This window comes from Chryseobacterium sp. ON_d1, assembly GCF_006829085.1.
Lineage (GTDB): Bacteria > Bacteroidota > Bacteroidia > Flavobacteriales > Weeksellaceae > Chryseobacterium.
In genome coordinates, this window is record NZ_BJTC01000001.1 from 1 (window position 1) to 57,671 (window position 57,671).

The 57,671-nt window shown below is 36.3% G+C and carries 49 protein-coding genes and 1 pseudogene (1 of these 50 running past the window's edge); 22 read left to right on the forward strand and 28 right to left on the reverse strand.

Annotated elements, in window-relative coordinates; all coding sequences use genetic code 11:
- Nucleotides 1-190, reverse strand: a 190-nt coding sequence (locus tag CRS_RS24775; RefSeq protein ID WP_142722049.1) for a helix-turn-helix domain-containing protein, incomplete at its 3' end; no start/stop codon positions are given.
- 900 nt (nt 191-1,090) lie between these two features.
- On the opposite strand from CRS_RS24775, the gene CRS_RS00010 reads away from it, so the two are divergent.
- Nucleotides 1,091-2,593: a carbon-nitrogen hydrolase family protein gene (locus CRS_RS00010; protein ID WP_142722050.1), complete on the forward strand. Its 1,503-nt coding sequence runs from the start codon at nt 1,091-1,093 to the stop codon at nt 2,591-2,593.
- 56 nt (nt 2,594-2,649) lie between these two features.
- Here the strand turns inward: CRS_RS00010 and CRS_RS24310 are convergent, their stop codons facing one another.
- Together CRS_RS24310 and CRS_RS00015 are read right to left on the reverse strand one after the other, a co-directional pair.
- The gene (locus tag CRS_RS24310; RefSeq protein WP_172616962.1) at nt 2,650-2,823 is read right to left on the reverse strand and encodes a hypothetical protein; all 174 of its coding nucleotides are present in this window, start codon (nt 2,821-2,823) and stop codon (nt 2,650-2,652) included.
- A 123-nt stretch (nt 2,824-2,946) separates the two neighbouring features.
- Nucleotides 2,947-3,759: a tetratricopeptide repeat protein gene (locus tag CRS_RS00015; RefSeq protein ID WP_142722051.1), complete on the reverse strand. Its 813-nt coding sequence runs from the start codon at nt 3,757-3,759 to the stop codon at nt 2,947-2,949.
- Between the two features lie 86 nt (nt 3,760-3,845).
- On the opposite strand from CRS_RS00015, the gene CRS_RS00020 reads away from it, so the two are divergent.
- The 3 genes from CRS_RS00020 (at nt 3,846) to CRS_RS00030 (ending at nt 7,607) form a co-directional block, all read left to right on the forward strand.
- Complete coding sequence (locus CRS_RS00020; RefSeq protein WP_142722052.1) at nt 3,846-5,495, forward strand: AarF/ABC1/UbiB kinase family protein; 1,650 nt, start codon at nt 3,846-3,848, stop codon at nt 5,493-5,495.
- Between the two features lie 88 nt (nt 5,496-5,583).
- Nucleotides 5,584-6,093, forward strand: coding sequence for a hypothetical protein (locus tag CRS_RS00025; RefSeq protein WP_142722053.1), 510 nt, complete (start codon nt 5,584-5,586; stop codon nt 6,091-6,093).
- A 161-nt stretch (nt 6,094-6,254) separates the two neighbouring features.
- Complete coding sequence (locus CRS_RS00030; protein WP_142722054.1) at nt 6,255-7,607, forward strand: DEAD/DEAH box helicase; 1,353 nt, start codon at nt 6,255-6,257, stop codon at nt 7,605-7,607.
- 93 nt (nt 7,608-7,700) lie between these two features.
- On the opposite strand, the gene CRS_RS00035 is transcribed toward CRS_RS00030, so the two are convergent.
- The 5 genes from CRS_RS00035 to CRS_RS00055 form a co-directional block, all read right to left on the reverse strand.
- Nucleotides 7,701-8,666, reverse strand: a complete 966-nt coding sequence (locus CRS_RS00035; protein ID WP_142722055.1) for a tetratricopeptide repeat protein — start codon at nt 8,664-8,666, stop codon at nt 7,701-7,703.
- A 10-nt stretch (nt 8,667-8,676) separates the two neighbouring features.
- Complete coding sequence (locus CRS_RS00040; RefSeq protein ID WP_142722056.1) at nt 8,677-9,333, reverse strand: GDSL-type esterase/lipase family protein; 657 nt, start codon at nt 9,331-9,333, stop codon at nt 8,677-8,679.
- A 66-nt stretch (nt 9,334-9,399) separates the two neighbouring features.
- Nucleotides 9,400-9,861, reverse strand: coding sequence for a lipocalin family protein (locus CRS_RS00045; protein WP_142722057.1), 462 nt, complete (start codon nt 9,859-9,861; stop codon nt 9,400-9,402).
- Nucleotides 9,862-10,100: 239 nt separating this feature from the next.
- Nucleotides 10,101-11,264 carry an iron-containing alcohol dehydrogenase gene (locus tag CRS_RS00050; protein ID WP_142722058.1) on the reverse strand — a complete coding sequence of 388 codons (1,164 nt, stop codon included), beginning with the start codon at nt 11,262-11,264 and terminating at the stop codon, nt 10,101-10,103.
- Between the two features lie 113 nt (nt 11,265-11,377).
- The gene (locus tag CRS_RS00055) at nt 11,378-11,785 is read right to left on the reverse strand and encodes a helix-turn-helix domain-containing protein (protein WP_142722059.1); all 408 of its coding nucleotides are present in this window, start codon (nt 11,783-11,785) and stop codon (nt 11,378-11,380) included.
- Between the two features lie 99 nt (nt 11,786-11,884).
- Here CRS_RS00055 and lpdA point away from each other — a divergent pair, with 99 nt between their 5' ends.
- Nucleotides 11,885-13,285, forward strand: a complete 1,401-nt coding sequence (gene lpdA / locus CRS_RS00060) for a dihydrolipoyl dehydrogenase (RefSeq protein WP_142722060.1) — start codon at nt 11,885-11,887, stop codon at nt 13,283-13,285.
- Nucleotides 13,286-13,495: 210 nt separating this feature from the next.
- Here the strand turns inward: lpdA and CRS_RS00065 are convergent, their stop codons facing one another.
- Nucleotides 13,496-14,101 carry a hypothetical protein gene (locus CRS_RS00065; RefSeq protein ID WP_142722061.1) on the reverse strand — a complete coding sequence of 202 codons (606 nt, stop codon included), beginning with the start codon at nt 14,099-14,101 and terminating at the stop codon, nt 13,496-13,498.
- Nucleotides 14,102-14,137: 36 nt separating this feature from the next.
- A complete protein-coding gene (locus CRS_RS00070; protein WP_142722062.1) occupies nt 14,138-14,542 on the reverse strand; it encodes a hypothetical protein in 405 nt (134 codons plus the stop codon).
- A gap of 292 nt (nt 14,543-14,834) precedes the next feature.
- On the opposite strand from CRS_RS00070, the gene CRS_RS00075 reads away from it, so the two are divergent.
- Entirely contained in the window at nt 14,835-17,369 is a 2,535-nt protein-coding gene (locus CRS_RS00075) for a phosphoenolpyruvate carboxylase (protein ID WP_142722063.1), read from the forward strand.
- A gap of 179 nt (nt 17,370-17,548) precedes the next feature.
- Here CRS_RS00075 and CRS_RS00080 read toward each other — a convergent pair whose 3' ends face one another.
- The gene (locus CRS_RS00080) at nt 17,549-19,150 is read right to left on the reverse strand and encodes a S8/S53 family peptidase (RefSeq protein WP_142722064.1); all 1,602 of its coding nucleotides are present in this window, start codon (nt 19,148-19,150) and stop codon (nt 17,549-17,551) included.
- A gap of 89 nt (nt 19,151-19,239) precedes the next feature.
- Between CRS_RS00080 and CRS_RS00085 the strand changes: the two genes are divergently transcribed.
- The 3 genes from CRS_RS00085 to CRS_RS00100 all read left to right on the forward strand — a co-directional run bounded on the left by CRS_RS00085 (nt 19,240) and on the right by CRS_RS00100 (nt 22,402).
- A complete protein-coding gene (locus tag CRS_RS00085; protein ID WP_142722065.1) occupies nt 19,240-20,364 on the forward strand; it encodes a DegT/DnrJ/EryC1/StrS aminotransferase family protein in 1,125 nt (374 codons plus the stop codon).
- A 419-nt stretch (nt 20,365-20,783) separates the two neighbouring features.
- Nucleotides 20,784-21,806 carry a UDP-glucose 4-epimerase GalE gene (galE, locus tag CRS_RS00095; protein ID WP_142722067.1) on the forward strand — a complete coding sequence of 341 codons (1,023 nt, stop codon included), beginning with the start codon at nt 20,784-20,786 and terminating at the stop codon, nt 21,804-21,806.
- 143 nt (nt 21,807-21,949) lie between these two features.
- A complete protein-coding gene (locus CRS_RS00100) occupies nt 21,950-22,402 on the forward strand; it encodes an adenylyltransferase/cytidyltransferase family protein (RefSeq protein ID WP_142722068.1) in 453 nt (150 codons plus the stop codon).
- Between the two features lie 118 nt (nt 22,403-22,520).
- Here CRS_RS00100 and CRS_RS00105 read toward each other — a convergent pair whose 3' ends face one another.
- From CRS_RS00105 to pnuC, 6 genes are all read right to left on the reverse strand, one after another.
- Nucleotides 22,521-23,516: a prolyl oligopeptidase family serine peptidase gene (locus tag CRS_RS00105; RefSeq protein ID WP_142722069.1), complete on the reverse strand. Its 996-nt coding sequence runs from the start codon at nt 23,514-23,516 to the stop codon at nt 22,521-22,523.
- A 177-nt stretch (nt 23,517-23,693) separates the two neighbouring features.
- Nucleotides 23,694-26,231, reverse strand: coding sequence for a TonB-dependent receptor domain-containing protein (locus CRS_RS00110; protein WP_142722070.1), 2,538 nt, complete (start codon nt 26,229-26,231; stop codon nt 23,694-23,696).
- Between the two features lie 134 nt (nt 26,232-26,365).
- Entirely contained in the window at nt 26,366-27,391 is a 1,026-nt protein-coding gene (gene mltG, locus CRS_RS00115; protein ID WP_142722071.1) for an endolytic transglycosylase MltG, read from the reverse strand.
- Between the two features lie 31 nt (nt 27,392-27,422).
- Nucleotides 27,423-28,190, reverse strand: coding sequence for a diaminopimelate epimerase (dapF, locus tag CRS_RS00120; protein ID WP_142722072.1), 768 nt, complete (start codon nt 28,188-28,190; stop codon nt 27,423-27,425).
- 91 nt (nt 28,191-28,281) lie between these two features.
- Nucleotides 28,282-28,983 (reverse strand): hypothetical protein, encoded by a 702-nt coding sequence (locus CRS_RS00125; protein ID WP_142722073.1) that lies wholly within the window; start codon nt 28,981-28,983, stop codon nt 28,282-28,284.
- Nucleotides 28,980-29,657 carry a nicotinamide riboside transporter PnuC gene (gene pnuC / locus CRS_RS00130; RefSeq protein ID WP_142722074.1) on the reverse strand — a complete coding sequence of 226 codons (678 nt, stop codon included), beginning with the start codon at nt 29,655-29,657 and terminating at the stop codon, nt 28,980-28,982. Before pnuC ends, CRS_RS00125 begins: the two co-directional genes overlap by 4 nt.
- A 165-nt stretch (nt 29,658-29,822) precedes the next feature.
- Here pnuC and CRS_RS00135 point away from each other — a divergent pair, with 165 nt between their 5' ends.
- The 3 genes from CRS_RS00135 (at nt 29,823) to hemN (ending at nt 33,935) form a co-directional block, all read left to right on the forward strand.
- Entirely contained in the window at nt 29,823-31,340 is a 1,518-nt protein-coding gene (locus tag CRS_RS00135; protein ID WP_142722075.1) for an amino acid permease, read from the forward strand.
- Between the two features lie 45 nt (nt 31,341-31,385).
- Nucleotides 31,386-32,399, forward strand: coding sequence for a glycosyl hydrolase (locus CRS_RS00140; RefSeq protein WP_142722076.1), 1,014 nt, complete (start codon nt 31,386-31,388; stop codon nt 32,397-32,399).
- Between the two features lie 177 nt (nt 32,400-32,576).
- A complete protein-coding gene (gene hemN, locus CRS_RS00145; protein WP_142722077.1) occupies nt 32,577-33,935 on the forward strand; it encodes an oxygen-independent coproporphyrinogen III oxidase in 1,359 nt (452 codons plus the stop codon).
- A gap of 214 nt (nt 33,936-34,149) precedes the next feature.
- On the opposite strand, the gene CRS_RS00150 is transcribed toward hemN, so the two are convergent.
- On the reverse strand, nt 34,150-35,520 hold the full coding sequence (locus tag CRS_RS00150) for a PQQ-dependent sugar dehydrogenase (protein WP_142722078.1): 1,371 nt from the start codon (nt 35,518-35,520) through the stop codon (nt 34,150-34,152).
- 217 nt (nt 35,521-35,737) lie between these two features.
- On the opposite strand from CRS_RS00150, the gene secD reads away from it, so the two are divergent.
- The 3 genes from secD to CRS_RS00165 all read left to right on the forward strand — a co-directional run bounded on the left by secD (nt 35,738) and on the right by CRS_RS00165 (nt 40,930).
- On the forward strand, nt 35,738-38,647 hold the full coding sequence (gene secD, locus CRS_RS00155) for a protein translocase subunit SecD (RefSeq protein WP_142722079.1): 2,910 nt from the start codon (nt 35,738-35,740) through the stop codon (nt 38,645-38,647).
- Between the two features lie 121 nt (nt 38,648-38,768).
- On the forward strand, nt 38,769-40,028 hold the full coding sequence (locus CRS_RS00160; protein WP_142722080.1) for a TCR/Tet family MFS transporter: 1,260 nt from the start codon (nt 38,769-38,771) through the stop codon (nt 40,026-40,028).
- A gap of 101 nt (nt 40,029-40,129) precedes the next feature.
- Nucleotides 40,130-40,930 (forward strand): arylamine N-acetyltransferase, encoded by an 801-nt coding sequence (locus CRS_RS00165; RefSeq protein WP_142722081.1) that lies wholly within the window; start codon nt 40,130-40,132, stop codon nt 40,928-40,930.
- An 81-nt stretch (nt 40,931-41,011) separates the two neighbouring features.
- Here CRS_RS00165 and CRS_RS00170 read toward each other — a convergent pair whose 3' ends face one another.
- Complete coding sequence (locus CRS_RS00170) at nt 41,012-41,962, reverse strand: hypothetical protein (protein ID WP_142722082.1); 951 nt, start codon at nt 41,960-41,962, stop codon at nt 41,012-41,014.
- A 277-nt stretch (nt 41,963-42,239) separates the two neighbouring features.
- On the opposite strand from CRS_RS00170, the gene CRS_RS00175 reads away from it, so the two are divergent.
- From CRS_RS00175 to CRS_RS00190, 4 genes are all read left to right on the forward strand, one after another.
- Complete coding sequence (locus CRS_RS00175; RefSeq protein WP_142722083.1) at nt 42,240-42,581, forward strand: twin-arginine translocase TatA/TatE family subunit; 342 nt, start codon at nt 42,240-42,242, stop codon at nt 42,579-42,581.
- A 2-nt stretch (nt 42,582-42,583) separates the two neighbouring features.
- The gene (locus tag CRS_RS00180) at nt 42,584-43,150 is read left to right on the forward strand and encodes a phosphatase PAP2 family protein (RefSeq protein WP_142722084.1); all 567 of its coding nucleotides are present in this window, start codon (nt 42,584-42,586) and stop codon (nt 43,148-43,150) included.
- Entirely contained in the window at nt 43,147-43,959 is an 813-nt protein-coding gene (locus CRS_RS00185) for a lipopolysaccharide assembly protein LapB (RefSeq protein WP_142722085.1), read from the forward strand. Before CRS_RS00180 ends, CRS_RS00185 begins: the two co-directional genes overlap by 4 nt.
- A gap of 86 nt (nt 43,960-44,045) precedes the next feature.
- Nucleotides 44,046-44,498, forward strand: coding sequence for a tRNA (cytidine(34)-2'-O)-methyltransferase (locus CRS_RS00190; RefSeq protein WP_142722086.1), 453 nt, complete (start codon nt 44,046-44,048; stop codon nt 44,496-44,498).
- A 62-nt stretch (nt 44,499-44,560) separates the two neighbouring features.
- Here CRS_RS00190 and CRS_RS00195 read toward each other — a convergent pair whose 3' ends face one another.
- Nucleotides 44,561-45,034 carry a 23S rRNA (pseudouridine(1915)-N(3))-methyltransferase RlmH gene (locus tag CRS_RS00195; protein ID WP_142722087.1) on the reverse strand — a complete coding sequence of 158 codons (474 nt, stop codon included), beginning with the start codon at nt 45,032-45,034 and terminating at the stop codon, nt 44,561-44,563.
- A gap of 183 nt (nt 45,035-45,217) precedes the next feature.
- On the opposite strand from CRS_RS00195, the gene CRS_RS00200 reads away from it, so the two are divergent.
- Entirely contained in the window at nt 45,218-46,231 is a 1,014-nt protein-coding gene (locus CRS_RS00200) for a YihY/virulence factor BrkB family protein (protein ID WP_142722088.1), read from the forward strand.
- Here the strand turns inward: CRS_RS00200 and nhaA are convergent.
- From nhaA to CRS_RS00215, 3 genes are all read right to left on the reverse strand, one after another.
- Entirely contained in the window at nt 46,228-47,406 is a 1,179-nt protein-coding gene (nhaA, locus tag CRS_RS00205) for a Na+/H+ antiporter NhaA (protein WP_142722089.1), read from the reverse strand. The two genes, CRS_RS00200 and nhaA, sit on opposite strands and share 4 nt — an antisense overlap.
- 1 nt (nt 47,407) lies before the next feature.
- Nucleotides 47,408-49,618: a bifunctional (p)ppGpp synthetase/guanosine-3',5'-bis(diphosphate) 3'-pyrophosphohydrolase gene (locus CRS_RS00210; protein ID WP_142722090.1), complete on the reverse strand. Its 2,211-nt coding sequence runs from the start codon at nt 49,616-49,618 to the stop codon at nt 47,408-47,410.
- A gap of 109 nt (nt 49,619-49,727) precedes the next feature.
- Nucleotides 49,728-50,093, reverse strand: coding sequence for a hypothetical protein (locus CRS_RS00215; RefSeq protein WP_142722091.1), 366 nt, complete (start codon nt 50,091-50,093; stop codon nt 49,728-49,730).
- Between the two features lie 299 nt (nt 50,094-50,392).
- On the opposite strand from CRS_RS00215, the pseudogene CRS_RS00220 reads away from it, so the two are divergent.
- Nucleotides 50,393-50,722 (forward strand): annotated as a pseudogene (locus CRS_RS00220) (transposase); the annotation flags it as partial.
- Nucleotides 50,723-50,891: 169 nt separating this feature from the next.
- Here the strand turns inward: CRS_RS00220 and CRS_RS00225 are convergent.
- Both CRS_RS00225 and CRS_RS00230 read right to left on the reverse strand, forming a co-directional pair.
- Nucleotides 50,892-51,185, reverse strand: coding sequence for a hypothetical protein (locus tag CRS_RS00225; protein WP_142722093.1), 294 nt, complete (start codon nt 51,183-51,185; stop codon nt 50,892-50,894).
- A 31-nt stretch (nt 51,186-51,216) separates the two neighbouring features.
- Nucleotides 51,217-51,729, reverse strand: a complete 513-nt coding sequence (locus tag CRS_RS00230; protein ID WP_142722094.1) for a hypothetical protein — start codon at nt 51,727-51,729, stop codon at nt 51,217-51,219.
- A 467-nt stretch (nt 51,730-52,196) separates the two neighbouring features.
- Here CRS_RS00230 and CRS_RS24780 point away from each other — a divergent pair, with 467 nt between their 5' ends.
- Nucleotides 52,197-52,463, forward strand: a complete 267-nt coding sequence (locus tag CRS_RS24780) for a transposase (RefSeq protein WP_142722670.1) — start codon at nt 52,197-52,199, stop codon at nt 52,461-52,463.
- A gap of 166 nt (nt 52,464-52,629) precedes the next feature.
- Here CRS_RS24780 and CRS_RS00240 read toward each other — a convergent pair whose 3' ends face one another.
- The 3 genes in view from CRS_RS00240 to CRS_RS00250 are tightly spaced (at most 6 nt apart) and all read right to left on the reverse strand, a layout consistent with a single transcriptional unit that may run on beyond the window.
- On the reverse strand, nt 52,630-53,025 hold the full coding sequence (locus tag CRS_RS00240; protein WP_142722095.1) for a hypothetical protein: 396 nt from the start codon (nt 53,023-53,025) through the stop codon (nt 52,630-52,632).
- Entirely contained in the window at nt 53,022-56,588 is a 3,567-nt protein-coding gene (locus CRS_RS00245) for a DUF6443 domain-containing protein (protein ID WP_142722096.1), read from the reverse strand. The genes CRS_RS00240 and CRS_RS00245 overlap by 4 nt, the downstream gene beginning before the upstream one ends.
- Nucleotides 56,589-56,594: 6 nt before the next feature.
- On the reverse strand, nt 56,595-57,671 hold the end of the coding sequence (locus tag CRS_RS00250; protein ID WP_142722097.1) for a hypothetical protein. 2,163 nt of this gene lie beyond the right edge of the window; the window shows 1,077 of its 3,240 coding nt (coding positions 2,164-3,240); its start codon lies beyond the right edge, outside the window — the gene reads right to left on this strand; it ends in the stop codon at nt 56,595-56,597.

The following is a 57,671-nucleotide window of genomic DNA, read 5'->3' on the forward strand; positions in this document are numbered from 1 at the left end:
AATAACTCATGTTTTTTCGAGGGTATAGTCCCGAGATTCCGTACTTGTTATAAAAACCAATCCACTTGCGCAGATTGCTTTCATTAAATCCTTTCTCTGTTGCTATAGATTTAATTGAACAATGAGAATTTTTGTGAAGATTAATACATTCTAGCTTGAAAGCAACGCTAAATTTTTCTTTTCTATACATAAAAAAATGCCCCTAAAAAGTGTCTAACTTTTTGGGGGCAGTCCATTTGGGCGGGATTTTTTATTAAAACTGTTTTAATGAAAAAACAATGAGGATAAGATTGATAATAATCAATAAAGAATATACCATCTTGAATAGTATATGCTTATGGAAAATAAGATAATTTAGTAACGTTGCTCCTACTAAATAAAAGTAAATGAAGCTTTTGGTGTTGTGAATATTTATTTCAGATTCTGAAAACAAGTTTAAATTGTGCGAGATATTGGTCGTAGAATCAGGATAAAAAAATCGTAAAATAAAAATAATTGTGATACTTATAGCTGAGGTTAATGCATATGGCTTCATTGATAAAATAAAGTTGTAATAAAATTATAGATTAGCTAGAAGGCTTTTATATTAGTTCTTTAAAAATTGAGTATAACTCTTAATTTACATTATAAAAATAAAAATCCTCAGCAGAAAAAGTAGTTAAGTTTTCCATATATTCAAAATAAGAATTATAAATATAAGAATTTATTAATAAGTATTGGTTAAATATGGTATCAACAATAATATATTCTACATTATTAAATGTGTAGAGAAAATTTTTTACTTGTAAAACATATTCACTTTCAATAAATATCAAAGGATAATTTAAACAGATATATCCGATTGTTTTATTTTTCAGACTCAGGACAGCAATTTTTTCTGTATCGATTTCTATATCAATGTCGTAATGAGATGAAAGGAGCTCTATTACGGAGGTGAAAGCAGAATGTTTCCAGTTGTTATTTGAATCAATTGCTTTTCGTATGATCGGGGTGATATCCACTGTTAAATTTTATATAAATGGTTGGAAAGTGCTTTCCTGTAAGGATTCAAATCAAATATTTTCCCTAAATTTAAGTAAAATTACATCAAATGCAAATAGAAACAAGAAACCTGACCCTTCAGGATTATGATGAGCTGGCAGAAACGATGAAAAGGGCCTACCCACAGATGTCGGAATCTATATGGTCCAAAAAAAGTATCGATAAACTCACAAAAATATTTCCCAATGGACAAATCTGTATTACTGTAGATGGAAAACTGGCGGCAGTGGCACTTTCCATTATTGTCAATTATGAAGAATTTGGGGATGATCATACCTACAGCGATATTACAGGAAATTATACCTTCAATACCCATTCTTCAACAGGGAATGTTCTGTACGGAATAGAAGTCTTTGTAGATCCTGAGTTCCGGGAGTTGCGCCTTGGAAGAAGGCTTTATGACGCCCGAAAAGAACTCTGCGAATTGTTAAACTTAAAATCAATTATTCTTGGAGGAAGAATTCCGAGCTATCATAAATACAGTCACGAGCTTTCTCCCAGGGAATATATACGGAAAGTGAGAGATAAGGAGATCTATGATCCGGTATTGTCTTTCCAGCTTTCCAATAACTTTTTACCCATCAGGGTTTTGAAAAAATATCTTCCCGAAGATGAAGCTTCCAGAGAAAATGCCGTGCTTTTACAATGGAATAATATCTATTACAGCAAAAGACCGAATACGATGCAGGACAGCATTATACGGCTTGGGCTCGTTCAATGGCAGATGAGGCATTTTAAAGATATAGAGGCTTTTTATGAACAGGTAGAATTTTTTGTCAATGTGATGGGGGATTACAAATCGGATTTTGTGCTGTTTCCGGAACTTTTCAATACCCCTTTACTGGCTCCGTTTAATAATCTTTCGGAGAGGGACAGTATGATAGAGCTGGCGAAACTTACTGAACAGATTAAGAATAAAGTTTCCGAACTGGCTATCAGTTACAATGTCAATATTATCTCCGGAAGTATGCCCGTTTTTGAAAATAATGAACTCTACAACGTCAGTTACCTTCTTCACCGTGATGGCCGTATGGATGAATATAGAAAAATTCATATTACTCCGAATGAAAAAAGGTACTATGGGATGAAAGGAGGAAATGAAATAAAAGTTTTTGATACCGACTGCGGAAAAATAGGTCTTGTGATCTGTTATGATGTTGAATTCCCGGAACTGCCCAGAATTTTAGCTGACCAGGGAATGAAAATTCTGTTTGTTCCTTACCTTACAGATACTCAGAATGCTTACATGAGAGTACGCCACTGTGCTGCCGCAAGAGCTATAGAAAATGAATGTTATGTAGCGATTGCAGGTTGTGTAGGAAATCTTCCTAAGGTAAACAATATGGATATTCAGTTCGGGCAGGCTGCCGTATTTACCCCTTCCGATTTTGCCTTTCCATCCAATGCGGTGAAAGGAGAAGCAACTCCCAATACAGAAATGACCCTGATTGTAGACGTAGACCTGAATCTGTTAAAAGATCTCCATCACAACGGTTCTGTACAGGTGATGAAAGACCGCCGGAAAGATCTGTATGAAACCTATCTTAAATAACAAAACAGAATGCTGATGCATTCTGTTTTTATTTACCTAAAATTTTTTTTAATACATTAAACATACTGAGGGCAAACTACCGCAGGACAGATCAGTCTTGGGCATCTTGGTCTTCCGTCAGTAGGACAGCACTCGTTAGAGCAGTTTGGAATAGTAATGCCACTAAGACCGCTTCCTGCGATCCCTTTTAATTGCTCTCTTGAAAGTTTGTTGTTACGTAAATTTTTCATGTTCTAATACTTTTAGTTTGTTTTATTGTACCTTGTAAATATATTAAATTTTATGAGAAATGATATTTTTTTATTATTATGAATATTTTTAATTCTTTAAAATTTGATTATGTATTGTTATTTTTAATTTTTGACCTCCTGGCATTTGGCTTTAGAAATAACATCATCAATGCTGTCATTCCCCAGCTGTTTGCTCTTTATAAAACTTTTGCAGGCTTTTTCCTGCTGTCCTGAAGATAATAAAACTTCTCCCTGATAATATAGAACAAGAGGATTATTCGGATTATATTCCAGTGCCTTTTCAAAATCCTGCAATGCAGCATCATTCTTTCTTAATAAGGCATACGCCATTCCTCTGTGTTCATAACCTTTTTCTGATTTTTGAACCGCTAATGAAGTGCTGAGATCTTCAACGGCTTCAGCATATTTGTCCATACGCATTTTAACATAACCCCGGTTCAGATACCCTCTGTAATTTTTTGGTTGTTTTTGTACAGAGATATCAGCATCGGCAAGAGCTTCACTATACATCCCGAGTTCAGCTTTAGCAGCTCCTCTTTCACCATATAATCTATAATCATCAGGCATTCTTTCCAATGCAATAGTATAACTTTCAACAGCCTTGGCAAACTGATTGGTTAATGAATAATACTTACCGTAAAAAGTATAAACCATTTTATTTTTAGGATCTAATTCCAGAACTTTATCAAAATCTGCCCTGCACTTTTCAGCATCATATAAATACAGATAAGACATCCCTCTGTATAAATAAGAATCAGAAATATTTTCTCTGGTATCGATCGCTTTGTTAAAGTAATATATGGCTTTTTGAAAATTTTGATTGTCGTACTCTTTGTACCCTTGGCTATAGTTGGATTGTCCCGAAAGAATGCAGAAGGTAAGAATCGAGAACAATAAAGTAAAAGTTTTTTTCATAAGTAATGGTAGTTAGTTTTAAGTTCCCTAATTTAATAAAAATAGGAACAGTTTTTGGAGTAAATTGCACCTACTATTGATACACTATGTTTGACAAGCAGCAAAGAAAACTGAAGAGATCCGCAAAACTGATTTCCGTATTGAGTAAATATGGATTCAAAGATCTTCTGGCGAGAATGAACGGAGGGAATAAGCAGGAGGACGTTTCAGGCAATTCAGATGAAATTATTTCAAAAGGAACCGTTTATGAAAGAATAAGACTGGCTCTTGAAGAGCTGGGACCTACCTTTGTAAAGCTCGGCCAGACATTCAGCAACAGGGAAGACTTGCTGCCACCGGAACTTATTCAGGAACTGCAGAAACTTCAGGACAAAGTGGAAACAGTAGATATGGATGTAGAAGAAGCACTGGAAAGTGAGTTTAATATTTCTGTGAAAGATTACTTCCTTGAAGTTCAGAAAAAGCCTTTAGCAACAGCTTCCATTGCACAGGTGTATAAAGCGGTTTTACTGGATGGCAGTCCGGTGATTCTAAAATTAAGAAAACCTGACGTGCAGTCAGTAATTGAGGATGATTTACTGTTAATCAAAGATATTGAAAAACTGATATCCACTTATTCGGAAATAGGAGAGAAACTTAATCTGAAACAAGCTATTTCTACGTTTGAAAAATCATTGCTTGAAGAAGTTTCTCTGATCAATGAAAGAAATAATATCCAGCAGTTCCGTCTTAATTTTAAGAATAATAAAGAGACCTATGTTCCAAAAGTCTATGAAGAATTTTCCAACAACAATATTCTCTGTATGGAATTCATAGATGGGATAAAAGTTACGGATAAATCAGTTCTTCTGGAGAATGGTATTGATCCTGTAAAGGTTTCTGAAGTAGGATTAAGGCTTTTTGTTTCTCAGATTTTGGATTACGGATTCTTTCATGCTGATCCTCATGCCGGAAATATCTTAGTGAAAAAAGATGGCAAAATCGTTTTCATTGATTTTGGAGCAGTAGGGAAAATTCAGCCCAATGATAAAGAAATTCTGGAAAACCTTATCGTAAGTTTTGTTGCCAAAAATTCCCATAAAATAGTCCGCTATCTTAAGAAAATGGCAGTCAGCTATGAAATTCCTGATGAACGCAGGTTCGAAAATGATGTGGAGGATATCCTGAATTTTGTTCACAGTTCATCATTACAGGATATCAATGTGCAGGTGATCCTCAACAAGATGAAGGATATTCTGAAAGACAACAGGCTTTATATGCCAGATTATTTCTATCTTTTATTTAAAGGAATAAGCCTGATAGAAGGGGTAGGAAGAAATATCAATCCTGATCTGGATATTGTGAAAAGTCTGCATCCTTATACCAAAAAGATTTTCACCAAAAAAATCAACCCAAAGAATCTTTTAAAAACAGGGATGGACCGGATGATGAATTTTACGGATAATGTAGATGAAATTCCAAAAGAACTCCGTTCTGTACTCCAAAAGCTTGATGAAAATAAATTTACGGTTTCCAGTGAGATCAAAAATATAGAGAAGACCAATCAGCTTATTAAATCCAGTGTAATTAATCTGATTCTGGCTATGGTTTTAGGAGCGAATATTATTGCAACGGCTATAGTTTTTACTTCAGAATCCGGCCCGAGAATTGGAGAACTGTCTCTGATAGCAGTTTTAGGCTTTATTTTTTCAGTAATTTTAGTTTTAATACTTTTGTTGCGGGTTACAAGAAAGTAAGCTCAAACTTTAAAGTAAACTCTATAAATATTGCACCCGTAACCCGAAAATCATCCGTCAAATTCCATATCTGAAAACCACGACCACAATGAAAGCACTTATTATAACTGCATTTACATTATTGAGTTCCTTTTGTACGGCTCAGGAAAATAGCGAAGAGAAACTTCAGGGAGACTTTGACGGAAACGGAACAAAAGAATATGCCTATACAAAAGTCAGCGACTGTGGTGAGGAATGTGAAGGAAAATGTGAAACTACTATCTATTTCAGCGATAAAAATATCCCTTCTATAACGGTTACCCCTGCAAACCAGGGGAGCCTGTATAATGTAGGTGATCTTAATGGTGACGGGAAAGAAGAGATTGGATTTTACCCGAATTGGTGTACCAGCTGCTGGCATCCGTTCTATGTATATACTTTCAGTAAAACAGGCTGGAAACCATTATTACCCTCTATTTCAACTCATTGTAACCAGTGGGAAGAAGATAAATTTCCTATTAAAAAAGATCCTAAAAAGAAAGGCTATGTCATTATTACCTCAAGCAAATGGATAGATGATGATATTAAAATTATCAGTGAAAGTGTTAAGGTGAATTGAGTAAAATAGCTGGATGGATGCTGCGAGAGGAAAGAAATAACTTTGAATAATCATCAGTTGTTTAACCAATAAATTCAAAAACGTAAACAGGGCAGCTGATAATCTTCCGGCTTCCGGCCTTCTGCTTCTATACTAAAAAATTAAATACCTATCTTTGCAAAATGGAAAAACTCACTTTTGCAGATTTTGACCTGCCGGTTAAAATTCTTGATGTTTTAGCGGATTTGGAATTATTTGAACCTACCCCGATTCAGGAAAAGAGCTTAAAACCTATTCTTTCAGGAAGAGATGTAATGGGAATTGCACAGACCGGAACCGGAAAAACACTAGCATATCTTTTACCCGTTCTTAAAACATGGAAATACAGCAAGACAGGAAATCCAACTGTTTTGGTGCTGGTTCCTACCAGAGAACTGGTAGTACAGGTAACTGAAATTCTTGAGAAACTGACAGAAAATATTACGGCAAGAGTAATCGGAGTTTATGGTGGAAAAAATATCAATACCCAGAAATTGCTGTTCAATGACGGATGTGATATCCTGGTAGGAACTCCGGGAAGAGTGATGGACCTTTCCATAGATAACGCAATTTCTCTGAAAGAAGTTCAGAAGCTGATCATTGACGAGTTTGACGAAATGCTTAACTTAGGTTTCAGACCACAGCTTAGCCATATTTTTGAAATGATGAAAGAGAAGAGGCAGAACATTCTTTTCTCAGCAACCATGACAGAAGCAGTAGATGAAATGCTGGACGTGTATTTTGCCAGTCCGATAGAAATTTCATTGGCTAAATCAGGAACACCACTTGAAAAAATTGAACAGATTGGTTATAAAGTAGAAAACTTCAATACTAAAATCAACTTGCTTGAACATTTGTTGAAGACAGATACAGATATGTCTAAGGTGCTGATCTTTAACAATAATAAGAAACATGCTGATCTGCTTTTCACTAAGATTGATGAGCTGTTCCCTGAACAGTTTGATGTGATTCACTCTAATAAATCGCAGAACTACAGGCTGAAAGCGATGAAAAGATTTGAAAATGAAGAGATCAGAGGTTTGATTACCACAGATGTAATGGCGAGAGGTCTTGACATTTCAAATATTACCCATGTTATCAATTTTGAGACACCTGATATTCCTGAGCAGTATATCCACAGGATCGGTAGAACGGGTAGAGCGGATAAAGAAGGAAAAGCTTTGGTTTTTGTTACCAAAAAAGAAGAACCTCTGATTCTTGATATTGAACTGTTAATGGATAAGGAATTGAAATTTAATGATTTCCCGGAAGGCGTTAAAATCAATCCTAATAAAATAGCTTCCGAAAAAGACGAAGTGGTGATGAAAAATCCTGTACAGGTAAAACTGAACGAAGGAGGAGGAGCATTCCACGAGAAGAAAGCTAAAAATACAAAAGAAAACTGGGGAGGACCTTCTAAAAGAAAAGCACCCAAAAAGTTCGGAGCAAACAGAGCCCAGCAGAAAGCAAAATCAAAATCAAAAAGAAAGAAATAAAATAAAAACGATTCCCGCAAAAGGAATCGTTTTTATTTTTGAAGTCGTTTAAACTTATTTGAATTTAAATATTCTAATAAATTTAAACAATTTTTAATCAAATTGAATATTGTTATTCTTCAAGATTTCTTTAAACTTGTCAGTTTTACCTTCTTCTTTCATACTTTTGTAAATATAGCCTATCATTTTTTCAGCATCTGATCGGTAAGGCGATTTCTGTTCAGAATAAATCCTGTATGCTTTACAAATATTATCAAGACCTTTCTCATTATTCTTCAGGTGGGTAAAATAAACTTGTCCCATTCCATAATAAACTTCCGGATCGCCGGGATACATTTTGTCAAAATCCCCATATGCATCAATTGCTTTTTGATATTCTTTTTTATAGACATAAGTGATGGCTATATTCTGTAAAGGCATTTTGCCTTTAGGGTCAATAGCTAAAGACTGTTTATAAGCATTAAGAGCTTTATCATATTCTTCAACTCTCCTGTAGCAGATTCCCAGGTTGTCCCATGCATAAATGAATTTCGGATCAATCTTTACAGCCTGTTCATAGTTCTGGATTGCTTCTTTCCAGTTTTCCTGTTTGGATGCGTCAATGGCTTTCTGGTATAAATCAAGTGCTGTATTATTCTTTGAGAACTTGTCATAACTGGTTTCTGAAGTTGTAGTAGCTCTCTTTACGCTCTCACAGTTTTGCATCAGATAGCGCTCAAGTTCATTATAGCTTTCTTTATACTGCTGTGAATTTTTATTGGTATTAAATGTCAGATTGATCTGCTTTTTCCCGTTTACTTCAGGTGCGTTTTCAGATTGTTTTTCTGCTCCTTTCAAAAGTGTTGAAATTTGAAGAGCACCTGTGTATTTATCAATACATCCATGAACATCTTTAATGATATCTTCCTTCTTTCTGTTAGATAAAGCAATGGAATCAGTACACTTACATGCGTTTTCTGAAAGTTCCCGAAGAACTGTTTTTTCATTGGGCTTCTCCTGAGAAAATGAAAAAGAATAGAGTAAAACAGAAAATAAAATGGTTATTGTTTTTTTTATCATAGGTTTTAGTTTATTTCAGGTAAGGAGTAATCACTTTCGTCCAGATCTTGTATCCTTCCGGCTTAAAGTGAAGCATATCTTCCACAAAAATATCTTTTCTTACATTCCCGTTAGCATCTTCCATTGCTTTAGTAACATCAATGAATTCAGCATTAGGTTCTTTTTTCATAAAAGCTTCAATCTTTTTATTGGCGATTTTCATCTGTGGCCAGATCACTTCTCTGCTCGGCGAGTATTTCATTGAGATATAATCTACTTCAATATCAGGAAATCTTTCACGTATTTTTTTGTAGAAAGCTTTGTACCGGCTCACTGCTACTTTTGCTTTTAGCTGATGATTGTCAGCAAAATCATTTTCTCCACAGTAGATAATTATCTGTTTGGGCTGATATGGAGCCAGGAGATCATTGGCAAAATAATTGAGGTCCGTAAGCCTGGAACCTCCAAATCCTCTGTTGATAATTGTTTTATCAGGAAAATAATCTGCAATATCAGTCCATCTTGTAAATGATGAGCTTCCGATGAACAGGATAGCATCTTTGGGTGGTGGATTTTGCTGGTCCTGTTTTTTAAACGCCTGGATGTCCTGCCAATACATGGGTTTCTTTTCCTGTGAAAAGACAATCGTACAATACAGCAATAGAAATGCTGATAGAATCTTCTTCATTATATTCAGTTTTAAATTCAGATATAAAAATAATAAAAAACTCCCGGTTTAACGGGAGTATATGATTTATCTTTTGTAAGTAACATAAGGAATGTCCGGAATCTTATCTCCGTCCATATCAAAAATTCCTGATTGCTGAGCAAGTTTTAAATCCTTGCCTGTCAGAATATCTACTCTGTAATTAACTGAGGCATCATCTCCAAGTTTAATTCCAATAATTTTTGAATCAGCATCGTAAGTATATCTTCCTTCGTTTTTCACTGTAGGAGTACAGTTTGCTCCTTCTCCTGTATATGCTGTATAGCTTACGTAATAATCCGTTCTTAAGAAAAGAGTATTTTTAGCAGCACATCCTGTTAACGTTTCAGTATAAAGCACTGTTTTATTATCTTTCCCAGAGATCACTTCTCTTTTAACCTCTTTCCAATCTCCCTTCATGATATCCATATCGTAAGCTTCAAGATTGTCATCTTTACAAGAGGTAAGCGCAATGGCAGAAAAGGCAAATAAAAGTAGCTGTTTTTTCATTTTCACAAATTTAAGAATATGCTAAAATATAAATAAATTTGAAATATTTATAATGAAATAACGAATTTTTAAACAAATGTTTGTAAATTAAATAATTTTATGAATGCTGTGATACGAGATACGAGTTTTGGGTTATATATTTTCAACTTGAAAATAAATATAAACACATTCATCCGAATCTCAGAATAACGTAGCTCAAACCTCAAACCCCGTACCCAGAAACATGCATCCTGAGTCCATTAATAACTCATCTCTACAATCTTATAAGCATCCTGAGGAGTCAGCTTTTTGTATTCTCCAAGTCCAAGCCAGTTTCTTTCTGTAAAAGCTTTTTCAACTTTTTCTGCAGTGCTTTTAAAATCTTCTGTATATTCAGAAAGTTTGGTTTTAATGTGAAGACTGTGGAAGAATTCCTCCAGTTTTTTGATACCCAATTCTGCTTTTTCCTCTACACTTCCGTCTTTAATTCCCCAGACTCTTTCTGCGTACTGGGCCAGTTTCCCCTTTTTATCTTCAAAATTGTAGCGGTAGTGGGATGGAGCAATAATGGCCAGCGTTCTTGCATGGTCAATACCAAAATAAGCTGTCAGCTCGTGACCCATGGCGTGTACTGCCCAGTCTGTAATCACTCCTTTCTGGATCAGTCCGTTCAGGGCCATTGTACAGCACCACATAAAGTTTCCGGCAGCATCATAGCTGAAATCATCAGCCAATACTTTAGGAGCCGTTTCCTGAAGGCTGATCAGAATGCTTTCTGCAATTCTTTCCTGAAGGTCGGCAGAAGAAGGAGCAGTCATATACTGTTCCAGAACATGGGTGTAAGCATCCGTAATTCCATTCACGATTTGATTTTTTGGAATAGATCTGATTACTTCAGGATCCAGCACAGAAAACTGAGGGAAAAGTCCCGGCCCTCCTGATGAAAGTTTTTCATGTGTTTCTCTTCTTGAGATTACATATCCGGAGTTCATCTCAGAACCGGTTGCAGGAAGTGTTAAAATACTTCCGAATGGCATTCCTTCCCCTTCAAAAGTTCGTACCGATTTTCTGAGGATATCCCAAGGCTCACCATCGTAATAGGCTGCTGCAGAAAGGAATTTCGTTCCGTCAATCACAGAACCACCGCCTACCGCAAGAAGATAAGTGATATTTTTTTCTTTGATAAAGTTTAAGGCATTCAGCAATACTTCATACTCAGGATTGGCAGGTACTCCGCCAAACTCATACAGCACATGATCTTTCAAAGCCTCTTTTACCTGGTCATACACCCCATTGTTTTTGATACTTCCGCCACCATAAATCATTAATATTTTGGCATCTTTAGGGATTTCTTTGGAAATTTTGGTGATTTCACCTTTTCCGAAAAGTATTTTTGTTGGGTTTTTAAACTCGAAATTAAGCATTGTTCTAAATTTATTTTATTCCAAATTTACGGAATGAAAAAGGAAAAATGAGTTAATGAAATTTTAAAATTGCTATTACTCAATTTTATGAAAGCTATGATGCTGTCTGCCTATTAAACAGTTGATAGAAGATAGGCTTTTGCTCTCTTAATAAATCCCTCTTTATCTTTTTTTATCTCTTCAAGGAGCTTTTTCCTGTCATCAGGAATGGTGAGATACTGGTCTCCCCAAAGATTGATTTCAACGATCACAGGAATAAGATCGACTCCCTTTTGTGTCAGAAAATAAAAACTTTTCAGTTTGCTGTCAGGATGGTCTTTTTTATCAATAATCCCGTGATCCAGCAGATTCTGAAGTCTTGACGCCAGAATATTTGTTGCTATTTTTTCATCAGCCTTCAGAAAATCACCATACGTGCATTCCTTTTTCAGCATAAGATCTCTTATGATGAGCAGAGACCATTTATCTCCCCAGATTTCGAGAGAACAGCTGATCGGGCAGCCGGATCTTTTTTTACTCATATTGTTAATTTTAAAATAATACTTGCAAAATGAAAGTGTTTGTTTTAATTTTGCTTTTATTTTGCAAGTAAATTTAATCATAAAAAATTAATACATCAAATGGATCATTATGATATTGCCGTAATCGGCTCAGGACCTGGTGGATATGTGGCCGCTATAAGAAGTGCACAGCTGGGATATAAAACAATAATCATAGAAAAATATGATACATTGGGAGGAACATGTACCAATGTGGGGTGTATTCCGACTAAGGCCTTACTGGATAGTACCCATCATTATGCAGAAGCACAGCAAAAATTTAATGAACATGGCATCAGACTGGACAAAATAGAGCTTGATTTTAAGCAGATGTACAGGAGAAAAGCAGATGTCGTTTCAAAAAATACGGGAGGTCTCGACTTTTTAATGAATAAAAATAAAATTACGAGGCTTAAAGGAACAGCAAGCTTTATCAATAATTCCACGATAAAAATTATCAGCGATTCTGAAGTAAAAGAGATTACTGCACAGCACTCCATCATTGCAACAGGTTCAAAGCCATCAAGCATTCCGGGGGTGAAAATTGATAAGCAGAGAATTATCACTTCTACAGAAGCATTGTCTTTACAGGAGAAGCCTGAATCTATGGTAATTATCGGCGGTGGAGTAATCGGTGTGGAAATGGCGTCTATTTTCAACCGTATCGGAACGAAAGTGACCATTCTGGAATATGCAGATCACCTGATTGCGGCTATGGATCATGAGCTTGGGAAAAGTCTGCAGAAAATTCTTAAAAAAGAAGGAATAGATATCCGTCTTAAGCAGGGCGTTTATAAAACAGAAAATATAGGCTCTGCTGCTAAAGTCTTTTTTAAAGATCAAAATGGAACAGAAGGCGAGCTGGAGGCAGATTATGTATTGGTAGCAGTAGGAAGAAGTCCTTATGTGAGAGGTCTTGGGCTTGAAAATACAGATGTAATGCTTGATGAAAGAGGCTTTATTAAAGTGAATGAAAAAAATCAGACTTCAGCATCCAATATCTATGCTATTGGCGATGTGATCGGCGGCGCAATGCTGGCGCACAAAGCGGAAGAAGAAGGAGTTTTTGTCGTTGAAACCATTAATGGACAAAAGCGCCATATTCATTATAACCGTATTCCTTCAGTAGTATATACCTGGCCGGAAGTGGCCTCAGTAGGATATACCGAAGAATACCTCAAGAAAAATAATATTGCCTATAATGTTGGGAAATTTCCGTTTTCTGCCAGTGCAAGAGCCCGGGCTTCAATGGATATGGATGGCTTTGCCAAAGTTTTGGTAGATCCGAAATATGGAGAAGTATTGGGAGTTCATATTATTGGTGCCAGAGCGGCTGATCTGATTGCACAGGGTGTTATTGCCCAGGAATATGAAGTGACCGCAGAAGATATGTTCCGTATTTCCTATGCCCATCCAACCTATTCGGAAACGCTTAAAGAAGCTTATCTGATAGCGTCGGGACAGGGAGCTGTCAATATATAAAATTTATACATCAGAAAATAAACCATTAAGATCAATAAAGGCAATAAGAATAATTAAGATGCATCTTTGATGAAGAATAAGGTAGCGCTCAACAAATAATTTTAGCTGTTTCTCTTAACTACTCTTATCCTCTTAAAAAATCTTAATGGTTTAAAATGAGATCATCAATTTTATCTCAGATAAAATCTCGGTATTTTTCAAAAGGGTCAGTTACAAAGAAGAACAGTTTTCATCTTTTGCGTAAACTCCATTGCTTTTTGCCTCCAGTTTTCCGGTTTTTCTGTTGATTTTAATCCAGAAAGATTCTTTTACCGCCGGGCAGCCTTTGGACTGCATCAGATACATTAAGATATGATGGTCCTCAATTTTATAGGATCCGGTAAAACGGTTGCCGGTATCTACCGAATAGCCATATGTTTTTGCCAGTAAAATAGCTTCAGGAAGATTGTCTACTGTCCCTATAAAGTCTCTTAACTGCTGTTCACTTGAAAAATAAACCGGTTTTTCATTTTTGCATGCCAGAATGTATGAAAAACAATTGTTACCCATACATTTCTGGAAAAAGCCTCTTTCCGGAACCGGCTCATTGATGGTCATAAAGTCAGGAGCCTGACTCTCATAAATAACTGCTTTTTCATAATCGGAATCATTGCTGAGCACCCGCCAATAAGCGTAAGTTTTATCCGGTACAATGAACGGATAGAGTAGTTCTATATTATCCAGGATTTCCGGGATTTTTTTGAAATCAGCAGGAACAGCTTTCTGACCGAAAATCAAACCGCATGATAAAAATAAAGTCAGAAATACTACTTTCATTCTGTTGTTTTTTTACAAATTTAACAAAGCCAGGATTTATTGCAAAACGATCTTATAATATCCTTTTTCATCAGTGACATCAATATTTATACCTGTAAAAGTTAATTTATTGATTTGATATCCGTCACAACCTCCTTTAAATTCTGATGATTGTATTGAAAAATCAAAGGTTTTGATATCAGAATAAAATGTATATTTTTTTGTTCCATTATAGGCCCCTACATTTTCCAGAATAACCTTATTGTCCGATGTTTTGGTTAGCTGTACATTCATATTGTTTTCATCCTGAACCGAATAATTGGTCAGTGTCCCGTTGGCAATAAGATTTTCATTGTTGGAATTTACAAACTCAAAAAGAATAGGCAGCGGCGGATTGTAACAATCTTTTTCACAGGAGATGAACAGAAGTGTTATAAGTAAGAAAATAAATGTTTTTTTCATGGTTTATGGATGGTATAAAGAGTAAAATTAATTATTAATATTTGGTAATCAAAATTATAGTACACCAGAATTATTAAAACGGTCTCTAAATATTTTCAAAACCTGTGAAAGGTAGTAATCTGTGATATCAAAATCATCAATGTTAATTTCTATCTTTTCATTATTGTGAAAAAAGTATATGTTATCTTTTTCTAAGAATTAAAGTGAAAATTAGTGTTATTTTTTGCACTTTGGTCTCAATTTTTGTCATTTGTCAATCCAACTCATTTGAAAATCGCTTACATTTGTTATTATGATACACGACCAACGCGCAGAAAAATTCAGGCAGATCGTGGAAAATAAATTCCAGATCTATAATTCATTATTTATGAGCCTGCCTTATGATAAAATGACGAATATCGGAATGCTGCTTCCGTTTCTTTATGAAGAAAGCAGAACCGGCTATGAAGCAGGAAAAACTCCTGAAAATATCGTCGAAGAATTTTTTAAGAACCATACGGACCTTCATACTGAAGAGCAGAAACTGGAACTGCTTTTCAAAATTATTCAGTATATAGAAAGACAGGTAGTATTGTTTGACAGTATTGAAGATGCGGCTTTTCCCAACCTTCATTCTGAAAGTGACAACGGTACCGTAACCAACCTTTTTGAGCGTTCTTTGCAGGATCATAAAATTGAAAAAGTGCGGGAAAAACTGAAAGATTTCAGTGTAAAAGTTGTGTTTACAGCACACCCTACCCAGTTTTATCCAAGCTCAGTACAGAGAATTATTCAGGACTTACGAGGAGCAATTACCCATGACTCTGTTACACAGATTGATATGCTTCTTCAGCAGTTGGGAAAAACCCCTTTTGTCAATAAAGAGAAACCCACCCCGATAGATGAAGCTTTAAGTATTATTTCTTATCTGAGATATGTTTACTATGATACCATTGGTGAACTGTTTACGAAGATCAAAAAAACTTTCGGAAACGGACATTTTCACCTTCATGAAGATATTATTCAGCTCGGCTTCTGGCCTGGCGGAGACAGAGACGGAAATCCTTTTGTAACAGCAGAGGTAACAAAAAGAGTAGCGGAAGAACTTCGTTCAGCGATTCTGAAATCCTATTACAGCCATTTGAAATTTATCAGAAGGAGATTAAGTTTCAGAGGTGTTTCGGAAGTCCTAACGCAATTAAGCGAGGAGCTGTACGCTGCTATTTTTGACGGAAAGAACATTACAGCCAATGATATTTTAAAGAAGGCTGATGAGGCGGAAAAAATATTGGTCAATGAACATAATTCTTTGTTTTTAGACCTTTTGGTTAATTTCAGGGATCGTGTGATGATTTTCGGAACTCACTTTGCAACATTGGATGTCCGCCAGGACAGCAGGATTCATCAGAAGGTTATTGATGAGGTTTTTGAAAAGGTATACGGAAGTGAAGATGCTGATTATGATCAGAAATTCAATAAGCTCATTCAGATTTCACAAAAAGTAAATCCTGAAGATTTTGAAGATATTGTGAAAGATACTTTATTAACCGTTTCACAGATTACAGACATTCAGAATCTGAACGGACTGAGAGGAATGAACCGATATATTATCTCCAATTCGGATGCTGTGAAAGATGTCATGAATGTGTATGCATTCTTTAAGATATGCGGTTATAAAGATGAAGATATCAATATGGATATTGTTCCTTTATTTGAAACCATGGAAGGTCTTGCCAATGCTGAGCAGGTGATGAATGAACTCTATCAGAATCCTGTTTATAAAAAACATCTTCAAAAACGGGGAAATCAGCAGACGATTATGCTTGGATTCTCGGATGGAACCAAAGATGGAGGATATTTAAAAGCCAACTGGGAAATTTATAAGGCCAAAGAAGTATTGACAAAACTTTCTGAGCAGAATAATATTAAAGTGGTATTCTTTGACGGCAGAGGCGGACCTCCGGCAAGAGGAGGAGGAAAGACCCATGATTTCTATGCTTCTCAGGGAAAAACAATTGCCAATAATAAGATTGAACTGACCATCCAGGGCCAAACCATTACCAGTATTTTTGGAAACAAAGAACAGGCAAAGTATAACTTTGAACAGCTTCTCACCGCAGGGGTTGAAAATGATGTATTCAAAAATGCCAAAAAAGAACTTACAGAAAAGGAGAGAGCCTTAATTATAGAACTGGCGGATATCAGTTATGGGAAATATTCTGATCTGAAAGCACACCCTATGTTTGTTCCGTACCTTCAGGAGATGAGTACTCTTGAATATTATGGGAAAACGAATATCGGAAGCCGCCCTTCAAAAAGAGGAAATGGAAGTGAACTGAAATTTGAAGATCTGAGGGCTATTCCATTTGTAGGTTCATGGTCACAGCTGAAGCAGAATGTGCCTGGTTTCTTCGGCTTCGGATATGCCATGCAAAAGATGAAAGAGCAAGGTAGATTTGAAGAAGTAAGGGAACTTTACAAAGGATCGGATTTCTTTAAAACGTTAGTTTTGAATTCGATGATGAGTATGAACAAATCTTATTTTCCTTTGACTTATTATATTAAAAATAACCCTAAGTTCGGAGCGTTCTGGAATGTCCTTTTTGATGAATATGAGCTTTCAAGAGATATTATGCTGGAGCTTACAGGATTCAAAATGCTTCAGGAAGAAGATCCGCTGTCCAGAAAATCAGTGAAGATCCGTGAAAAAATCGTGCTTCCATTGCTGAGTATCCAGCAGTACGCTTTAATGAAAATTCAGAAAGGGGAAGGAAATAAAGAAGCTTATGAAAAGCTTGTAACGCGTTCACTATTCGGAAATATTAATGCCAGTAGAAACTCTGCATAAATTATTAAGAAATTTTTGTGCATATCGTACAATATTATATCAATAGGAATGGGCTTTAGCCCATTCTTTTTTTTATCAGTCAATCCTTCGGCTTCAGCCAAAACATAGGATATGCAGTTTGAGAATAATATCTTCCGCACATTCAACAAAACCTGTTGAATCTGCGGAAGACAAAATAGTTATTCCTTCAAGAATTTTTCATAGAAGACCTTATCCTTCACCTGAATTTTCAGATAATACGTTCCTTTTGCAAAATCCTCCACTTTTATGGATTTCTGCCTGTTGCTTGTTCTGATCAGCCTTCCCAGGTTATCATAGATTTCTAAAGACAGAATTTCCTGCTCTGATGCAATATTGAGGATACTTTTAACTGGATTGGGAAATATGGAAAGCTTTTCCTTTTTTACCATTTCGGAAGTATTCAGAACAAGGTTGTATAAGCTTCCGAAATTAAGGATACCGTAACCTGTCTGATCTGAATGTGAGGGGTAAAGTGATGCGGTTTGTCTTAATTTTGTTCTCATCTGTTCTCTATCCATTGTTGGAAATGCCTGAATAAGACATGCTACACCGCCTGCGGCTATGGGGGTGGCAATAGATGTACCATTCACTGTTAAAGTAGCATTGTCGTAAACGGTTGTGGTTCCTGTTCCCTGGGTACTTCCGTCTGGCTTTACTACCCCGAGAGCATTCGGCCCGAAAGAAGAAAATCCGGATGCATTTCCGGCAGCGTCTACAGAGCCTATGGAGAATACTTTTGCATTATCAGAAGGTGTCAAAAGATAATGCCATGGCTGCTGCCCTGAATTGCCTGCGGCAGCAAGAACAAAAATTCCTTTTTCAGCAGCAATACCAGCACCTCTGGCAATAAAAGAAGTATTTCCGTTCATATTGGCATAGGTATAGTTGTAACGGCTGTCGTCAAAAACATTGTATCCCAATGATGAGGTAATAATTTCGACACCTTTTCTGTCTGCTTCTTCAGCGGCTTCAATCCAATATAATTCCTCTTCAGGAATTTCTACAGTGGCATTTTCACTGCGGTAAAGGTAGAAATCTGCATCAGGTGCTGCGCCTACAAAAGTGTCTTGGAGGTACCCTCCGATTGTCCCTAAAACAACAGTGCCATGTGTGCTGAGAGTCGTATTGTAGATATCTCCGGTTTTGGTCACAAAATCGTAGGCTGCTTTGATATGGTTGCCGGTCCATAATCTTGAAAAAGCAGTTCCTGTATTCACTGTAGGAAATCCTGCGTCAATCACTGCAATGGAAATCCCCGTTCCGGTATATCCGGCCAGATGAAGCGGTCGTATATTAACCTGATCAATTTGTGCTGCACCGGAACCATAATTAAAGTTGGTGAGTGTTTTATTGATACTTGCGTCATCTTTCCATTTTCCGGGTGCTGTTTTTAATACCGGTGAATTGTTTCGGGCAAAGCTCTCAACTGATAACACATAAGATTGAGCCTGCAGCAAAATTTTCTGTGCAGGAGTGGCATTTACGGCAGCTCCGTTAAGCCATTTTGAATAATCTGTAACGGTAAATCCTAAATTTTGCAGGTTCTGAATATAAGACTGTTCAATGGGAGCATCCTGATCATTAAGTGGTATTCCCAGCATAGTCCGTCTGTTGAGTGATTTCTGGCTGAGTTCTGAGAGTGGATTTGCATAAAATGCAGCCTTATTCGGCTTATCTGTGAAGTGCACAAAAACAAGCTCTGTCTGTGCAGAAGCAGTAAGATAACCTGTTAGGAAACAAAAGAGTAAAAGTTTTTTCATAAAATTTATTTGTATAAAGATAAAAACAAAATCAATAAAATTTTTGATAGGATTTTAAATTCCTTATTTTTACAGAAATATTTATTTATATGAAAAAAATTCAGATGGTCGACTTGCAGAGTCAGTATTACAAAATAAAGAATGATGTAGACAATGCAGTTTTGAATGTAATGGATTCTGCGGCATTTATCAACGGTCCTGAAGTAAAGTCTTTCCAGAATGAATTGGAGTCTTATTTAGATGTAAAACACGTGATTCCATGTGCCAATGGTACAGATGCACTACAGATTGCCCTGATGGCTTTGGATCTGAAAGAAGGAGACGAAATTATTACAGCTGATTTTACTTTTGCTGCAACAGTGGAAGTTATTCACCTGCTTAAGTTAAAATCTGTACTGGTAGATGTAGATTATGATACATTTACAATTTCTACGGATCAGATTAAAAAAGCAATTACCCCAAGAACAAAAGCAATTATCCCGGTACATATTTTCGGACAGTGTGCCAATATGGAGGAAATTTTAAAAATTGCTGAGGAGCACAATTTATATGTCATTGAAGACAATGCCCAGGCAATCGGTTCAGAATATACATTCTCTGACGGAACGGTAAAACAGGCCGGAACGATGTCTACTGTTGGAACAACTTCTTTTTTCCCTTCCAAAAACCTTGGATGCTACGGGGATGGAGGAGCTATTTTTACCAATAATGATGAGCTGGCTCACCGTTTAAGAGGAATTGTAAACCACGGTATGTACGAAAGATATTACCATGATGAGGTAGGTGTAAACTCTCGTCTGGACAGCATTCAGGCTGCGGTTTTAAGAAAGAAACTTCCTCACCTTGATTCCTACAACGAAGCAAGAAGAAGAGCTGCAGACTTTTATGATGAAGCATTTTCAGGACATCCGAATATCCTTACTCCTAAAAGAGCCGAAAATTCTACCCATGTATTCCACCAGTATACCTTAAGAATCCTGAACGGAAAACGTAACGAACTTCAGAAATTTTTGGCAGAAAAAGAAATTCCAGCAATGATCTATTATCCGGTGGCACTGAGAAAGCAAAAAGCATACTTCCAGGAAAGCAATCCGGCAGACTTTGTAAATACCGATAAACTTTTGGATCAGGTAATTTCTTTACCCATGCATACGGAATTAGACGAAGAGCAGCTGAAGTATATTACGGATGCTGTGCTTGAGTTTATGGGATAATGAAAAGAAAGATATTTAAATATAAGCTGGTATACTACTTAGCGGTAATCACCAGCTTACTACTTTTTATAATATCAGCATTTTGGATTCTTGAAATATTTAATGACTTTAGCCTGTTTAAAACATTACTTATTATTATTTCGTTAGTTATTAATTCATTTGCATTTGTCAATCTGATTGAAAAATATGATAAAGCTATTTTGTTTCTGAATCTCAGTTTATTATTATCCATAATTGTTTTAGGTTATCCTTTATTGTTTGGATTTTTAAACGGATATTATGTTTTGGAACATTTTACTTTTAGATTTTTACTCATATTCATATTGTGTTTATTGATTGTAAATGTTTTTAAGGTGAAAAAAATTGACGGAGTATATGAAATAGAACAAATAGGAAAAAGCGAAGATTAAAAAATAAAAATGGCAATACTTGTTACCGGAGGACTTGGATATATTGGTTCTCACACTGTGGTAGAACTTATCAATAATGGCTTTGAAGTGGTTATTGTTGATGATTTATCCAATACGGAGAGGTTTATTTTAAATAATATTGAGGAAATTACAGGAGTAAAGCCTGCTTTTTATCCTTTTGATCTGAGAAGAAAAGAACTTCTTAATCAGGTTTTTGATGCTCATCAGATTGACGGATGTATCAATTTTGCAGCTTCTAAAGCCGTAGGAGAGAGCCAGGTAATACCTGTGGATTATTATGAAAATAATTTATTTTCTTTGATTAATATTCTTCAGGAATTTAAAGAAAGAAAGATTTCAAACTTTATTTTCAGCTCATCATGTACCGTGTACGGGCAGGCAGATGTAATGCCAATTGATGAGAATACTCCTTTAAAAATGCCTGAAAGTGTATATGGGAAAACAAAACAAATGGGAGAGGAGATCCTGATTGATTTTGCAAAAGCCTATAAAAGTAAAATATCGTTATTGAGATATTTCAATCCAATTGGGGCGCATCCCTCTGCGAAAATTGGCGAATTGCCAATCGGAATTCCCAATAATCTGGTACCTTATGTAATGCAGACCGCTTCAGGAGTGCGTGAGAAATTAAATGTATGGGGAGATGATTATCCTACAGAAGACGGAACAGCTGTGCGTGATTATATCTATGTTGTAGACCTGGCAAAAGCGCATGTTGCAGCATTGAAAAAACTGATAGAAGATTCTTCAGCAGAAACAGTGATTGATATTTATAACCTTGGAACAGGAAAAGGATCATCCGTACTGGAAGTGGTTAAAGCATTTGAAAAGGCCAATAATGTAGAAGTTCCTTATCAGATCTGTGCCAGAAGAGAGGGGGATATTACTATAGCCTACGCCAACCCTGAAAAAGCAGAGAAAGAACTTAACTGGAAGTCTGAAACGTCCCTGGAAGAGTCTTTGAGAACGGTTTGGGAATGGCAGAAATATTTAAGCAGCAGAAATTCATAGAGATCAAATATTGAAAAATATTTGATTATTTGATTATCACATGAAATAATAATTTAAAAGATCATAAAACAAATTACAAAACATCTTCCCTGAAAATTCCCTAAGAATATTTATTTCAGTGAAGTTTTAATTTAGAAATTAATATGAAGACACAGAGAATAGGTATTACATTTTCGTCATTTGACTTATTGCATGCAGGGCACATTAAAATGCTTGAAGAAGCTAAAACCGTATGTGACTATTTAATTGTTGGGCTTCAGATCGATCCATCTCACGATCGTCCCAACAAAAATAAGCCAAGCCAGACTATCGTTGAAAGATATATTCAGCTGAAAGCAGTGAATGCTGTGGATGAGATCATTCCTTATTATACAGAAGAAGATCTGTTGGATATTTTAAAATCTTTTGTGATTGATGTAAGAATCATAGGAGATGATTATATGGACAAAGACTTTACCGGCAAACAATACTGTGAAGAAAAGGGTATTGAGATCTTTTACAACAAAAGAGATCACAGATTTTCTACCAGTGATCTTAGAAGAAGAATCTATGAAGCGGAAAAAGAAAAAGATACAAAAAAAGAACCTGTAAAGTAATTTTCTAACAAATAATTTAAAAATTACACGCGATAAAAAACAGTTGTAGAGAAAACTCTTTACAACTGTTTTTTATTTTACAGGCCGGTTCATAGCGGATATGTTCTCTAAAATTTTTCTATTTAAAATCTTTTTCAACAAAGTTGATGAAGTCAAAAAACATTTCTTTCCAATGGTTTATTTTGGTTCCGTCTTCTTTTATTTCTTCAAAATTATGATTGCAGTTCAGATAGACCTTACTTTTCAGATTTGTTTTTCTATGACGGATAAATTCTGCAGTAATTAAATCGCTGGTTTCTACAGGAACCTTATCATCATGGCTTCCAATAGTGATGAAGATAGGAATTTTCAATTTCAGAAGATTTTCTACAGGAGGTTCATTTATAGCAACATTCCATTTGTAGGTATCGCCATTAAAATAATCTTTTACCGAGTCAGGGTTCTGATACATCTGATTATATCCCCTCATCAATTCATCAATTTTATCCTGGGCCTGGCTGGCACTTAATTTTCCTTCCTGCATTTGTCTTCTGGTAAAAAGTATGTCATTAAATATCTGAGGTGTCGCATTCCCTGCTGAAAAACAAATATGAGTAATATTTTTATTGAGAGTTGCCAGTTTTGCTACCACATCACTACCTTCAGAATGGCCGAGCACAGCGATTATTTTAGCATTGGGATAAATTTTTTTCTTTATGAAATTAACAACCTTATTGGCAACTTCAGCTCTGTCTGACACATTGTTCCTGCGAATAAATGTAGAGGAGGGTGTATAGTTATTTAATGTTTTTGAGTAATAAGGCAGTCCGACTTTCTGTATATAAACGAATGCATAATCTTTTGGAAACTCTGCCATTAATTTTTTGGGATAGTTATTATAACAGCAGGGTTCTGCATCATCACCATTTACCATAGGTAAATCACCACTTCCCTGCAGATAGATAAATACTTTCTCCTTTGGTAAATTATCTGCAGTATGGATGTAAAAACGTACCGTATCCCCTTTATCAGGAATAATGTATTCTTTCAATTTTTGTTTGTCAGGCGTCTGTGCTAAGGTAAAGATCGGAAAGGATAGCAGTAGTATTGGCAGAATTCTTTGAAATAGGTTCATAGGTTATTGTAGTTTAAAAAATATTTTTATATTTTATGAGGTAAATATAAAAGTTTTTAACCTTATTATCAGTTATTTATATTCTTGTTTCGTAATTTTTGCCATTGAAATGCAAATGGACATTAATAAAAAAATCCCGAAAATATTTTCGGGATTTTTTAGCTGTATTACATTCTGTTACATTGGACCGCCCTGTTGGTCGTCGCCCGTTGCATTGGAATTGATATCCTTTTTCTTTTTAGGCTGGTCAATTTTTTCTCCCTGCTTAAATCTATAAGTAAATGACAGGGCAAACTGTCTTGGCTGCCATTGCATATAACTATCTCTGGTGTAGTTAGGACCATATGCTGTAGACCTCATAGATCTTGTATTGAAAATATCCTGAATATTAAAACTGATGGTTCCGTTTCCGTTCCAGATTGTTTTTGAGGCTCCAAAATTAAGTGCATACATATCTCTTCTGTCTATACTTGCCGTTTTTTGACCTCCTCTGTAGAATCCTTGAAGCTGGAAGTTCAGAGTTTTATCGATTTTGAACGTAGAAGTAAGCCTTGCTCTTGTGGAAAATCCACTTCCTTCAAAAGGTGCCGGTTTTTCCATGATTTCAGGATCAAAATAAACTCCAGTTGTTTTATATCCGAATAAGTCTACATTTCCTAAGAATTTAAGCCATTTTGTAGCATCCCAGTTGAAGTTAAGATCCAATCCGTAACGATCATCAGTTCCCAAGTTAATTGGCTTGGTATGGAAAGCAACCAAAGTCTGTGGATTTCCATTGGCATCAGTATAGGCAACATTTTCATCATATACCAACATTTTTACATCATCAGTGGTATGCCTGTAATAAATTGTAGGATTGATGGTAAAATTCTTTTTAGAAATACTGTACCCAATCTCATAAGAATCTACATAAGAGGGATTCAGATCAATGTTTCCGTCAAAAAGATTCTGATTATCATTATAATTTGGATTCGGGATTAAAAAGAAAGAACGAGGCCGGTCTATCCTTCTTGAATAGTTCACTAAAAACTGATTGTCCTTTGCAATTTCATAACTTAAAAATACACTTGGGAAAAGGTTGTTGTAAGTTTTAGATTTATTTACAGCAGTACCCTCACGGTTTAGATAATCAACATCTACTTTTGATAATTCGTCTCTAAGCCCGATCTGATAGCCTAACTTTCCTATTTTACTTTTAAACTGAAGATAAAATGCATTAAACATTTCTTTGTAATTTGCATTGTAGGTGTATTTATCAAGATACACCAATGCAGGGTTTAATGCTGGTCTTTGTCTCACATCATTGCTATAATCATTGTCGTTATGATCCAGTCTGTAACCAGCTTCGATTTTGGAGTTTTCCCCGATAGGAAGCTCGTAGTCGGCTTTAGCAATAATAGATTTATTAAGTGTACTCTGATTGACAAGGTCCTGAAGCTGGAAAATACCGTTTGTCGTATCATTGATGTCATTATCATTGTTGGAACGGTTTCTCTGTAAGCTTAGTGAAACAGATAAATTCTGGCCATTATCATCAAATTTATGATCTAAACCAAAATCTCCCTGAAATGCAAGATTATTTCCTGTTCCAATACTGGCTCTCTGTCTGAAAATATTTCCTCCGCTGAAAGGATAGTCAAAATAGTTAATATTTCCTGTGTTGTCGCTGTCAAAGGTTCTTACGGTACCGGATGCATTTACAGATGTTTTATCAGAAATATCATAAGTCAGACCTCCGGTAGCATTGTAGTTGTCATTTTTATTTTTGCTGATGGACTCATTATGGGTTTCTTTGTTGATCCCGCTGTTGAACCAGGCGTCATTTCTGTTTGTATTTTTAGACTCTCTGTAGCCGCCACCGCCGTTTAGGAACCATGTGAATTTACCCTTTCTCCAGCTTAAGTTGGTATTTAGAGAAGTTTGTGGAAGGTATCCTAACGTTCCTGTAACACTTCCGTTAAAACCTGTTTTTTTATTCTTTTTTAAAATAATATTTAAAATACCGGCAGTTCCGCTGGCTTCAAACTTAGAAGAAGGATTCGTAATAACCTCGATCCTATCGATCTGATCAGCAGGAATACTTTGCAGTGCATTTGCACCATCGTCAATCCCAAGCAGGGCAGAAGGCTTCCCATTGATCAGGAACTTTACATTGGAACTTCCTCTCATGGATACTGTTCCGTCTGTATCTACAGAAACTGAAGGAACATTGGTTAAAACATCCTGAAGGGTTCCTCCTTTACTTACAATATCCTGTGAAGGATCATATGTCTTTTTATCAAGCTCTACTTTATAGGGTTTGGTAGCGGATGCGGTAATAACAACTCCCTGTATTTCCTTCGTCTTACCATCAACAGTAGAGGTAGGTTCAGCTTCAATAGATAATGCCCCGATATTTCCTGTTGCTGCTATATTTTTGTTGACAACACTTTTTTTGTAATCAATAGCTTCTACTGTGATTTCATAGTCACCAGGCATAAGCTGAAGCTTATACTGTCCCTTTTCATCAGTCAGAGCAGCATCACTTAGCGTTTTGTTGGCTTTATTGGTGAAAGTTACAGAGGCATAGGGAACCGGTTGGTTTTTTTTGTTGACAATAGTTCCTGAAATTCCTGCTTTCTCCTGTGCAAAAGCCATTGCAGCTGCTGAAAGTACCAACGTAAGTCCTAGCGTTTTTCGGGTGAAAATATTGACAATTTCTGTCTTATTCTTCATAGGTTATTTTTTTGTATAAGATCGTGAAAGAATAACCCTTAATATTTTGAATATCCATATCAATTTGATCATCAAAATATTATGGTTGCGTTTATTGTTTTTCTAACTGTATAAATTTTAGGTGCTTTCTAAGCTTATTTTATATTTTTTGAGTTGAGCCAGTCCTGATAAGCCTTTGCATTTACAGCATGCTCTTCAGCGCTTGCTGTAAACTTATGGTATCCAAACCTTGCCGGATCAGCACACATAAAAATATAATTGTTGTTTTCAGCATTTAAAACAGCATCTATTGAATTCTTATCCACTACACAGATAGGTCCCGGAGGAATACCTGCATTAGCATACGTGTTATAAGGTGATGGTGTTGACAAATGCTTATATAATACCCTTTTTATGGGTTCTTTAAAATTCGTCTGTTTATTGATTGCATAGATCACCGTAGGATCAGACTGAAGCTTCATTCCCTTTCTGTAACGGTTTAAATATAATCCGGCAATCGTTTTCATTTCATCTTTTTTTCCTCCGGATTCTTTATAGACAATAGAAGCCAGGGCATAAATCTGATCTCTTGTAAGACCGGATTGCTGTTCTTTATTTTTTCTCTCACTTGTCCAGAAGTCATTATACTGATCTTCAAACTTGGCAAAAAATTCTCTCGGACTTACAGTCCAGAAAAAATTATAAGTGTCAATGAAAAAATATTTTTTTAAGTCTTCAACATTTTTATAACCTTTCTCCTGTGCAACGGCGTCGAGATCATTTACAAAATGCAGTGAGTCAATTTCCGTTTTTTTAGTAACCTTACCGATCATTTGGTACATGTCTCCAAAATCACCAATTCTGTAAGAGTTGGCCGTCTGGTTACCTGCTTTAATCATATTGACAAGGTTCTTGTTTCCAGTTCCGCTTAGGATATGGTAACGCCCAGCTTTAAAGTTGGTATCAAGACCTTTTTCCTTAGCTACAGCTTCAAAAGATTCCCTGTCTTTGATATAAGGAGCAATAGAATCTAGGATCTGCTTAAAACCTGCTCTGTGAGGAATCAGTACATAGCCTTCTTTTTCTACGTTGTTTCCTAAATATTTATTATAAAATCTCAAACCAAAAAATCCTGCTACTACAAAAACAAGCAGAATGATAATGAGAATAGCTTTTTTCATTCTTATCAATATTGATTAAAAGTTTTTGTTTTTAAAGAAGATCAGTTTTACCTCTAAAAACTTGCTTTGCAGGACCTTCCAGCCATATATTCTGGAATGCATCACCGCTTTTTTCAGCATATACTTTAAGGTTTCCGCCTAAAGTTTTAACTTTTACAGAGGTTAGATTATGTTTTTGCAGAAAAGTTAAAGCAGAAGCTGTAACTCCTGTACCACAACTGTAAGTTTCGTCCTCAACGCCTCGTTCATAGGTTCTTACGAAAATTTCATTATCAGAAATTTTTTCCACAAAGTTCACATTGATTCCTTTTTCTTTATAAGTTTCAGAATTTCTGATACCATATCCTTCGTCATAAACGTTATAATCTTTCAGATTTTCTACATATTTTACATAATGAGGAGAACCGGTATTCAGAACAAAGTCGTTTCCGTCATGTGAGACTGTGTCTACATTGATCATTTTTAGTTTAATGATTCCGTTGTGAATTTCAGCTTCATGTTCACCATCTGTAGCGATGAATCTGCACTTATCTTCAAAAATGTCCAGAAAAAATGCAAAAGCTACAAGGCATCTTCCTCCGTTTCCGCACATGGTACTTTCTCCTCCGTCAGAATTGTAGTACACCATTTTGAAATCATAATTGGGATCATTTTCCAATAGAATAAGTCCGTCAGCACCTATTCCGAAACGTCTGTCGCATAGTTTTTCAATAATATCCTTATCTTTAGTAAATTGCAGATCTCGGTTATCTACCATTACAAAATCATTCCCTGTTCCCTGATATTTATAAAATTCCATATTATCTTGTCTAAAATAAAGTAGCAAAATTAATATATTTAAAATGAAAAACGAACAGTGTTAGCTGTTCGTTTCCTTATTTATAATCGTTTTATCTAAAGCCGCCTCCGCTGCTCTGCTGTCTGTTTGAGCTGCTGCTTTGGCTGCCTGAGCTGTTTCTGAATCCGCCTCCTGAAGATTCTGATCTGCTGCTGCTCTCAGAATTTCTGAATCCACCACTGTTTTGGTTTCTGAATCCGCTGTTATTCTGGCTTCCCTGATTGTTCTGGTATCCGCTGCTTTGATTTCTGAATCCGCCACTGTTCTGGTTTCTGAATCCACTGTTGTTTTGGTTATTCTGATTTCCCTGGTTGTTCTGATAGCCATTGTTCTGGTTTCTGAATCCGCCATTATTATTTCTGTTGCCATTATTATTGAAACCGCCGCCATTATTATAAGATCCGTTACTATTGGTAGTACGGGTATTCTGGAATCCGTTCTCAGGTCTTTGTGAAGTTACCGTAGATCTTCTTTCCACATATACTTTTCTTCTGGAGTTATTATAATTGTAGTAATAATAAGGAACTCCATTATCATAGTAGTAATTAACGTTGTTTCTGTAATAATAGCCGTCATTGCCCCAATATCCACCGCTTCCATAATATCCGGAAGGTGCATAGTAGTAACCGTTGTTATAATAGGGATCTCCGTAATAACCTCCGTTATTGCTGCCGTATCCGTCGGTATATGCTAAACAAGATGTTAAACTGGCAATAGCAAAAATACTGACTGCTATTTTAAATAAATTTTTCATGACTTTATTGTACTTTTTTCTTTAAAACTTTTTTTCCAATTGACGTATCCTAAGATAGCCATTATAGTAAATACCAAATATTGAACCGAAGTGATTCCAAGTCCCTTAAAAATCATCATAGGCATGCAAATAAAATCTCCGATGATCCAGAAAATCCAGTTCTCAATGCGCTGTTTGGCCATCAACCACATTCCTACTAAAAATATTGAAGTGGTAAAAACATCCATCCAGTTTGCCCAGTCCAGATGATATAATCCTAAACTGGTTCCTTCCATGGAGAATTTATTATCAATATAAGGTTTGTAATAATAAATAAGAGTAACGAGAGCAAGACTCAGAATAAAAAGTACAGTGGCATAAATCCATTCTTTTCGTGTAGCCCATGTGACATCAACATGAATATGATCTTTAGAATTTCTGGCCCATAATATCCATCCGTAGACACTCATTACGGTATAATATACATTGATCAGACAATCACCCAGTAACCCGAAGTTGAAGAGTATATAAACATAGATGAGTGTAGAAATAATGCCGGTAGGGTATACCCATATATTTTTTTTGATTGAAAAATATACACTCAGCATTCCGAAAACGGCTCCCGAAGCTTCCAGTATAATCTGCAAAGCATTATAGCTCTCATAAGGCTTTATGAAAAGATCATATAAATTCATGTGATCAAAAATAAAGAAAATTTAACACTTTCAGAAATACTATAACGAAGGTGCTGATCAGATTTTTAGAGCCTTTAATGTAAAATAAATGATGAAATTTTAACGATTAACGTGAGAGTTTATAAATTTTTTATATTTTCGTAAATCCTTAATAAATAAAAAAACATGTCGAAAATTTGGGTTAAAAAGCCACTAAGTGCCTATGAGGCAGATATGAAGAAAAGTGAGCTGAAAAAAGTCCTTGGAAAATGGAGTTTAACAGCTATTGGAGTGGGTGCTATCATCGGTGGTGGAATCTTCGTTCTTACCGGAACGGGAGCCTATTATCATGCAGGACCAGCACTTGCAATTTCCTTTATTATAGCAGGGATCGCCTGCGTTTTTGCTGCATTATGCTATGCAGAGTTTGCCTCCATTATACCTGTAGAAGGTTCAGCTTATGCTTACGCGTATGGAACTGTTGGAGAAATTTTTGCATGGGCCATGGGATGGTGTCTCATCCTTGAGTATGCCATGGCAAGTATGGCGGTTTCCGTGAGCTGGTCCGGATATTTTAACAAATTTTTGAAAATTTTTAATATTCATTTGCCTGCATATTTAACGTCAGATCCGGCAAGTTATACCGGAGAAGGGTTTTCTATGAACCTGCCTGCATTCATTCTCGTTCTTTTAATTACTGCATTATTGGTAAAAGGAACTAAAGAAGCTGCCGGAGCCAATAACCTGATCGTTTTAATGAAGACTTCAGCCGTTATCTTTGTAATTATAGCAGGGGTCTATATTATTTTTTCCAATACTGATCTTTATAATGCTGTAGATGGGGTTAAAAACTGGAAACCTTTTATTCCGGATCCGATCAAGATTAAAAATTCTGAAGGCGATATGGTCTCTGCATATGGGATTAAAGGAATCATTTCCGGAGCAGCAGCTATTTTCTTTGCCTATATTGGTTTTGACGCTGTTTCTACACAGGCAGGAGAGGCTATTAATCCTAAAAAAGATGTGCCTTTCGCCATCATCGCTTCATTATTGATCTGTACAGCTTTATATATCTGTGTGTCTCTTGTGTTAACAGGAATGATGCATTACACAGACTTCAACCCGGAAGGGAAATATCCGGATGCCATTAAAGCTCCTGTAGCTTATGCTTTTGAAATTGCAGGAAAACACTGGGCCAGTAATATTGTAACAATTGCTGCTACTGTAGGATTGATTTCCGTAGTAATGGTAATGATGATGGGACAGTCAAGAATCTTCATCGGAATGGCAAAAGACGGATTGATTCCTAAATTCTTCGGACAGCTTCACCCAAAAACAAAAACGCCTTACAAAGGAATTATTTTGCTGGGAATCGTAGTAGCATTTGTAGCTGCGTTTACTCCAATTTCTACACTGGCAGATATGACAAGTTTCGGGACCCTGTTTGCATTTACTCTGGTGTGTATCGCCGTTTGGATAATGAGAAAAAAAGAACCTAATCTGATAAGACCTTTTAAGGTGCCTGCTTATAAGATTGTAGTAGCATTAGGAGTAATTATCAATCTGTATTTGATCTTCAACTTAAGTGCTCATGCATTGGAACTTTCTGCAGTATGGCTGTTCTTTGGAGGTTTGGTGTATTTCCTTTACGGAAAATCAAACAGTAAACTTAACAATCCTGAAAAATATCAGAATCAAGATTAATCATATAAACCGCTTCGGCGGTTTTTTTTGTTTTAAAAATAGTATATGAAAAAAACTTTCACCATTTTATTTCTGTCCTTAGGACTTACCGCGTTTTCCCAACAGGTGGAAAGCCTTGAAACGATTCTTAATGATAAAATCAGCATCAGAGCTCTGGAGTTATATAACAATAAGGTCTGGTACAGTGGTACAGATTCCAAATTCGGGTTTGTAGATCTTAAAGATTATAAAAACCAGAAGCAGATAAAGCTCTCCGAAGAGAAACTTGAATTCAGGACTTTGGGACAGGATAAAATTTCTTTTTATGCCATTAATATAGTAAGTCCCGGCCGTTTTTTTAAAATCAACAAGCATGATTTAAAATCCGAAATAGTTTTTACGGATACCACCAAAACAGCTTTCTATGATGCCCTACATTTTGTCAATGATAAACTGGCCTACACATTTAGTGATGCAGATAAGGATAATATTCTGAAAATGGCAGTATACAGGAATGGAAAATGGAGCATGTTTAAGAATAATCTAAAATTAAACGAAGGGGAAGCTGCCTTTGCTGCAAGTAATACCAATATATCATCAGCTAAGAAATATCTGTGGATTGCCACAGGAGGAAAAGCTTCAAGAATTTTGAGAATGACTCTGAAAGATGAAAAGTTTGAAGTTTTCAATACTCCTTTTGTACAGGGAGAATCTTCTCAGGGAATGTATTCCATTGATTTTTATGATGACCGTTTCGGAATTGCAGCAGGAGGAGATTATACCAAACAGGACGCTAATATTAATAATATTGCAACTACAAATGATGGAGGTGAGACCTGGCAGATTCAGGCTTCAGGGCAGAATGCGGGGTATACCACCTGTGTGAAAATAAAGCCGGGATCAAAAGGAAAAGAAATCATTGCTGTAGGGGACCAACATATCAGCTATTCCTCAGATTTTGGTAAAACATGGAAGAAGATTTCAGAAGAAAAAGGTTTCTTTGTCTGCCAATGGATTGATAGCAATAGGGTGGTTCTTGCAGGAAATAGTAAAATTGCGGTAATGAAATTAAAATTTTAAATAGCAGGAATAGAATTTATCACTATTGGTCAAAAGCCTGATCAAACGTATTTAGACTCATTATAAAATAGAACCTAATATAATTCATAGGTTAAAATTCATAACTAATGGTTAATTTTGTAAGATGAAATTTAATGATGTTTCAATTTCATGCCCTTATAAAATTTTAATTTTCAAATGAATTCTTTAATAGATAAGTATAATATTCCAGGACCGCGTTACACTTCTTATCCTACTGTTCCGTACTGGGATGAATCAACATTTTCACCGGAAAAATGGAAAGAAACTGTCATCAGGTCTTTTGATGAGAGTAATGCAGCGGAGGGAATTTCTATTTATATCCATTTGCCTTTCTGTGAGGCATTGTGTACGTTCTGTGCCTGCCATAAGCGTATTACAAAGCAGCACAGTGTTGAAGTTCCTTATCTTGAAAGTGTTTTAAAAGAATGGAAACTGTATCTTGATCTTTTCAGCGAAAGACCAAAACTGAAAGAATTACACCTGGGAGGAGGAACACCTACGTTTTTTTCTCCCGAGAATCTGAGAACATTGCTGGAAGGAATTTTCTCAACGGTAGATATCGCAGAACACCCTGAGTTTTCTTTTGAAGGACATCCCAATAATACAACAAAAGAACATCTTCAGACTTTATATGATCTTGGTTTCAGAAGAGTAAGCTTTGGTGTTCAGGATTATGATCCTAAGGTTCAGAAAGCGATTAACAGAATACAGCCTTTTGAAAATGTAAAAAATGTTACTGAATGGGCAAAGGAAATCGGATACAGAGGAATCAGCCATGATTTGGTTTTCGGATTGCCCCACCAGAACTGGGAAGCAATGGAACATACCATCAGAAAAACAATGGAATTGAAACCGGACAGATTAGCTTTCTATTCTTATGCACACGTTCCATGGGTGAAGGGAGTAGGACAGAGAGGTTTTGATGAAAATGACCTGCCAAGCGGTGAAGAAAAACGCCGTTTGTATGAAGATGGGAAGAAGCTTCTTCAGGATTTAGGATATATTGAAGTAGGAATGGATCACTTCTCTCTTGAGCATGATGATCTTTACCAGTCTTTGATTCATAAAAAGCTTCACAGAAATTTCATGGGATATACTTCCAGTAAAACCCAGCTGATGGTAGGCCTTGGGATGTCTGCAATATCAGATTCATGGTATGCTTTTGCCCAGAATGTGAAAACAGTGGAAGAATACCAGAAAATGGTTGAAGAAGGTGAAATTCCTGTTGTAAAAGGACATGTTCTGAGTGATGAAGATCTGACAGTAAGAAGACATATTCTCAATCTGATGTGCCAGCTTGAAACCACTTTTGATATAAACAACTCTTTCCCGGAGCTTGAAAATGCGCTGGAAATGCTGAAAGAGATGGAAAATGACGGGCTGGTTGAAATCCACGGAACAGAAGTCAGAATTACGGAAGCAGGTAGAGCATTTACAAGAAACGTAGCCATGGTTTTTGACCTGAGAATGATGAGAAATAAACCCGAAACGAGGATTTTCTCCATGACAATATAATAAAAGCGGTTCAGAGATGAACCGCTTTTTTATTGCCGCTTGAGCTTTTTTATTTAAATACAATGTCTGCAAAGATTTATAATGTTTGATTGATCTTCATGTTCGCAAAGTCTCTGTATTGAGCGGGATTTTTTCTGAGTGAAAAACCCTGGCGATCTTTTTCATAGAATTTTAAAAATCTTAGCGTTTCGTTTGTGTTTACAGCCAGCTGTTGCTATTTGATAACCAATTTCTGACTATAAGATTTCAATGTTCCAGATTTAAGATTGATAAAATATACTCCGGCAGGAATTCCTGAAATATTGATTCCTGTTCCATTAGAGATTTTATCTGCTGTCAATACTTTTCTTCCTTCGGAATTTATAATCTCCAAAGTAGCTTTTTCATCTTTGATTCCCTCAATAAAAATTTCTTTAGAAGCTGGATTAGGATAAACTTTTATAGTTCCTAAGGTATTATTTTCCTGAGTTGCTAAAGTTCCTGTGGTGATTTTGAAAATCTTTCCGCTGTTCACGGCTGCCACATATAACTCTTTCTGATTATCCTGCCCGAAAGTGGAAAAATTATTTCCGGAATAAGGAGTCGTCCATGTGATGGTATTATTGCTGTCAAGAATCCCGATCTGCGTAGAGCAGTAATCTGCAAAGAAATATTTTCCCTGCAGTGTAGGATACTGAGTTCCCCGGTACACATACCCTCCTGTAATAGAGCATTTCCCTCCGGAATGATCGTATACCGCAACAGGGAAGGTCATGGTGGACTGTGCGGCACATCCTGCCGTATTGTAGGCATTATTACCCTCATAACAACGCCAGCCATAGTTTAAGCCAGCCTGTGTAATAGGCATTTTATTGATTTCTTCTATAGCTCCCTGTCCGACATCTGCAATCATAGCATTACCTGTTGTCAGGTCGAAAGAAAACTTCCATGCATTTCTGAGCCCATAAGCCCAGATTTCGTCTGCACCGTCTACCCCTGCTCCTGCAAAAGGATTATCTGGAGGGATATTATAGGGACCGGTAGCATCTACATCTATTCTCAGCATCTTTCCCAGTAATGAATTTTTGTTTTGGGCATTATTATTCGGATCCCCGCCGCTTCCTCCGTCTCCTGTGATGATCCAGAGCTTTCCGTCAGGAGCAAAATGAATGCTTCCTCCATTGTGATTGTCGAAAGGTTTCGGAATACTCAGAAGGATTTTCTCAGAATTGGGATCCGCAACATTGGGATCTGCTGTACTTACACTGTATCTCGCGACAGTAACATTTCCGGCTGTATTGTTATAATACACAAAAAAATACCCATTAGTAGAGTACTGTGGATGAAATGCGAGACCAAGAAGACCTCTTTCACCGCCAAAAATAATTTTTGAACTTATATTCAGGAATTGAGTGGAGTTAACAGTCCCATTAGGCTGAATAATTTTAATGATACCGTTCTGCTGAACAACAAAAAGACGGCTGTCATTGGCATTCGTAATCTCTACAGGATTGGTTAGTCCCGTGACAAATTCTTCCAAATTAATACTTTGAGAATTAACAATTAAGGAAGAAAAAATACTGATGCTAAAAAGTAATTTTTTCATAATATTTTGAGAGTTAGTGTGTTGAGAAATAGTATGAAAATTTTATACCAATCATATTTTGAAGACTTCATTATGATAGTATGGAAAAATTGTTAAATCTTAAATAGAAATCACAATACCAATATATCTGGAAATAAACCATTTCTGTTGTTAAAAATTCATAAAATACAAGAAAATCATTATATTTGCCGACTTAATTTAACGTAGTTATAACAAAATGCAAGGAAAAGGACTTATTACAATTGTCGCTATTGTACTAGGGTTGATTTGCTTAAACGAGCTATTACCAACATGGTACGCCAGCAAAATTGAAAAGCAGGCGACTGCTATTGCAGGAGACAATCCGGAGAAGTATCAGAAAGAAATCGCAAGACTTTCTAAAGATACTTTGAACTTAGGATTCACAAAACTTTATTACACTAAAGCCAAAGACAAGGAAATGAAACTTGGTCTTGACCTTAAAGGAGGGATCAACGTTCTTTTGGAAATCAACCAAAGGGATCTTGTGAATGATTTAACCAATTATTCTACAAACCCTATTCTTATAGAGGCTTTAAACAAAACTGATGAAGCACAGAAGAATTCTACTAAACCTTACATCGACAACTTCTTTGAGCAGTTTGATGTAGTGAACAAAGCTAAAGGTGCAAACCTTAAGTTGGCAGATCCGGAAATCTTCGGAAATACAACCCTTACTGAGGTGAAATACAATACTCCTGATGAGCAGGTAAAAAGTATTGTTAAAAGAAAAATTGATGCTTCCGTAGGAACAGCTTTTGAGGTGATCAGAACGAGAATTGACAAGCTGGGAGCTATCCAGCCCAACGTTCAGAGAGTACCTGGTACAGCGAGAATTTCTGTGGAAATGCCTGGTATGAAGGACATTGATAAAGTGAAAAAAATGCTTCAAACCTCTGCAAAACTTCAGTTCTGGGAAGTACAGCAGGTTCCTGAAATTGCACCTTATTTCCAGACTTTAACAACTATGGTTGCTGCAAAAGGAGATTCTATGGGAGTGGCAAAGAATGTCAACTTTATGAACCTTTTACAGCTTGACAAATTAAGAAGTAATGGGGTTGCCAGCGTAAAATTATCTGATACAGCAGTTGTAAACAAAATCTTAAACAGCAAAGTAGCTCAGTCTTTACGTCCGGCTAACATTAAATATACACAGTTCATGTGGGGTTACAAACCTGAGGCTACTGATGCTGAAAGCTTGGTATTGTATGCGATCAGAGGTAACATCAATCAAAAAGCTCCGGTAGATGGTGCTGTTGAAACTGCGAATATCGGCTACGATGAACTAAGCAGAGTAGTGGTAGACATGCAGATGGACTCTAAAGGAGCAAAAGAATGGAAAACATTAACGGAAAAAAACGTTGGAAAACCAGTTGCAGTAACTCTTGATAACAGAGTATATACTGCTCCGAACGTTGTCGGTGCTATTCCTAACGGTAGAACTCAGATCTCTGGTAACTTCTCTCAGGAAGAAGCTAAAGAACTGGTAGACGTGTTAGGTGCCGGTAAATTGCCTGCAGGTGCAAAAGTAGTTCAGGCTACGGTTGTAGGTCCGTCTTTAGGACAGGAGGCTATTGACTCAGGTTTAATGTCATTCCTGATTGCATTTGCGATCATCATCGTTTATATCATTTTCTACTACGGTGGTGCTGGTGTGTATGCGGTAATTGCAATGGTGATCAACTTATTCTACATTTTCGGTATTATGGATTCGGGAGACTTTACGCTTACGCTTCCAGGTATCGCGGGTATCGTTCTTACGATGGCAGTAGCAGTCGATACGAACGTTATTATTTACGAGAGAACCAAAGAAGAATTATTTGCAGGGAAAAGTATTCTTGAAGCTTATAAAGATGGTTTCAAACATGCATTGAATGCTATTATTGACGGTCACACTACGACTTTCCTGACGGCGGTTGTATTGTTCTTCTTCGGAACAGGACCTATCAAAGGTTTCGCATTAACGCTGATGATCGGTATTGCAATGACATTATTTACATCAGTATTGCTTTCAAGAGTAATGATCTTCTCAAGATTAAATAAAGGAAAAGGTCTTTCTGTATGGACTCCGGCAACAAAAAATCTATTCAGAAATACCTGGATCGATTTCATCGGAAAGAGAAAATATGCCTACATCATTTCTGCTGTTCTTACAGTAGTGTGTATCATTTCAATTGCAACACACGGCTTCAAGTATGGGATTGATTTTACCGGTGGTAGAAACTATGTGGTAAGATTTGACAAAGATGTAAAAGCTGAAGATGTTGAAGAAAAATTAGTGGCATTATTCAAAACGGAAGACGGAAAAAACTCTTCTGTAGAAGCTAAAACTTTCGGAAACAATAAACAATTAAAGATTTCTACAGATTACCTTATCCAGGATGAATCTTTAAAAGCTGACCAGATTATCGAACAAAAATTATTTGAAGGATTAAAATCACAGTTACCGGCAGGTACAACCTTGAAGGATTTCAAATCTGCTGATAAAGACCACGCAGGAATTATTTCTTCTGAGAAGGTAGGTCCTTCGGTTGCTGATGATATCCAGACTCACGGTATTTATGCGGTATTGGCTGCATTGGCTATGATCTTCATCTATATCCTTGTAAGATTCAGAAAATGGCAGTTCTCTCTGGGAGCAGTTGCTGCTCTATTCCACGATGCGGTAATTATCTTAGGAGCATATTCACTGCTTCACAAATATATGCCGTTCAACATGGAGATCAATCAGGATTTCATTGCTGCAATCCTTACAGTATTGGGTTACTCAATCAACGATACGGTAATCATCTTCGACAGAATCAGAGAATACCTGAGAGAGAAAAAATCTTTAACATTGGCAGGTCTTTTTGATGATTCTATCTCAAGTACACTGGGTAGAACATTCAACACCTCATTCACTACAATTCTGGTTATCCTTGCGATCTTCATTTTCGGTGGAGATAACCTGAGAGGGTTTATGTTTGCCATGTTAATCGGTATTGGATTCGGTACTTACTCATCCATCTTTATTGCGTCTGCAATTGCTTATGATTTCCTTAAAACCGGAAAAGAAGAAGAGGTACACGGAAGATCTACTTCTGCGAAAGAAGAACTTGCTTCAAAGTAATACAAACTACAATAAATTAGTAAAGACCGTTTCGCAAGAAGCGGTCTTTTTTTTAGTATTTATATTAACAATTCATTATTTAGAATCATTATTTTTCAGATTTGATTAATTTTGCACCATCATGGAAAATTCAAAGAAAAAAGCAGCCATAGGCTTCATATTTATTACTTTACTGATCGATATTACGGGGTGGGGAATCATCATTCCTGTTGTTCCCAAATTGATTGAGGAGCTTATTCATGCAGATATTAGTGAAGCCGCAAAATATGGAGGCTGGCTGGGATTTGCCTATGCATTTACACAGTTTATATTCTCTCCGCTTGTCGGTAACCTGAGTGATAAATATGGACGGAGGCCTATTATCCTGATTTCTCTTTTCGGGTTTGCCATAGATTATATTTTCCTTGCACTGGCTCCCACAATCTGGTGGCTGTTTCTGGGAAGGATTATTGCCGGAATTACCGGTGCAAGTGTGACCACTGCCAGTGCCTATATTGCCGATATTTCCACTGATGAAGACAGAGCTAAAAATTTTGGACTGATAGGAGCGGCATTTGGGCTCGGATTTATCATTGGTCCTGTTCTGGGAGGTGTTCTGGGGCATTACGGTGCCAGAGTTCCTTTCTATGCTGCTGCAGGTTTGTGTCTTCTTAATTTCCTCTACGGTTATTTCATACTTCCTGAAAGTTTAGATAAAGATAAAAGAAGAGAATTCGACTGGAAACGTGCCAATCCTATAGGTTCGTTTAAGTTTTTAGGGAAACATCCTGAGATTTCCGGACTGATCGTTTCACTGATCTTAATTTATATTGCAGGTCATGCTGTACAGAGTAACTGGAGCTTCTTTACGATGTATAAATTCAGCTGGACGGAAAGAATGGTAGGAATCTCCTTAGGAGTAGTCGGTTTATTGGTTGGTCTTGTACAGGGAGGTCTTATCAGATGGACAACTCCAAGACTTGGAGAGCAGAAAAGCATCTATTATGGATTAGCTTTTTATGCGGTTGGAATGTTCTTATTTGCTTTTGCATCTGAGGGCTGGATGATGTTTGTCTTTCTGATTCCATATTGCCTGGGAGGAATTTGCGGGCCGGCTTTACAGTCTGTCATTACGAAAAGTGTCCCTTCGAATGAGCAGGGAGAACTTCAGGGTGCATTGACGAGCTTAATGAGTGCTACTTCCATCATCGGGCCTCCTATGATGACGAATCTGTTTTATTTTTTCACGCATGATGAAGCGCCTTTCAAGTTTTCAGGAGCACCGTTTTTCCTGGCATTTATCTTAATGGCAATCAGTGTGGTGATTACCTACTCAGCTTTTAAGAAAAAAAATAAAGATTTAATTGATATGACATCAGAAAAAGATTTTTGGAAAGAATAGATGTTTTTCTATTCTGAAAATACAGATCATTTCAGGATGTCAATCTATCAATAATTATATTGGATCAGTTTTGTGTATTTTTGAAACAGAAAAAGCAAATTATGAATACATCAGACCTGGAAAAATATTTTGAGCGGATTCATTTCTCGGGTGTTCCGGAGGTGAATATGGAAACATTGAGAAAAATTCATCAGCTTCATCCTAAATATATTCCTTTTGAAAACATAGACCCTTACACAGGAAAAGTGCCTTCTTTGAATGTGGATGATGTATTTAAAAAACTGGTTGTGGAATCAAGAGGAGGATATTGCTATGAACAAAACCTGCTTTTAAGTGAGGTCTTAAAATATCTGGGATTCAATGTAAGGCTCCAGTTGGGGAGGGTAGTATGGGGAAGGCAGGAAGACAGTGTTGCCCCGCAGACTCATCTGTTGCTTATTGTTGACTTTGAAGAAAAGAAATATATTGTCGACTGCGGATTCGGGACGGCTACCCTTACGGCTCCTCTGCTTTTACATGAAGAACAGCAGCAGACGACTCCGAATGGTATTTTTAAAGTTTCCCAAAAAGAAGACGTTTATACGCTTTGGATGTGGAAAGATCAATGGCTTCCGGTGTACCGATTTGTACGTGAACATGTGGAACCTGCTGATCTTGAAATTTCCAACTGGTATCTGTCTACCCATCCTGGTTCACATTTTAAAAATAAGCTGATTCTTTCAAAAGTAGATGAAAATGCCCGGTATACCTATACGGATCATGTGCTGAATATCCGGTCTGATGATGGGGCAAAAGAATCTATAGCGATAGGAAATGATATACAGCTGTATGAAATACTGATCAATACTTTCGGACTACGGGAAAATGCAGTAGAAGCCTTAAAGTCAAAAAACAAAAATTGATAGAATATTAATTCTGTCTTTAAAATATAAAGCCGGCAAGTTCTCTGAACTTGCCGGCTTTTACACTGATTTTTACGAAAATTATGGATAGAGGGATTTTGTCCCGTTGCTCACAATATTACTGCCAAGTCCTGAGAATGACACTGAGAAATTACTGGAATTGAAGCTTAAAGAACCGGTAGGTGTACAAAGCCCCAGTGCGTAACGGCACTGTCCGTAGGCTCCCGTTTTCTTTATAATCTTACTCTCGCTTTTTGCCTTTCCTAAGCTGATATATCCCCAGTCATTAACATCTGCATTAGACACAGTTGCCCCGGAGTAATAAATGGTAATCTGATAGCCCATTTCACCTCTCTTGGATCCCCACAGCCAATTTGCTGTCCACCATTGTTTATACCATGTAGAAACGACTCTTGCAGCCTGATTGTTGCTGGATGCTTCAGAATTCCCACGGATATCCATCATCACCAGACCTCCGAAGATATTGTCCCAGATAATTCCGGAATCACCGTAAAAACACAATGTTTTAAATGTTCCGTTTTTACTGTTCCAGGTTATTTCCATAACATTTGTACCTGACTTGACCTCTTCGGAGATGGCTTCTTTTAATCCCTGACGGGCGATTGTAAGGTCATCCCCGCGATAAAGATCCCCGATTTTTCCGACCTTTACTGAAGAAGGCTCCATGATATTCCCGGAGGCAATAAACTGGTCTTTATCAGAAATGATGTTTTGAGCAAGCTCAAGGCCTTTCTGGGTTGTGATTTTTCCCAGTGCAGCCACTCCTGTAATCTGTAAATCATTTTTCAGATATGCTTCAAGATTTTTTCCGGATTCATTCAGTTGAAACTGTACCGCTTCAGGAATAATTTGAGAGGAAAGAGGAGCTAGTTCTTTTTTCAGGTCATCGGTGTTTACCTTTGCCTGAACTGTTTCCTGCTGGTTGATCTCGTTGTTTTCACTCTGGCAGCTGTTAAGTGCCAATACCGATAAAACGGCGAAAACCTTAAAAGTAGTCACTAGTTTTTTCATAATAAATATTTTGGTTGTGCTACGTAAATATAGTAATTTATACTATAATTCTCATTGTTTTGAATTAAATATTTATTAATTAATAAGTGAAAGAGAATATAGGCTATGCAGAGGTATTGCGATAGAACTCTTCAGCATAATCAGTCATACTCAATTTCTTAACCTCAAACCTGAAACCCTGAACTTTGCATCATGAAACATTTTATAAAATCTTAAAATTTGTTTAAATTTTTAGTTTACAGTCAATAAATGCAATAATCTTTCGTAATTTTACCCCATGGAATTAAGCATTGGAGAAATGGCACTCATTGCCATTGCAATCGTTGTATTATTCGGTCCGGATAAGCTGCCTCAGATTGCGCGTGACTTAGGTGCAGGCGTTAGAAAAATGCGTGGAGCAGTGGAAGATATCAAAACTGAAATTATGAAGGAAACAGATAATCCTGTTTCTGAAATTAAACGTGAAATTGAAAAGGTAAAAGATGCTGCCAAAGATTTCAATCCTGTAAATGATATCAAGAAAGATATTCTTACAGAGCCCGGTACTATTGCTTCTGATGAAACTCCAAAGCCAAAACCTGCGGATGATGAAACTTACGAAGGACCTGTAAGCAGATAATCATGGAGGAAATCATTCAGGAAGATAAAAAGGTATTTCTTTACCTTAATAATTTGGGCGATTCGTCTTTCGATCAGTTTTGGATGATGATTTCAAGTACCTGGATCTGGGTACCTCTTTACATCATATTTCTTTATTTTTTATATAAAAATTACCAGCTAAGATCGTTGGTTTTTATCCTGTTGTTTTTAGCTATCGGAGCAACGGTTTCTGATCAGTTGGCAAGTGTTTTCAAATATGGTGTGGCAAGGCTAAGACCCTGTCATGATCCTACATTGGAGCATCATATGAGAATTGTAAAATGTGGCGGACAATTTGGATTTTATTCTGCTCATGCTTCCAATACTTTCTTTTTAGCCTCTTTTTTAAGTATTTTATTAAAAAAGAAACTTAAATGGTTTCCATATGCTATATTTGTATGGGCTCTGGTAGTTTCCTACAGCCGCATATATTTAGGAGTGCATTTCCCGATAGATATTTTGGTGGGGGCGTTTGTTGGATCTTTATTGGGAGTGATATTTGGTGCACTCGCCAAAAAAGTGATCAACAAACAAGCAATAACCTCATGAAAAAAACTTTATTATTTGTAATTTCCCTCAGCTTCTCTCTTAATTTCCATGCCCAGGATAAGAAACTGGCAGAAGATTGTTTTAAAAAAGCTGACTATAAGTGTGCTGAAGAACAGTATTTAAAACTGGCAGAGAAAGAACAGATCCAAAAATTCCAGTCAGAATATTACGACTATCTTGGAACGTCTCAGAGAAGGCAGGGGAAGGCTACCCAGGCTTTCAGATCTTATGAATCTGCTTTAAAAGCCAATCCTATGTCGGTTTCTGTGTATGTAAATTTGTCATCACTGTACAGCCAGAAAGGAAATAAGGCAAAGGCTCTGGAATATGTTGAAAAAGGGCTCAAAGTAAATCCTGAAACTCCTGATTTATATCTTACACGGTCCAAAATCTACGACAGCCAGGGGAAAACAGATCTTGCGATCAAAGATCTTAATCAGATTCTTACTTTTGCACCCGATAATATTTTCGCTAAAACCGGACTGGCCAATCTGAAGAAAAATAATGGAGATCTTGACGGAGCCTTAAAGGATTATAACCAGCTTATTTCTGAAAAACCTGAATCACTGCTTTATAATGGCCGTGCAGATGTATATTTTAAAATGAAAAAATATAAAGAAGCACTGGCAGATGCCAATAAAGCCATCTCTATAGATCCAAAATTTGCCCAGTCTTATGTGAGCAAGTCTATGATTCTGTTTGAAGCTTCCAAGCTGAAGGAAGCCTGCGAAAATCTCGATAAAGCGGTAGCTTTGGGATACGAAAAAGCAGTGCTGACAGCTTTTTATGCTAAATGTGTAAAAAAGTAATTGAAAATTAATTCTTCCAAATCATTCAATAAACCAACCAAAGCAATAACCGTATAACGGTTAAATAAGAATAAAGAGATAGAAAGATGTTGAATATTGTTCTTGTAGAACCCGAAATACCTAATAATACAGGAAATATCGGAAGATTGTGTGTAGGAACCGAAAGCAGATTGCACCTTATTCATCCATTTGGATTTATAATTAATGATAAAAACCTGAAACGTTCCGGATTGGATTATTGGGTACATCTTGATGTTTCTGAATATGCGGATGTAGAAGAATGGATTAAAAATATACCCGACATGTCACGTGTTTTTTTAATGAGTTCGCATGCTGAAAAATCTTATCTGGAAACTGATTTTCAGGATGGAGACTGGCTGGTTTTCGGAAAGGAGAGTGCAGGATTAAGTAGAGAGGTTTTAAGCCGTTTTGAAAATCATCTGACAATTCCTATGTCAAAACTTATCAGGAGTTTTAATATTGCTAATTCTGTTGCCTTTGTAGTAGGTGAAGCAAAAAGACAGATCAGCCTGAAATAATAATTCTGAATCCTCAACGCTCAAAGGAATAGAACGTTACTTTTGAAGCTACTTTTTTTGTCTTAATCGTTATGGTAAGGTTTTCCCTGCAGAATCTGATCAGCACGGTAAAGCTGCTCAACAATGAACAGGCGGATCATTTGGTGGGTAAAGGTCATTTTGGATAAAGACATTTTTTCATTGGCTCTGCTGTACATATCCTCTGAAAAGCCGTATGCACCACCGATGAGTATATGTACTTTTTTGACTGATGAATTCATCCATGTATCTATTTTCTGTGAAAATTCCCGGCTGGTCAGCTGTTTTCCTTTTTCATCAAGGAGTACCACCAGATCATTTTTATCGAAATGGTTTAGAAACAATTTTGCTTCTTCTTTTTTGAGAAGTTCGGGTGACAGATTTTTCGCATTTTTAACATCCGGTATTTCAGTAATTTCAAAATTCCAGTGTTTGGGAAGGCGGTTCAGATAATAATTGATTAAAGAGGTAATTTCCTTATCATCTGTTTTACCGATACAAAGTAAGCTGATTCGCATTGTAAGAAGTTTCAGATGCAAAGATAGGACTTCAGGGAGTAAATTTCAAAGTTTTGGGTTCAATGTTGCTGGTTTAGGTTATTATTCCTTAATTCCGGCCATCTGATTCCTGCTGCCTATTACCTTTTATCTTTTCCCTATTTAATTTAATTCCCCTACATTTGTAAAAAGACAAGCAGATAGATGAGTATAAAGGTTCCAAAATTTATTTTGAAGATTCAGGAGTTTTTTGACAACATTCATATTCCTGTTTTGGGAATATCGCTTTGGCAGATGTTTCAGATCTATATTTCAGGGATTTTTAAAGGAAAGATAGGAAGAAAAGCAGCGGCTATTTCATGGAGCTTTACGATAAGTCTGTTTCCGTTTATTCTGTTCCTGCTTTCGGTCTTACCGTATATGCCGCATTATGCGAAACTGCAGTTCTATATTTTTGAAGTATTAATGCATAATGTTTTTCCATCCAACATGGAAGGAGATATACGGGGATATATTGAGGCCAATATTGTTCCCAATATGAAAGGCATCAGTAATCTGACCATTGTGCTGGCACTGCTTTTTGCAACCAACGGAACGTTTTCCCTGATCAACGGGTTCAATGAAAATTCTGATGAAAAACTCAGTGATGTGAAAGAATTCATTCTTTCGTTTTTTATTACAATAGGCTTTATTACTATTGTATTCCTGGCTCTTTTCGGGGTTTATTATGCAGAAGTGGTATTAAAGCCTTTTACACCGGCTTACGATATTTCATGGCTGGTGAATAACCTCTCCAAAATTATTGGATTTGTCTCTTTTCCGCTTTTTTACTTTATCCTTTTAACCTTATTTTACTGGTTGGGAACTGTAAAGATTACAAGATTCAGGCAGGCGGTTCCGGGAGCTATTCTGACCACCGTATTGTTTGTGGTCACTACTTATATTTTCGCTATTTATGTGAAGGATATTGCAAGGTATAACGTGCTCTACGGATCTATTGGAAGCATGATCCTGCTGATGGTGTGGGTAAATGTGAATGTCTATCTCCTTCTGTTTGGGAATGAACTGAATATGGCGATCCGAAAACTCAGAATAGAAAAGCTGCTGTCTGATGAGATTCAGAAAGAAGCTATACAATATCACGGCCAGATTAAAGAACCTGACTTCGAGAGTGATGAAGAGCACAAAAGAAAGATGGAGGACCGGAAAAAAGATTAATTCTCTTCCAGTTCCGGGTTTTCTTTTGAGCTTAAGCTTAGTATAATAAATCCGGCAACTGCAGCGATGAAGGAAGCTATTAAAATGGCAAATTTAGCCTCATCCTGAATCTGTATTTCGTCTTTGAAAGAAAGCAGGGCAATAAAGATTGACATTGTAAATCCGATTCCGGCCAATAATCCTACACCCATCATCTGCAGCCAGGTACTGTTCTGAGGCAGAGAGCTGAGTTTTAATTTAATGGCAATCAATGAGAATAAATTAATCCCAAGCAGCTTGCCTAATACTAAACCACAAATAATGCCCAATCCCAGGGTGCTTGTAGCTCCGGCAACCATTTCATTGGAAAAAGTGATATTCGTATTCGTTAAAGCAAATATGGGCATAATCAGAAAGCTTACCGGAATATGAAGCCGGTGCTCCAGTTTTTCCAGCGGCGAAATCTCAACATTGGAAGCATTGGTAGGAATTGAAAAGGCCAGTAAAACACCTGCTATGGTAGCGTGAATTCCGGAATGATGAAGGAAGTACCATAGAAAGAGTCCCGGAATAATGTAAAATACAGTCTTGGTTACTTTTAGGAAGTTTAAGATAAAAAGTAAAGCCGTTACCCCAAAAGACAGGAGAAGATAGCTCCAGTGAATTTGTTCTGTATAAAAAACTGCAATTACAAGAATAGCTCCCAGATCATCTACAATAGCCAATGCTGCTAAAAATATTTTGATAGAATTCGGAATCTTTTTACCCAACATTGAAATGATAGCCAGGGAGAAAGCAATATCGGTTGCCATAGGAATTCCCCAGCCATTGCTGTATTCTGTCCCTGTATTGAAAATGCTGTAGATTACGGCTGGAACGAGCATTCCGCCTACGGCAGCAAAAATAGGAAGGGAAGCGTTCTTAAAAGATGAAAGCTCACCTTCTACAAGTTCACGCTTTATTTCAAGACCTACCAGAAGGAAGAATATGGCCATCAGTCCGTCATTGATCCAGATGCTGACAGGATATTCCAACCCAAAAAGATGAGTGCCCACTTCTTTGTCTAAAAAATGCTGAAATCCTTCTGCTAAAGTTGAGTTGGCAATAAGCAATGAAATCAGCACACAGAAAATAAGAATAATTCCTGAAGACTGACTGTTACTGAAAAATTTTTTAAAATAAAGAGTTAAATTCATGCTATGATTGTAGTCGTCTCACTCTGGAAACTCCATTAATACTTTTAAGTTTTTTAAAGGTTTCCTCTAACTGACCTTTATTTTTGACTTCCAGATTGATATTTCCTGTAAAAACGCCGTTGTTGGATTCAATAGACATACTTTTCATATCCATTCCCATACTTCCGCTGATGACCGTCGTAATATCGTTGATCATCCCCATTCTGTCCAGTCCTTCAATCTCAATTTTTACTCTGTTTTTGAAGCTTTCGGCATTCACCCATTTGGCAGGAATAACACGGTAATCATACTGTGCTCTGAGATTGATGGCATTCGGGCAGTTGTCACTGTGTACCTTGATTCCATCTGAAATGGTGATGAATCCGAAAATTTTGTCTCCCGGAATTACGGTACAGCATTTTGCATAGCTGTAGTTAAGTTTTTCCTCATCTTTTCCAAAGACAATCATATCAAGGTTTTCCTCTTTCGGTTCCTCAAAATGCTGGCTTTTATTAGGCGATTTTCTGAATCTTGAAAGTAAGTTGTTGAATACATTTTTACTTTCTATATATCTTCTCAGGCTGCTTACATCCAGTTCATTACTTTGGAATTTAAGGAAGAGTTCCTGAGATGATTTTAAATTGAAAAATTTCTGAAGTTTGTTGATTTCTTCATCATTGAAATTGATTTTCGCATGACGGAGCTTTCGCTGCAGAATTTCTTTTCCTTCTTCTACCAGTTGATTTTTCTGAGAATTCAGGTAACTTTTGATTTTGGACTTGGCTTTTGAAGTTACCACAAATTCCAGCCAGTCAGATTTTGGCTTCTGATTCTGAGAAGAAAGGATATCCACCTGATCTCCGTTTTGAAGGATGTAGGAAATGGGAACCAGTTTTCCATTGATTTTGGCTCCTAAGCATTTCATTCCCAGGTCCGAGTGGACAGAGAAAGCGAAATCCAGAGCTGTAGCATTGGTCGGAAGGATTTTAATCTCTCCTTTTGGTGTAAAGACAAATACCTCTTTTGAATATAGGTTGAGTTTAATATTATCCAGAAGTTCTGAAGTGGAAAGGTTTTGCTGTTGCTCCAGTACTTCACGGATTTCGGTTACCCATTTTTCAAAGTTTCTGTCATCAGAACTTTGTTTATAACCTTCTTTGTATTTGTAGTGGGCGGCCACCCCTTTTTCAGCGATTTCGTCCATCCTTTCTGAACGGATCTGTACTTCAATCCATTTTTTATCAGGGCCTAAAACGGTTAGGTGAAGACTTTCATATCCTGTAGAACGGGGTTGTGTAATCCAGTCACGCATTCTTGAAGGGTTACTGTGATAAACATCCGTAACGATAGAATAAATCTTCCAGGCCAGGAATTTTTCATTTTTGGCATCCGATTTATAAATAATCCTGATGGCATAGTTGTCAAAAACTTCTTCAAAGGAAACGCCCTGCTTCAGCATTTTTCTGTAAATAGAAGAGATGGCTTTTGCACGGCCTTTGATTTTAAAGTTTAGGCCTTCTTCATGAAGTCTTTCGGATACTTCTTTCTTGAATTCTTCAATATACCTTTCACGGCTTTCTTTGGCCAATTCCAATTTTTCCGTGATTTCGTTATATACTTCGGGATTATTGTATTTTAAAGAAAGATCTTCCAGCTCGGATTTGATGTTGTACAATCCAAGACGGTGGGCCATCGGAGCATAGATATACACCGTTTCTGAAGCGATTTTTTTCTGTTTATCCGGAGCCATGCTTTCCAGGGTCCGCATGTTGTGGAGGCGGTCTGCAATTTTGATCAGGATCACTCTGAAATCTTCGGATAAGGTTAATAACAGTTTTCTGTAGTTTTCAGACTGAACAGAGATATTCTGATGGTTCATGATGGATATCTTGGTGAGTCCATTCACGATATTGGCAATCTTTTCCCCGAATATTTTTTTCAGATCTTCATAGGTATAGTCAGAATCTTCAATTACATCATGCAACAGTGCACAGGCAATAGAAGTAGCTCCCAGACCAATTTCTGTCGCTACGATTTTAGCAACAGCAATAGGGTGGTAGATGTAAGGCTCTCCGGATTTTCTCCTTTGATCCTTGTGGGCATCCAGCGCAATATCGAATGCCTTTCGGATGAGTTTGTTGTTTTCCTCATCCAGTGTTCTGTATGTGTTAGAAATCAGGTCCTTATATCTTGCGAGGATCTCCTTATTCTCTTGTTCTAAATCGTAACTCATTTGTGCACATGCCTATAATTAGACGAAAATACGAAATTTTTTAGTTTTTTCAAACATAAAAGATCCGCAGAATACACTGCGGATCTCCGGTTATCAAGTTTTTATATGATTAGAATTTTACTTCAGAATTCATCCCGTCGCTTGATGTTTTGATCTTAATATCAGGACTGTTGTGAATTTCTGCTCTGTTTCTTGCGTCGATATACTTTTTAATCGTGTCATAATTCGTTTCGCTGACGTTCATATTTTCAAATAAGTATGATTTCAGGGCTGCATTCTGAATAAATACATTCCGTGCAAGATCAATCTGGTTATTATCTTTTACTGTAACACTTGCCAGGTATTGAGGATTGTTAGAATCACTATTAAGGTATATAATGTAATCTTCATTTTCAAATCCCGAATTTTCCAGATCACTCTCTAATTTCTTGTAGTCGCTGTGATGCTCAAATAGTCCAGCTAGTATATTTGACATAGTTAATTGGTTTAAAGTTATGACTAAAGTTAGTAATTATTTTCCGATTATCATTGTATTTAAAGCAATAAAATTTGTTAATTAACATTCTGTTTGTAATAGAGTAGGGCAATGTTTAAAAATAATTATTGAACGGGTGTTTAATTTTAGTGATTGGATAATACCTGTATTTTGAGAACTTTTCGTCTCTTTAGTTTTGTTTTCCATTTGAAAATAGAAAGTTACAAGCAAAAAACCTTGCAAGTTGCAAGGTTTTTTATCTATCTACCACACGATGCAATCATGCGGTAGCGAGGAATAGGAACAGCTATTCAAAAACAGATCCTGATGCTTCTTTTATGCGCATGAAAGAGGATCATATGGGGAACGGGCAGCTCAAAGCGGCTTACAATCTTCAGTTGAGTACCGAGAATCAGTTTATCATTAATTATACTCTGCATCCTAATCCTGGTGACACTAAAACCCTTCTTGCTCATATTAAAAACTTTGAACACCTTTATCATAAATCTCCCAACGAAATAGTAGCTGACGCAGGATATGGCTCAGAAGAGAACTATATTTTTCTCCAAAAGAGAAAAGTCAAAGCTTACATCAAGTATAATTATTTTGATAAAGATCAGAAAACCAAAACTATAACATCTTCGCCTTCTAACCCAAAACTTTCAAAACTCAGGCATAAGCCTCTTGTTTACTATTAATTTGTTTTTAAATTTCATTTATTTTCAGCAGTTAATAATTAAAAATAGCCCTATCACTAAATCTGATACATTACCCGCTTGCGTCGTCGTAAAATATGATTCAGGGAGCTTTCTTTAAATTTATTATATTATCCTTATACAATAAAATTTTCCCATTATCATCTATTGGATAAAAGTAATCACAATTTTTAGGTACAAAAGAACTTAAAAAATTATTTCCTTTTGCAATAATAATTCTTTTGTTTAATTCAATTTTAAATATTGGTTGATCTAAATTTCTAATAATATTTAAAATATTTTTATCTGTAATTTCAATATCTAATACAATATTATTATTTATAATAATATTGTATTTCGACTCAGAAATTATTAAAATATTTTTGGTCTCATTCATATGTTTTGAAATATAACTTTGACTTTTGCAATTATTTATGCTCATAATAGCCAGATTGATTAGAATTAATACCCTTGACATTACCATAACTCGGAATTTTTGTTTGTAAATCAGATAATTTCATTACTTCAGGCTTTAGTTGCCATCCATTTTTAGTATAAACATATGCGGTTCCATTTTGGCTTTTTCCATAAAAAACAGCACCATGTTGAGTTTCATTTTTCACATTTGTAAATCTTAATACTGTTGTGCCAAATTTAGCATCTTTTTGAGTTGTTGATGTATAATCATTTTTAAGATTTTGATCAAATGTTGCTGAATCTGGTATACCAACCCCTACTTTTATATCTTTTCCTTGACTCCCTGCACAAGCTGAGCCCCAGCAATTATAATTATCTTCTGGTGTCGGACCCGTTTTGCTTGTTCCTGCTAAAGCAACATCTAATGTTAAATCACTTTTCGAATTTTCAATTGACTTAGTGTAAACATTATCTAATTTTACTTTATCAACAGTTTTTAATGTCGACTTTCCATTTTTTTTCAATATAACCTTGATCACTTAATTGTTGTGTAGCTTCTTTTTCTGCAATCAAATTCCCCCCCCTGCTACGGCACGAATCCCTTCGTGTGGTTTAGTTTAAAACTATAGATCAAACTATCAGACTGAATTCCTAAAAATTTTTGTTTTTTATGATCTTATATTTTTAGCAGAAGCTCTTTTCTGAATTACTATATCGACATCACACACGATAGATATTGATTTGATAGTATAAGTTCTACACAATGATTTGTGCGACAGCAGGGGTATTGAAGATATCGACAAGTTTGATCCTGCAACAAAAGAATATCTGTTCTTTCTCATTGGTAATATTATACAAAATTTTAAAACTAAACAAGCAAAAAAAAACTCGCAAAATGCGAGGTTTTTTATCTGTCTGCCACACGATCCAATCGTGCGGTAGCGGGGCAATCGTGCGGTAGCGAGGGGAACTCCACAAACAAGCTGAACTTATAAAATCAGTTCCTGGAATAGGGGAACAGACATGCCTCTATTTCATCATTGCTACAAAGGGTTTTACAGCATTTAAAAACTGGAGAAAATTCGCTTGCTATTCTGGGGTAGCTCTTTTTCAATACTCCTCGGGTTCAAGTATAAAAGGAAGAACAAAAGTCAATCATCTTGCAGATAAAAAAATGAAATCTTTACTACAAATGTGTGCATTGACAGCTATTAAATATGACATTCAAATAAAAGAATACTATTACAAAAAGAAATAAGAAGGTAAAAATCCTATGCTTATTTTAAATAATATTAGATGCAAACTTATAAGCAGGGTATTCGCCGTAATAGAAAGACAAACTCCTTATATTAATACTTATAAATTTGCATCTTAAATTTTAACAATTTTTATTTGCTTAGTGTCATAGAATGCGCAGCGGGGGATTAATCAATTATTCTGATAAGCTCTCCTAAGTACAGTTTTTTATTACTCAAATTATAATTTGAAGGAACATTTAATAAATATTCTTTTTTATTTTTTAAGTTTCCTCTTCTCAAAACTATGCCTGTATTTTCTATTCCATTATAATTCTTAATAAAATCAGATACAGGAAGACTATCTTTATCAACAACATACAATGTGTCATTAGTATGGATATCTTTTACAATATAAAAATTTGATTGCTTTTTATCTTTTGCTGGATAATAGTACAATAGTTCAATATAAATATTTTTTTGGGGTTCAGTCAAATTTGAAAAAAATATTTTTTTTTCAGTTAAAGTATCTTTTTCTTTACAAGAAAAAGCAATTAAAAATAGTGTTAAAATTATGTTTTTCATTTTTCAAGTCTAGGTTCAATTTTTCTATTATTTAATTTACCAGTCTTATATAACCTATACATTCTATTTATTTGATGTACATTCAAACCAGTCGGTTTTCGTATAGCTCCTTGTATCATAAAATTACTTTTAAGTGTTGAAGATGTTTCAGATAAATCAAACAGAGTTTCCCTTGTTGCCATGGCTGGGTGTTGTAATCCACCCGTATGCCCTATTTCATGTGGTAATGTTTTGCTATTCCTTCCACTCATTAAATCATCTACATATTTCTCATTTACATAAATTTCTTTTCCATTCATAGCTCTTCCTACAACATCTGTCTTTTTGTCTTTATAAACATCGAATTCTTTAGAGGAAGAATCTTTTATTTCAATTAGTGTATCCGTACTTTTAAGATCTTCTTTATCATCTATAGTTCTAATGTTTATATTTGCAGAAACTGTAATGTTAGGATTATTATCTATTTTATTAAAAATGGCTTCGGTTTGTGACTGTACAGCACTAGCAAACTTTTTCATATCAATTTTCTTATTTGAAGAACTATTTAAAACAGCTCCAGTAAATGTTATTTGATAATGAGTTGTATTTGTTTTTTTATCATAACTTTGAGTAATACTCCAATCTCTACCATCAGTATCTATAAAAACTATAGGATTATTTGCTGCATACATCATTGGATTTAATTCAGGATGTTTTTCCGCCAATGGATCCACTACTCCCCATCTTCCAATATCTGCCATATACATTCTTGCACCATAATCATACATTCCTGTCTCCTGCAGTTCCTTTCCGTTGTACTTATAATTTTTATAACTACCTGCTCCAAAATAAGCATTTCCAGTTTTCAGGTGATTCATTCCAAAAGGATAATAGTCGTTAGCATCTGTTATTTCAAGAGATCCCGTTGTATTATTCATCCCATAGCTTACCCTTACATTTCCTAAATGATCTTTATACTGGTAAATATACATTTTTCTCTGGTAATCATAAAACCCTTCTGCTGTTGGAAAGAATTGTAATTCAGGATTATGAGGATTTTGAACAATCGGATCTATTGGAGTGGGATCAATATCAACAGGGGAACCAATTGTAAATGCCTGCATTTCTAATGCCCGTTTTGTGTCCATAGGAGCCATAGAGAACATGTCTTCGGATGCCCCACCACCTGAAGATGTTATATTCAGATATTGGAAACCGTCAAGATAATCTGTGATTTCTTTGGTCCAGGTTGCTCCGGCAACTCCTATCATTGTTTTTGTGCTTTCTTTTCTTAATTTGATTCCATCTGCCCTGTATTTTGTTTTTATCTGGGTTGTTATCGGATCAAAGCCGATATCCACAGTATTAGGAAGGTTCAGGTAATTGTAATTAATTCCTGTAATCTGTTTATCCATCATACTTTTCATATTTCCGTTCAGATCGTAATCAATGGGCATGCCTGCAGTTCCTTCATATCCTGTCTTGTTATTGCTGTTATCTTTGATCTTTACAGCCTGATTCCCTGCATAGGTATATTCCAGTTTGTCAATGACAGTAGCGGTAGTATTCCCATTTTCCATAACAGATGTTCTGTAAAGGTTAGTAATATTTCCATTTACATCATAATCCAATGATTCTGTATTTTCCTTGCTGTTTGGATTATTAGGATTCTGATAATATCCTGCTGTTAACCTATTTAAGCCATCATAAGCATAACCATATCTTTTGGGGGGTACAGGTGGATTCGCACCTATGGATTCAACAGCTCTCCAATCTACTTCTGTGATATTTCCGTTATATTTTGGCTTTACATCTTTTCCTGCAAACAAAACGGGATCAGGATTGGTGATACCATCCTTCTTATTGTACTTGATTTTATAAGAAAATAATTTCCCGCCCAAATTGGGAACAGCCATCTGATCTTTATTTATATCTGTCATCCAGCCCCTGATATTGTAAGCATAATCTATGCTTTGTAATGCGGGGCCTCCGTTTACAGAACCGACTTTTTTATTGGATAACTGGGATAGCTCGTTATAGGAATTGTCTGCCAACAGCTGTTCTGCCCAGTTGTCGACCTGATGATAATGTTTTAGTAACCTGTTCTGATTATCATAGACAAAACGTTCATTCACGGTAACCCCTGCTTCGCCTCCTTTTCTCACCTGAAAGGTAAGGGTCTTTTGAGGAACGCCCGCAAAATCCAGCTGGGTTTCACTTCTGGTATATCCTCCCAAATGGTTGATGGAATAACTTCCGATTGCTCTTCCCTTGGTGTCGTAATAGGTGTAGTTCCTGGTCCAGTTATCGTCTTCGATGTTTTTAACAAGACTCATCACAGGAAGTCCTTTGGTACTTCTTCCTTCGCCTGATGGAGTTTCTGTTAATACCGGTTCTCCCTGAATAGTTGAAGGGAAAGAGGGATTGAAACTGTATGGAGGATAGGCATCATAATAGTTAATACTCAGAACCTGTGCCAGATTTGCAGGAAGTGCCCTGTTTGTATAATAGATTGGCATTCCACTTACAGTAAAAGAACCTACACTTCGTATTTCGAATGTGTAAGTGGCGGCTGTAATATTGGCCTGAAGAGTTGACCTTGAAGCAGTATTATTAGTGATTCCTGTTAAAATTATTCTTCCAAATTGATCATATTTGGTAAGCATCCATTTACTCTGTGTTTTCATATTGGCATCCTGAGCCATAACCAGCCTGTCTGCTTTGTCATAGACCATATATTCCCAGCCCTTACCTGGAAGCTTCTTTTCTACAAGCCTGCCCCTTCCATCATAGCGGTACTGATAGCACAAGTCATTTAATAAAGTATCCGTTAAAGGCTGAAAAAGTGCTTTTTGAGGAAGTACAAAGGCAAGTTGATCATATTCATTATACACATAGTAAGTATCATTATAAAAGGTCCCATCATGTTTTCTTGCCATAATGATTTGTCCCTTCCCGTTTTTGTATTCTATATTGATATTACCATCTTCATCCGTAACTGTATTTTTGTATAACTGATTAGCTGGAAAAGTTCCCGGTAAACTTAAAACAGAAGAAGTAGCATTATTAACCCAGGTAGTATTGGTTGCATATTGAAAGACTTCTCCATTAACATTGGTATCATATTGAAAGGTTACAGGTTTGTTGGCCCAGTCATTTCCTACCTGAATCTGCTGTTGGATCCTATCCAGTGGTGAATTTTCCAATACCTTTTCTGCAAAGATCTTTTCTGATCCGTATACAGATGTAGCATTTCCCTGTGGATTCAGAATGATAGCTCCGTTTTGTGTTCCTGATTGTGGGATAGGAAGGTAATCTTTGGTCGGTCTTCCAAATTGATCATATTCTATAGGAGTGACAACGTCTTTCCCCAGTGGAGAGGCTTTTACATTCACTGTTTGTTTAGGTCTTCCGAGTCCGTCAAAATACTGGACGGTTTCAGAAGACTTTGTTGGTGTTGTTCCGCTATAATCCAGATAGGTCTTGGACTGGATATAGTTTTCAGTATTAGGAAGCAGTGTAAGCTGGGCACTTACTAAATTTGATAGAAGTAAAGTTCCTATCGGGATTAATATTTTTTTCATCGTTTGTTAGTTTTTGTAGTTGTACTTTATTTCCTTCAACACTTTTCCATTCACATCAATTACTTTCTGAAGCCTGTTTGCTGAATCGTAGATATAATTTTCCCTGATTCCTGAAGGTGGGGTAATGCTTCTTACTCCAATCAATGGATCATATGTATAAGTTGCAATTTGATAATTTGGTAAACTATTTCTAAAATCCCTGAAAGCATTCAGTAAATTGGTTTCATCATTATTAGGAGCAGCTTGTGCTTCTGTATCCGAAGCACTTACAATCGTGTTGATTAAAGACTGATTAATATCAGACAATTTTGCTCCTTCTATCTTTGCAATTGGGTGGGTTTGGTTATAACCCCAGATAATTACAGTTGAGATCCCATCTTTTGTGGTATACTGTTTTAAGTTTCCTTTGGAATCATACTGATCGTAGGTAACTTCTGTTGTTGGAGAGTCAGGATTTTGAAGATCATAGGATAAAACCGAAGTAGGTAGTAATGTTCCAGAGTTATCATATTTTGTTTCAATTTTTGAAACAAGTTTACCAGAAATATCATTGGCATTCTGCCTTTTTGTGATTGACGTTTCTAAGAGAATTCCAACCATATTGGCATTAATCAGCTTTTGGTTGCCTTTTTCATAAGCATAATTATACTCAGTCTCATTAATTACTCCATCAGGCATAATGTTTTTCTGTTTCTTTAATTGACGATGAGAAGGGCTACCATAAAAATATTCTGTCTTAGTTTCAACAGGTGTACCATTAAAGTAATCCGTTGTTTTCTGAGACTGTAAATAGGTAAAACGGCTGATATTTTTATAATATACAACATCCATATGTGGATAATCAGCATCCCAGATGCCATTATTGGCAATAGGCTCATAAATTTTACGTCGACTGATACCTCCCAGATAAGATGTTCTGGTAGGATCTTCAGCATACAGATTTTCAACAGTTTTTAAGGTAGTTCCCCCATTGTCTTTATAAACGGTTAATACCTCTTTTCCATTCTTCCAACCTGAGTTCGTCCAGGGAGCAGAGATAATAGAACCTCCTTTAATAGGATTACCCGGGTAATCCGTCTCGGA

What these genes read in the sequence shown, in the direction of transcription:
- nhaA (WP_142722089.1), bottom strand. Translation starts at nt 47,406, where the DNA reads ATGAATTTAACTCTTTATTTTAAAAAATTTTTCAGTAACAGTCAGTCT.
- CRS_RS00175 (WP_142722083.1), top strand. Translation starts at nt 42,240, where the DNA reads ATGGAATTAAGCATTGGAGAAATGGCACTCATTGCCATTGCAATCGTT.
- CRS_RS00025 (WP_142722053.1), top strand. Translation starts at nt 5,584, where the DNA reads ATGAAAGCACTTATTATAACTGCATTTACATTATTGAGTTCCTTTTGT.
- CRS_RS00215 (WP_142722091.1), bottom strand. Translation starts at nt 50,093, where the DNA reads ATGTCAAATATACTAGCTGGACTATTTGAGCATCACAGCGACTACAAG.
- CRS_RS00160 (WP_142722080.1), top strand. Translation starts at nt 38,769, where the DNA reads ATGGAAAATTCAAAGAAAAAAGCAGCCATAGGCTTCATATTTATTACT.
- CRS_RS00125 (WP_142722073.1), bottom strand. Translation starts at nt 28,983, where the DNA reads ATGAAAAATTTATTTAAAATAGCAGTCAGTATTTTTGCTATTGCCAGT.
- CRS_RS00010 (WP_142722050.1), top strand. Translation starts at nt 1,091, where the DNA reads ATGCAAATAGAAACAAGAAACCTGACCCTTCAGGATTATGATGAGCTG.
- CRS_RS00035 (WP_142722055.1), bottom strand. Translation starts at nt 8,666, where the DNA reads ATGATAAAAAAAACAATAACCATTTTATTTTCTGTTTTACTCTATTCT.
- dapF (WP_142722072.1), bottom strand. Translation starts at nt 28,190, where the DNA reads ATGGAATTTTATAAATATCAGGGAACAGGGAATGATTTTGTAATGGTA.
- CRS_RS00210 (WP_142722090.1), bottom strand. Translation starts at nt 49,618, where the DNA reads ATGAGTTACGATTTAGAACAAGAGAATAAGGAGATCCTCGCAAGATAT.
- CRS_RS00200 (WP_142722088.1), top strand. Translation starts at nt 45,218, where the DNA reads ATGAGTATAAAGGTTCCAAAATTTATTTTGAAGATTCAGGAGTTTTTT.
- CRS_RS00240 (WP_142722095.1), bottom strand. Translation starts at nt 53,025, where the DNA reads ATGAAAAACATAATTTTAACACTATTTTTAATTGCTTTTTCTTGTAAA.
- CRS_RS00040 (WP_142722056.1), bottom strand. Translation starts at nt 9,333, where the DNA reads ATGAAGAAGATTCTATCAGCATTTCTATTGCTGTATTGTACGATTGTC.
- CRS_RS00055 (WP_142722059.1), bottom strand. Translation starts at nt 11,785, where the DNA reads ATGAGTAAAAAAAGATCCGGCTGCCCGATCAGCTGTTCTCTCGAAATC.
- pnuC (WP_142722074.1), bottom strand. Translation starts at nt 29,657, where the DNA reads ATGAATTTATATGATCTTTTCATAAAGCCTTATGAGAGCTATAATGCT.
- mltG (WP_142722071.1), bottom strand. Translation starts at nt 27,391, where the DNA reads ATGAAAAAAGCTATTCTCATTATCATTCTGCTTGTTTTTGTAGTAGCA.
- CRS_RS00110 (WP_142722070.1), bottom strand. Translation starts at nt 26,231, where the DNA reads ATGAAGAATAAGACAGAAATTGTCAATATTTTCACCCGAAAAACGCTA.
- galE (WP_142722067.1), top strand. Translation starts at nt 20,784, where the DNA reads ATGGCAATACTTGTTACCGGAGGACTTGGATATATTGGTTCTCACACT.
- CRS_RS00030 (WP_142722054.1), top strand. Translation starts at nt 6,255, where the DNA reads ATGGAAAAACTCACTTTTGCAGATTTTGACCTGCCGGTTAAAATTCTT.
- secD (WP_142722079.1), top strand. Translation starts at nt 35,738, where the DNA reads ATGCAAGGAAAAGGACTTATTACAATTGTCGCTATTGTACTAGGGTTG.
- CRS_RS00190 (WP_142722086.1), top strand. Translation starts at nt 44,046, where the DNA reads ATGTTGAATATTGTTCTTGTAGAACCCGAAATACCTAATAATACAGGA.
- CRS_RS00050 (WP_142722058.1), bottom strand. Translation starts at nt 11,264, where the DNA reads ATGCTTAATTTCGAGTTTAAAAACCCAACAAAAATACTTTTCGGAAAA.
- CRS_RS00165 (WP_142722081.1), top strand. Translation starts at nt 40,130, where the DNA reads ATGAATACATCAGACCTGGAAAAATATTTTGAGCGGATTCATTTCTCG.
- CRS_RS00180 (WP_142722084.1), top strand. Translation starts at nt 42,584, where the DNA reads ATGGAGGAAATCATTCAGGAAGATAAAAAGGTATTTCTTTACCTTAAT.
- CRS_RS00170 (WP_142722082.1), bottom strand. Translation starts at nt 41,962, where the DNA reads ATGAAAAAACTAGTGACTACTTTTAAGGTTTTCGCCGTTTTATCGGTA.
- CRS_RS00045 (WP_142722057.1), bottom strand. Translation starts at nt 9,861, where the DNA reads ATGAAAAAACAGCTACTTTTATTTGCCTTTTCTGCCATTGCGCTTACC.
- CRS_RS00245 (WP_142722096.1), bottom strand. Translation starts at nt 56,588, where the DNA reads ATGAAAAAAATATTAATCCCGATAGGAACTTTACTTCTATCAAATTTA.
- CRS_RS00185 (WP_142722085.1), top strand. Translation starts at nt 43,147, where the DNA reads ATGAAAAAAACTTTATTATTTGTAATTTCCCTCAGCTTCTCTCTTAAT.
- CRS_RS00225 (WP_142722093.1), bottom strand. Translation starts at nt 51,185, where the DNA reads ATGAATGAGACCAAAAATATTTTAATAATTTCTGAGTCGAAATACAAT.
- CRS_RS00080 (WP_142722064.1), bottom strand. Translation starts at nt 19,150, where the DNA reads ATGAAAAAACTTTTACTCTTTTGTTTCCTAACAGGTTATCTTACTGCT.
- CRS_RS00065 (WP_142722061.1), bottom strand. Translation starts at nt 14,101, where the DNA reads ATGAAAGTAGTATTTCTGACTTTATTTTTATCATGCGGTTTGATTTTC.
- CRS_RS00195 (WP_142722087.1), bottom strand. Translation starts at nt 45,034, where the DNA reads ATGCGAATCAGCTTACTTTGTATCGGTAAAACAGATGATAAGGAAATT.
- CRS_RS00070 (WP_142722062.1), bottom strand. Translation starts at nt 14,542, where the DNA reads ATGAAAAAAACATTTATTTTCTTACTTATAACACTTCTGTTCATCTCC.
- CRS_RS00135 (WP_142722075.1), top strand. Translation starts at nt 29,823, where the DNA reads ATGTCGAAAATTTGGGTTAAAAAGCCACTAAGTGCCTATGAGGCAGAT.
- lpdA (WP_142722060.1), top strand. Translation starts at nt 11,885, where the DNA reads ATGGATCATTATGATATTGCCGTAATCGGCTCAGGACCTGGTGGATAT.
- CRS_RS24310 (WP_172616962.1), bottom strand. Translation starts at nt 2,823, where the DNA reads ATGAAAAATTTACGTAACAACAAACTTTCAAGAGAGCAATTAAAAGGG.
- CRS_RS00150 (WP_142722078.1), bottom strand. Translation starts at nt 35,520, where the DNA reads ATGAAAAAATTACTTTTTAGCATCAGTATTTTTTCTTCCTTAATTGTT.
- CRS_RS00105 (WP_142722069.1), bottom strand. Translation starts at nt 23,516, where the DNA reads ATGAACCTATTTCAAAGAATTCTGCCAATACTACTGCTATCCTTTCCG.
- CRS_RS00140 (WP_142722076.1), top strand. Translation starts at nt 31,386, where the DNA reads ATGAAAAAAACTTTCACCATTTTATTTCTGTCCTTAGGACTTACCGCG.
- hemN (WP_142722077.1), top strand. Translation starts at nt 32,577, where the DNA reads ATGAATTCTTTAATAGATAAGTATAATATTCCAGGACCGCGTTACACT.
- CRS_RS00075 (WP_142722063.1), top strand. Translation starts at nt 14,835, where the DNA reads ATGATACACGACCAACGCGCAGAAAAATTCAGGCAGATCGTGGAAAAT.
- CRS_RS00015 (WP_142722051.1), bottom strand. Translation starts at nt 3,759, where the DNA reads ATGAAAAAAACTTTTACTTTATTGTTCTCGATTCTTACCTTCTGCATT.
- CRS_RS00100 (WP_142722068.1), top strand. Translation starts at nt 21,950, where the DNA reads ATGAAGACACAGAGAATAGGTATTACATTTTCGTCATTTGACTTATTG.
- CRS_RS00085 (WP_142722065.1), top strand. Translation starts at nt 19,240, where the DNA reads ATGAAAAAAATTCAGATGGTCGACTTGCAGAGTCAGTATTACAAAATA.
- CRS_RS00020 (WP_142722052.1), top strand. Translation starts at nt 3,846, where the DNA reads ATGTTTGACAAGCAGCAAAGAAAACTGAAGAGATCCGCAAAACTGATT.